Annotated in this window: 60 protein-coding genes, 1 pseudogene and 1 riboswitch (1 of these 62 running past the window's edge); of the genes and pseudogenes, 44 read left to right on the top strand and 17 right to left on the bottom strand. The window is 34.6% G+C overall.

Going from position 1 to position 57,671, the window contains the following annotated elements; genetic code table 11:
• From ccpN to AC3WJF_RS07505, 9 genes are all read left to right on the top strand, one after another.
• A protein-coding gene (gene ccpN / locus AC3WJF_RS07545; protein WP_492450936.1) for a transcriptional regulator CcpN crosses the window boundary here: on the top strand, window positions 1-326 show its 3' portion. Its footprint begins 301 nt before the window's first position; 326 of the gene's 627 nt are visible here — the last part of the coding sequence; the start codon falls outside the window, past its left edge; it ends in the stop codon at window positions 324-326.
• A 30-nt stretch (window positions 327-356) separates the two neighbouring features.
• Window positions 357-1,154: a pyruvate, water dikinase regulatory protein gene (locus AC3WJF_RS07540; protein ID WP_492450827.1), complete on the top strand. Its 798-nt coding sequence runs from the start codon at window positions 357-359 to the stop codon at window positions 1,152-1,154.
• 418 nt (window positions 1,155-1,572) lie between these two features.
• Window positions 1,573-3,390: a DNA primase gene (dnaG, locus tag AC3WJF_RS07535; protein WP_492450824.1), complete on the top strand. Its 1,818-nt coding sequence runs from the start codon at window positions 1,573-1,575 to the stop codon at window positions 3,388-3,390.
• Between the two features lie 68 nt (window positions 3,391-3,458).
• The gene (rpoD, locus tag AC3WJF_RS07530) at window positions 3,459-4,592 is read left to right on the top strand and encodes an RNA polymerase sigma factor RpoD (protein WP_492450822.1); all 1,134 of its coding nucleotides are present in this window, start codon (window positions 3,459-3,461) and stop codon (window positions 4,590-4,592) included.
• A gap of 114 nt (window positions 4,593-4,706) precedes the next feature.
• On the top strand, window positions 4,707-5,237 hold the full coding sequence (locus AC3WJF_RS07525) for a hypothetical protein (RefSeq protein ID WP_492450820.1): 531 nt from the start codon (window positions 4,707-4,709) through the stop codon (window positions 5,235-5,237).
• Between the two features lie 97 nt (window positions 5,238-5,334).
• On the top strand, window positions 5,335-6,477 hold the full coding sequence (locus AC3WJF_RS07520) for an acyl-CoA dehydrogenase family protein (RefSeq protein ID WP_492450819.1): 1,143 nt from the start codon (window positions 5,335-5,337) through the stop codon (window positions 6,475-6,477).
• A 197-nt stretch (window positions 6,478-6,674) separates the two neighbouring features.
• Window positions 6,675-7,052, top strand: a complete 378-nt coding sequence (gene cccA / locus AC3WJF_RS07515) for a cytochrome c550 (protein ID WP_492450817.1) — start codon at window positions 6,675-6,677, stop codon at window positions 7,050-7,052.
• Between the two features lie 142 nt (window positions 7,053-7,194).
• Window positions 7,195-7,899, top strand: a complete 705-nt coding sequence (locus tag AC3WJF_RS07510) for a tRNA (adenine(22)-N(1))-methyltransferase (protein WP_492450815.1) — start codon at window positions 7,195-7,197, stop codon at window positions 7,897-7,899.
• Window positions 7,896-9,014 carry a Nif3-like dinuclear metal center hexameric protein gene (locus tag AC3WJF_RS07505; RefSeq protein WP_492450813.1) on the top strand — a complete coding sequence of 373 codons (1,119 nt, stop codon included), beginning with the start codon at window positions 7,896-7,898 and terminating at the stop codon, window positions 9,012-9,014. The genes AC3WJF_RS07510 and AC3WJF_RS07505 overlap by 4 nt, the downstream gene beginning before the upstream one ends.
• A 30-nt stretch (window positions 9,015-9,044) precedes the next feature.
• On the opposite strand, the gene AC3WJF_RS07500 is transcribed toward AC3WJF_RS07505, so the two are convergent.
• Window positions 9,045-10,004, bottom strand: coding sequence for a 4-hydroxy-3-methylbut-2-enyl diphosphate reductase (locus AC3WJF_RS07500; RefSeq protein WP_492450811.1), 960 nt, complete (start codon window positions 10,002-10,004; stop codon window positions 9,045-9,047).
• Between the two features lie 142 nt (window positions 10,005-10,146).
• On the bottom strand, window positions 10,147-10,941 hold the full coding sequence (vrrA, locus tag AC3WJF_RS07495; RefSeq protein ID WP_492450809.1) for a VrrA/YqfQ family protein: 795 nt from the start codon (window positions 10,939-10,941) through the stop codon (window positions 10,147-10,149).
• Window positions 10,942-11,178: 237 nt separating this feature from the next.
• Between vrrA and AC3WJF_RS07490 the strand changes: the two genes are divergently transcribed.
• Both AC3WJF_RS07490 and AC3WJF_RS07485 read left to right on the top strand, forming a co-directional pair.
• A complete protein-coding gene (locus AC3WJF_RS07490) occupies window positions 11,179-12,495 on the top strand; it encodes a DEAD/DEAH box helicase (protein WP_492450808.1) in 1,317 nt (438 codons plus the stop codon).
• 24 nt (window positions 12,496-12,519) lie between these two features.
• On the top strand, window positions 12,520-13,413 hold the full coding sequence (locus AC3WJF_RS07485; RefSeq protein ID WP_492450806.1) for a deoxyribonuclease IV: 894 nt from the start codon (window positions 12,520-12,522) through the stop codon (window positions 13,411-13,413).
• Window positions 13,414-13,456: 43 nt separating this feature from the next.
• Here the strand turns inward: AC3WJF_RS07485 and AC3WJF_RS07480 are convergent, their stop codons facing one another.
• Window positions 13,457-13,711 carry a DUF2624 domain-containing protein gene (locus tag AC3WJF_RS07480; RefSeq protein WP_492450934.1) on the bottom strand — a complete coding sequence of 85 codons (255 nt, stop codon included), beginning with the start codon at window positions 13,709-13,711 and terminating at the stop codon, window positions 13,457-13,459.
• 203 nt (window positions 13,712-13,914) lie between these two features.
• Between AC3WJF_RS07480 and AC3WJF_RS07475 the strand changes: the two genes are divergently transcribed.
• Window positions 13,915-14,328 (top strand): Fur family transcriptional regulator, encoded by a 414-nt coding sequence (locus AC3WJF_RS07475; RefSeq protein WP_492450804.1) that lies wholly within the window; start codon window positions 13,915-13,917, stop codon window positions 14,326-14,328.
• Between the two features lie 31 nt (window positions 14,329-14,359).
• Here AC3WJF_RS07475 and AC3WJF_RS07470 read toward each other — a convergent pair whose 3' ends face one another.
• Window positions 14,360-14,935, bottom strand: a complete 576-nt coding sequence (locus AC3WJF_RS07470; RefSeq protein ID WP_492450802.1) for a 5' nucleotidase, NT5C type — start codon at window positions 14,933-14,935, stop codon at window positions 14,360-14,362.
• Window positions 14,936-15,396: 461 nt separating this feature from the next.
• Between AC3WJF_RS07470 and AC3WJF_RS07465 the strand changes: the two genes are divergently transcribed.
• On the top strand, window positions 15,397-15,750 hold the full coding sequence (locus AC3WJF_RS07465) for a DUF4190 domain-containing protein (RefSeq protein ID WP_492450932.1): 354 nt from the start codon (window positions 15,397-15,399) through the stop codon (window positions 15,748-15,750).
• 61 nt (window positions 15,751-15,811) lie between these two features.
• On the opposite strand, the gene ispG is transcribed toward AC3WJF_RS07465, so the two are convergent.
• From ispG to AC3WJF_RS07450, 3 genes are all read right to left on the bottom strand, one after another.
• A complete protein-coding gene (ispG, locus tag AC3WJF_RS07460; RefSeq protein WP_492450800.1) occupies window positions 15,812-16,921 on the bottom strand; it encodes a flavodoxin-dependent (E)-4-hydroxy-3-methylbut-2-enyl-diphosphate synthase in 1,110 nt (369 codons plus the stop codon).
• A gap of 94 nt (window positions 16,922-17,015) precedes the next feature.
• On the bottom strand, window positions 17,016-17,345 hold the full coding sequence (locus AC3WJF_RS07455) for a hypothetical protein (protein WP_492450798.1): 330 nt from the start codon (window positions 17,343-17,345) through the stop codon (window positions 17,016-17,018).
• A gap of 98 nt (window positions 17,346-17,443) precedes the next feature.
• Complete coding sequence (locus AC3WJF_RS07450) at window positions 17,444-18,271, bottom strand: DUF1189 domain-containing protein (RefSeq protein WP_492450796.1); 828 nt, start codon at window positions 18,269-18,271, stop codon at window positions 17,444-17,446.
• A 223-nt stretch (window positions 18,272-18,494) separates the two neighbouring features.
• Here AC3WJF_RS07450 and AC3WJF_RS07445 point away from each other — a divergent pair, with 223 nt between their 5' ends.
• The 4 genes from AC3WJF_RS07445 to AC3WJF_RS07430 all read left to right on the top strand — a co-directional run bounded on the left by AC3WJF_RS07445 (window position 18,495) and on the right by AC3WJF_RS07430 (window position 25,224).
• Complete coding sequence (locus tag AC3WJF_RS07445; RefSeq protein ID WP_492450794.1) at window positions 18,495-19,103, top strand: superoxide dismutase; 609 nt, start codon at window positions 18,495-18,497, stop codon at window positions 19,101-19,103.
• A 143-nt stretch (window positions 19,104-19,246) separates the two neighbouring features.
• Entirely contained in the window at window positions 19,247-20,467 is a 1,221-nt protein-coding gene (locus tag AC3WJF_RS07440) for an MFS transporter (protein WP_492450793.1), read from the top strand.
• A gap of 211 nt (window positions 20,468-20,678) precedes the next feature.
• The gene (locus AC3WJF_RS07435; protein WP_492450791.1) at window positions 20,679-22,901 is read left to right on the top strand and encodes a peptidoglycan D,D-transpeptidase FtsI family protein; all 2,223 of its coding nucleotides are present in this window, start codon (window positions 20,679-20,681) and stop codon (window positions 22,899-22,901) included.
• Between the two features lie 121 nt (window positions 22,902-23,022).
• Window positions 23,023-25,224 carry a peptidoglycan D,D-transpeptidase FtsI family protein gene (locus tag AC3WJF_RS07430; protein WP_492450790.1) on the top strand — a complete coding sequence of 734 codons (2,202 nt, stop codon included), beginning with the start codon at window positions 23,023-23,025 and terminating at the stop codon, window positions 25,222-25,224.
• 31 nt (window positions 25,225-25,255) lie between these two features.
• On the opposite strand, the gene AC3WJF_RS07425 is transcribed toward AC3WJF_RS07430, so the two are convergent.
• Window positions 25,256-25,702 carry a hypothetical protein gene (locus AC3WJF_RS07425; protein ID WP_492450788.1) on the bottom strand — a complete coding sequence of 149 codons (447 nt, stop codon included), beginning with the start codon at window positions 25,700-25,702 and terminating at the stop codon, window positions 25,256-25,258.
• 197 nt (window positions 25,703-25,899) lie between these two features.
• Window positions 25,900-26,253 (bottom strand): hypothetical protein, encoded by a 354-nt coding sequence (locus AC3WJF_RS07420; protein WP_492450786.1) that lies wholly within the window; start codon window positions 26,251-26,253, stop codon window positions 25,900-25,902.
• 180 nt (window positions 26,254-26,433) lie between these two features.
• On the opposite strand from AC3WJF_RS07420, the gene rpmG reads away from it, so the two are divergent.
• The 6 genes from rpmG to AC3WJF_RS07390 all read left to right on the top strand — a co-directional run bounded on the left by rpmG (window position 26,434) and on the right by AC3WJF_RS07390 (window position 30,654).
• On the top strand, window positions 26,434-26,583 hold the full coding sequence (gene rpmG / locus AC3WJF_RS07415; RefSeq protein WP_492450785.1) for a 50S ribosomal protein L33: 150 nt from the start codon (window positions 26,434-26,436) through the stop codon (window positions 26,581-26,583).
• Between the two features lie 251 nt (window positions 26,584-26,834).
• Window positions 26,835-27,401, top strand: coding sequence for a 5-formyltetrahydrofolate cyclo-ligase (locus AC3WJF_RS07410; protein ID WP_492450783.1), 567 nt, complete (start codon window positions 26,835-26,837; stop codon window positions 27,399-27,401).
• 63 nt (window positions 27,402-27,464) lie between these two features.
• Entirely contained in the window at window positions 27,465-27,641 is a 177-nt protein-coding gene (gene yqgO, locus AC3WJF_RS07405; RefSeq protein ID WP_492450781.1) for a protein YqgO, read from the top strand.
• A 248-nt stretch (window positions 27,642-27,889) separates the two neighbouring features.
• Entirely contained in the window at window positions 27,890-29,416 is a 1,527-nt protein-coding gene (locus AC3WJF_RS07400) for a rhomboid family intramembrane serine protease (RefSeq protein WP_492450779.1), read from the top strand.
• 39 nt (window positions 29,417-29,455) lie between these two features.
• Complete coding sequence (locus AC3WJF_RS07395) at window positions 29,456-29,656, top strand: YqgQ family protein (protein ID WP_492450930.1); 201 nt, start codon at window positions 29,456-29,458, stop codon at window positions 29,654-29,656.
• 11 nt (window positions 29,657-29,667) lie between these two features.
• Window positions 29,668-30,654: an ROK family glucokinase gene (locus AC3WJF_RS07390; protein ID WP_492450778.1), complete on the top strand. Its 987-nt coding sequence runs from the start codon at window positions 29,668-29,670 to the stop codon at window positions 30,652-30,654.
• A 46-nt stretch (window positions 30,655-30,700) separates the two neighbouring features.
• Here the strand turns inward: AC3WJF_RS07390 and AC3WJF_RS07385 are convergent, their stop codons facing one another.
• Window positions 30,701-30,874, bottom strand: a complete 174-nt coding sequence (locus tag AC3WJF_RS07385; protein ID WP_492450777.1) for a DUF2759 domain-containing protein — start codon at window positions 30,872-30,874, stop codon at window positions 30,701-30,703.
• 217 nt (window positions 30,875-31,091) lie between these two features.
• Here AC3WJF_RS07385 and AC3WJF_RS07380 point away from each other — a divergent pair, with 217 nt between their 5' ends.
• Window positions 31,092-31,727 (top strand): MBL fold metallo-hydrolase, encoded by a 636-nt coding sequence (locus tag AC3WJF_RS07380; protein ID WP_492450775.1) that lies wholly within the window; start codon window positions 31,092-31,094, stop codon window positions 31,725-31,727.
• An 89-nt stretch (window positions 31,728-31,816) separates the two neighbouring features.
• On the opposite strand, the gene AC3WJF_RS07375 is transcribed toward AC3WJF_RS07380, so the two are convergent.
• Together AC3WJF_RS07375 and AC3WJF_RS07370 are read right to left on the bottom strand one after the other, a co-directional pair.
• Window positions 31,817-32,056, bottom strand: a complete 240-nt coding sequence (locus AC3WJF_RS07375; protein WP_492450774.1) for a DUF2626 domain-containing protein — start codon at window positions 32,054-32,056, stop codon at window positions 31,817-31,819.
• 177 nt (window positions 32,057-32,233) lie between these two features.
• Window positions 32,234-33,490 carry an MFS transporter gene (locus AC3WJF_RS07370; protein ID WP_492450772.1) on the bottom strand — a complete coding sequence of 419 codons (1,257 nt, stop codon included), beginning with the start codon at window positions 33,488-33,490 and terminating at the stop codon, window positions 32,234-32,236.
• Between the two features lie 224 nt (window positions 33,491-33,714).
• On the opposite strand from AC3WJF_RS07370, the gene AC3WJF_RS07365 reads away from it, so the two are divergent.
• Complete coding sequence (locus tag AC3WJF_RS07365; RefSeq protein ID WP_492450771.1) at window positions 33,715-34,344, top strand: NUDIX hydrolase; 630 nt, start codon at window positions 33,715-33,717, stop codon at window positions 34,342-34,344.
• Window positions 34,345-34,375: 31 nt separating this feature from the next.
• On the opposite strand, the gene AC3WJF_RS07360 is transcribed toward AC3WJF_RS07365, so the two are convergent.
• Window positions 34,376-36,904: a CDP-glycerol glycerophosphotransferase family protein gene (locus AC3WJF_RS07360; protein WP_492450769.1), complete on the bottom strand. Its 2,529-nt coding sequence runs from the start codon at window positions 36,902-36,904 to the stop codon at window positions 34,376-34,378.
• Window positions 36,905-37,060: 156 nt separating this feature from the next.
• Between AC3WJF_RS07360 and AC3WJF_RS07355 the strand changes: the two genes are divergently transcribed.
• The 15 genes from AC3WJF_RS07355 (at window position 37,061) to AC3WJF_RS07285 (ending at window position 48,610) form a co-directional block, all read left to right on the top strand.
• Window positions 37,061-37,465, top strand: coding sequence for an NUDIX hydrolase (locus AC3WJF_RS07355; RefSeq protein WP_492450768.1), 405 nt, complete (start codon window positions 37,061-37,063; stop codon window positions 37,463-37,465).
• Between the two features lie 412 nt (window positions 37,466-37,877).
• On the top strand, window positions 37,878-39,494 hold the full coding sequence (locus AC3WJF_RS07350) for a S8 family serine peptidase (protein WP_492450766.1): 1,617 nt from the start codon (window positions 37,878-37,880) through the stop codon (window positions 39,492-39,494).
• Window positions 39,495-39,570: 76 nt separating this feature from the next.
• Window positions 39,571-40,857: a S41 family peptidase gene (locus AC3WJF_RS07345; protein WP_492450765.1), complete on the top strand. Its 1,287-nt coding sequence runs from the start codon at window positions 39,571-39,573 to the stop codon at window positions 40,855-40,857.
• Between the two features lie 27 nt (window positions 40,858-40,884).
• Window positions 40,885-41,724, top strand: coding sequence for a DUF2785 domain-containing protein (locus AC3WJF_RS07340; protein WP_492450763.1), 840 nt, complete (start codon window positions 40,885-40,887; stop codon window positions 41,722-41,724).
• 132 nt (window positions 41,725-41,856) lie between these two features.
• Window positions 41,857-42,357 (top strand): DUF1648 domain-containing protein, encoded by a 501-nt coding sequence (locus tag AC3WJF_RS07335; protein WP_492450761.1) that lies wholly within the window; start codon window positions 41,857-41,859, stop codon window positions 42,355-42,357.
• A gap of 350 nt (window positions 42,358-42,707) precedes the next feature.
• A complete protein-coding gene (locus AC3WJF_RS07330; RefSeq protein ID WP_492450760.1) occupies window positions 42,708-43,646 on the top strand; it encodes an LCP family protein in 939 nt (312 codons plus the stop codon).
• A 250-nt stretch (window positions 43,647-43,896) separates the two neighbouring features.
• The gene (gene comGA / locus AC3WJF_RS07325) at window positions 43,897-44,997 is read left to right on the top strand and encodes a competence type IV pilus ATPase ComGA (RefSeq protein ID WP_492450928.1); all 1,101 of its coding nucleotides are present in this window, start codon (window positions 43,897-43,899) and stop codon (window positions 44,995-44,997) included.
• Entirely contained in the window at window positions 44,909-45,976 is a 1,068-nt protein-coding gene (gene comGB, locus AC3WJF_RS07320; protein WP_492450758.1) for a competence type IV pilus assembly protein ComGB, read from the top strand. The genes comGA and comGB overlap by 89 nt, the downstream gene beginning before the upstream one ends.
• Window positions 45,977-45,989: 13 nt before the next feature.
• Window positions 45,990-46,316 (top strand): competence type IV pilus major pilin ComGC, encoded by a 327-nt coding sequence (comGC, locus tag AC3WJF_RS07315; protein ID WP_492450756.1) that lies wholly within the window; start codon window positions 45,990-45,992, stop codon window positions 46,314-46,316.
• Window positions 46,313-46,747, top strand: a complete 435-nt coding sequence (comGD, locus tag AC3WJF_RS07310) for a competence type IV pilus minor pilin ComGD (RefSeq protein WP_492450755.1) — start codon at window positions 46,313-46,315, stop codon at window positions 46,745-46,747. Before comGC ends, comGD begins: the two co-directional genes overlap by 4 nt.
• Window positions 46,737-47,054: a hypothetical protein gene (locus AC3WJF_RS07305; protein ID WP_492450753.1), complete on the top strand. Its 318-nt coding sequence runs from the start codon at window positions 46,737-46,739 to the stop codon at window positions 47,052-47,054. Before comGD ends, AC3WJF_RS07305 begins: the two co-directional genes overlap by 11 nt.
• Entirely contained in the window at window positions 47,032-47,502 is a 471-nt protein-coding gene (gene comGF, locus AC3WJF_RS07300; protein WP_492450752.1) for a competence type IV pilus minor pilin ComGF, read from the top strand. The genes AC3WJF_RS07305 and comGF overlap by 23 nt, the downstream gene beginning before the upstream one ends.
• Window positions 47,499-47,873, top strand: coding sequence for a competence type IV pilus minor pilin ComGG (comGG, locus tag AC3WJF_RS07295; protein WP_492450751.1), 375 nt, complete (start codon window positions 47,499-47,501; stop codon window positions 47,871-47,873). The genes comGF and comGG overlap by 4 nt, the downstream gene beginning before the upstream one ends.
• Window positions 47,874-47,892: 19 nt before the next feature.
• Entirely contained in the window at window positions 47,893-48,390 is a 498-nt protein-coding gene (locus AC3WJF_RS07290) for a shikimate kinase (RefSeq protein ID WP_492450749.1), read from the top strand.
• Between the two features lie 7 nt (window positions 48,391-48,397).
• Complete coding sequence (locus tag AC3WJF_RS07285; RefSeq protein ID WP_492450748.1) at window positions 48,398-48,610, top strand: YqzE family protein; 213 nt, start codon at window positions 48,398-48,400, stop codon at window positions 48,608-48,610.
• A 37-nt stretch (window positions 48,611-48,647) separates the two neighbouring features.
• Here the strand turns inward: AC3WJF_RS07285 and AC3WJF_RS07280 are convergent, their stop codons facing one another.
• Both AC3WJF_RS07280 and AC3WJF_RS07275 read right to left on the bottom strand, forming a co-directional pair.
• A complete protein-coding gene (locus tag AC3WJF_RS07280; RefSeq protein ID WP_492450746.1) occupies window positions 48,648-49,445 on the bottom strand; it encodes a YqhG family protein in 798 nt (265 codons plus the stop codon).
• Window positions 49,414-51,114, bottom strand: coding sequence for a DEAD/DEAH box helicase (locus tag AC3WJF_RS07275; RefSeq protein WP_492450744.1), 1,701 nt, complete (start codon window positions 51,112-51,114; stop codon window positions 49,414-49,416). The genes AC3WJF_RS07280 and AC3WJF_RS07275 overlap by 32 nt, the downstream gene beginning before the upstream one ends.
• Window positions 51,115-51,298: 184 nt before the next feature.
• Window positions 51,299-51,392: riboswitch (glycine riboswitch) on the top strand.
• A 181-nt stretch (window positions 51,393-51,573) separates the two neighbouring features.
• Here AC3WJF_RS07275 and gcvT point away from each other — a divergent pair.
• From gcvT to gcvPB, 3 genes are read left to right on the top strand one after another with little or no spacing between them, the layout of a single operon-like run.
• Entirely contained in the window at window positions 51,574-52,677 is a 1,104-nt protein-coding gene (gene gcvT, locus AC3WJF_RS07270; protein ID WP_492450742.1) for a glycine cleavage system aminomethyltransferase GcvT, read from the top strand.
• Between the two features lie 19 nt (window positions 52,678-52,696).
• Window positions 52,697-54,046: an aminomethyl-transferring glycine dehydrogenase subunit GcvPA gene (gcvPA, locus tag AC3WJF_RS07265; protein ID WP_492450741.1), complete on the top strand. Its 1,350-nt coding sequence runs from the start codon at window positions 52,697-52,699 to the stop codon at window positions 54,044-54,046.
• On the top strand, window positions 54,039-55,496 hold the full coding sequence (gene gcvPB, locus AC3WJF_RS07260; protein ID WP_492450739.1) for an aminomethyl-transferring glycine dehydrogenase subunit GcvPB: 1,458 nt from the start codon (window positions 54,039-54,041) through the stop codon (window positions 55,494-55,496). Before gcvPA ends, gcvPB begins: the two co-directional genes overlap by 8 nt.
• A gap of 271 nt (window positions 55,497-55,767) precedes the next feature.
• On the opposite strand, the gene AC3WJF_RS07255 is transcribed toward gcvPB, so the two are convergent.
• Entirely contained in the window at window positions 55,768-56,565 is a 798-nt protein-coding gene (locus AC3WJF_RS07255) for an AAA family ATPase (protein ID WP_492450737.1), read from the bottom strand.
• Between the two features lie 59 nt (window positions 56,566-56,624).
• Window positions 56,625-57,005, bottom strand: coding sequence for a rhodanese-like domain-containing protein (locus AC3WJF_RS07250; protein ID WP_492450736.1), 381 nt, complete (start codon window positions 57,003-57,005; stop codon window positions 56,625-56,627).
• A gap of 420 nt (window positions 57,006-57,425) precedes the next feature.
• Here AC3WJF_RS07250 and AC3WJF_RS07245 point away from each other — a divergent pair.
• A pseudogene (locus AC3WJF_RS07245) lies at window positions 57,426-57,596 on the top strand (ribonucleotide reductase barrel domain-containing protein); the annotation flags it as partial.
• Between the last annotated feature and the right edge of the window lie 75 nt (window positions 57,597-57,671).

Below are 57,671 nucleotides of genomic sequence, written 5' to 3'. Positions count from 1 at the left end.
TTTTGGAAGATGTTGGCACTCTGTATGTGGTGGATGAAAATTCCTATTTAGTTGGTGTACTTTCTCGAAAAGATTTACTTAGAGCAAGTATAGGAAAACAAGAACTCTCCGCATTACCAGTGAATATAATTATGACACGTATGCCAAATATTACATATTGCGAAAAGGATGACTTATTAATTAATGTAGCAAAGAAGCTAATTGATAAACAGATTGATTCTATGCCAGTAGTAAAGGAAACAGATCAAGGTTTTGAAGTTACTGGACGTATAACAAAAACCAATATAACAAAAGCCTTTGTTGCTCTTGTAGATGGCGATTTGTAAGTTTATATAAAAAGGAGTTCGGTGAAATAAATGTCAAAACCAACCATTTATGTTGTCTCCGATTCGGTGGGTGAAACAGCAGAATTAGTAACAAAGGCTGCAATTAGCCAATTTAATGGAAAAGATGCAGAAATAAAAAGGTTTCCATATATAGAGGATTTCCATCATATTGATGAAGTACTTTCACTTGCGAAAATGAATCAAGGCATCATTATCTATACATTAGTAAAACCGGAAATGCGACAATATATAAAGGAAAAATCAAACAGGGAACAAATATATTCAATCGATATTATCGGTCCATTACTTGATAAACTAGAAGATCTTTATGGGAAAAAACCTTTATGTGAACCTGGGCTTGTACGAAAATTAGACGAGCAATATTTTAAAAAAGTGGAAGCAATCGAGTTTGCAGTGAAATATGATGATGGTCGTGACCCAAGAGGCATCCTTCGTGCTGATATCGTGCTTATTGGTGTTTCTCGCACCTCGAAAACACCATTATCCCAATATTTAGCACATAAAAGGTTTAAAGTGGCAAATGTACCATTAGTACCAGAAGTAGATCCACCAGAGGAATTATTTCAAGTTCCAGCTGAAAAATGCTTTGGTTTAAAAATAAATCCGGAGAAATTAAATCATATTCGAAAAGAACGTTTACTTTCTCTGGGACTAAATGACCAAGCAAGCTATGCGAATATTGAACGTATAAAATTAGAAATAGATTATTTCGATCAAATAGCTTCGAAAATCGGATGTAAGGTAATAAATGTTACAAATAAGGCTGTAGAAGAGACAGCTAACATTATCATAAATCACATTCGTTAGAAACGAATAACACATGATCTAAAAGGATGATGTGTTTTTCATTTTTTTATGATAAAAATATATGGTCAAATACATTAAAATATACTATAATAAAAAATTGTGATAAAAATGTATTTAAAATAGGTTTAGAGTCATGAAATAAGGAATAAACTAATTATTGGGATATGTCAAGATTATTTTCTTGAAATTATTCGACAAGGTCTGTAAATTCCATGAAAATGATTCATGAAAGAAAGAAGGATTCTGCGGAGTAATGTAGAATAGTAACTTACAGAAGAAAGATTTTTATTCAAATTGATGGCTGTCTCTTAAAAGATAGTTGTTCTATTTTATAACCATTGTTATCATGAAGATTGGTAATCTTGTGCGAATTTTGTCGAATATTGTAAAAAATTTAAAGACAACTGGGGATGTTTTCGTGACGGGAATAATTCCAGAAGAAAAAATTAATGAGATCCGTCAGTCAATAGACATAGTAGATGTTATTGGTGAATATGTTCATTTGAAAAAACAAGGGAGAAACTACTTCGGTTTATGTCCTTTTCATGGTGAAAATACGCCATCCTTCTCCGTCTCATCTGATAAACAAATATTTCATTGTTTTGGATGTGGTGCTGGAGGTAATGTAATTACATTTATCATGGATATTGATGGACTTGGTTTCCAAGAAGCAATTGTTAAATTAGCAGAAAAAGCGAATATTGCACTAAATTTTGACCCAAAGAGTGACCTCCATTCCTCTAGGCCTAATTTTTCTGATGATCACTATAAAATGATGGAAGCTCATACTTTGTTACAAAAATTTTATCATCATTTACTAGTAAATACTAAAGAGGGTCAGGAAGCATTTGAATATCTTATTGAGCGGGGTTTTACGAGGGAAAGTATGGAGAAATTCCAAATTGGGTACTCGTTGCCTAGTTGGGATTTCACTGTAAAGCTGTTCCAAAAGAGAGGATTCCCATTATCTTTAATGGAAAAAGCGGGACTTATCATTAAAAGAGAGCATGAGGATTCGTATTTTGACCGTTTTAGAAACAGAATTATGTTTCCCATATTCAATTCCAAAGGTCAGACTATAGCATTTTCTGGTAGGGTTTTAGATCAAAATGATCAACCTAAATATTTAAACAGCCCTGAAACAGAGCTATTTAATAAAAGTTCCTTATTATACAATCTTCACCAAGCGAGAAGCGCTATAAAAAAACAGCAACAGGTAATCTTATTTGAAGGATTTGCTGATGTTATTTCGGCTGATCGCGGTGAAATATACAATGGGATTGCAACAATGGGAACAGCTTTAACAGAGCAACATGTTCAGCAGATTCGCAGATTAACGGATAATGTTATTCTTTGTTATGATTCTGATTCTGCAGGAACAGAGGCTGCATATAAAGCAGGGAAAATGCTCGATGAACAACATATTAATATTCGGATTGCAAGAATGCCAGACGGCTTAGACCCTGATGACTACATTAAACAAAATGGCGCGAAAAAATTTCGTCAGGATGTAATAGGGGCAAGCATGACTTATATGGCTTTTAAAATGCAATTTCATCGAATAGGAAAAAAACTTCAAAATGAAGGAGAAAAGCTTAAGTATATAGAAATAATAATAGACGAGATTTCTAAGCTTGAAAAAGCGGTTGAAAGAGATCATTATTTGCGTCAATTAGCAGAAGAATTTTCAATATCCATAGATGCATTAAAGCAGCAGCAACGTCAAGCATATTATGTAAATAAGAAAAAAAACTCATCAATGGGGCAAAGTCTTAAATCTACAGTATTATTAAAACCTGATAAAAAATTATTGCCTGCACATCATACTGCGGAAAGGCGACTTATTAGTCATATGTTGCGAGATGTGGAAATAGCATATAAAGTCAGAGATTTATTAGCTGAACATACATTTTATATCGACGAACATCAAGCTATCCTAACACACCTCCTTGGTTTTTACGAAGAAGGTAATGAACCTGACGCAAGTTCCTTTTTGCTTTATATACGCGATGAACAATTGCGGAGGGTTATCGCAGATATAGAAATGATGCCATTGAATAATGAGGTTTCTAATCAAGAAATTGAAGATTATATAAATCAAGTGTTGAAACATCAAAAGATGTTAAAAATAAATGAAAAAGTGAAAGAACAAAAAAAAGCTGAGCTAGAAAATGATTTGCAAAGAGCTGTTTCGATTGCAAAAGAAATCTTGCAACTGCGTAAGTCATTATCATAACTTTCATCAAAATGGATATACCATTACTATTCGTTTTTTGTTTTAAATAGTTGGAAGGAGGGGAACAAATGGCTGAAAAATCAGCTCGTTCCAAAGAATTAGAGCCTGAATTGACTCTTGATCAAGCAAAAGAACAATTAATTGAGCGTGGTAAAAAACGCGGGTTTTTAACATATGAAATAATCTCAGGGAAACTAAGTCATTTTGAATTAGATTCCGAACAAATGGATGAATTTTATGAAACTCTTGGTGAACAAGGAATTGAGATTCTTGAAGACAATGAAGATGATGAAGAATCCCCGATTATCCATGAACTGGAAAAAGAGGAAGAAGATGAATTTGATTTAAATGATTTAAGTGTCCCTCCAGGTGTGAAAATCAATGATCCGGTTAGAATGTATTTAAAAGAAATTGGGCGTGTTGATCTCCTTTCTGCAGATGAAGAAATCGAGCTTGCAAAACGAATTGAGCAAGGCGACGAAGAAGCGAAAAGAAGATTAGCAGAAGCTAATTTACGCTTAGTTGTTAGTATTGCTAAACGTTATGTTGGGCGTGGTATGCTCTTCTTGGATTTAATTCAAGAAGGTAATATGGGTCTTATTAAAGCAGTAGAAAAATTCGACTATGATAAAGGCTTCAAATTCAGTACGTATGCTACATGGTGGATTCGTCAGGCTATCACTCGTGCTATTGCAGATCAAGCTAGAACGATTCGAATTCCTGTTCATATGGTAGAAACCATTAATAAACTTATTCGGGTTCAACGCCAATTGCTACAAGACTTAGGCAGGGAACCATCACCAGAAGAAATTGCTGAAGAAATGGATTTAACTCCAGAAAAAGTTCGTGAAATATTGAAAATTGCTCAAGAGCCAGTTTCATTAGAGACTCCGATTGGTGAAGAAGATGATTCTCATTTAGGTGATTTTATTGAAGACCAAGATGCTACATCTCCTTCAGAGCATGCTGCTTATGAATTGTTGAAAGAACAATTAGAAGACGTCTTAGATACGTTAACGGATCGTGAAGAAAACGTTCTTAGACTTCGTTTTGGCCTTGATGACGGCAGAACTAGAACCTTAGAAGAAGTAGGTAAAGTATTTGGTGTTACACGTGAACGAATTCGCCAAATTGAAGCCAAGGCACTTAGGAAACTTCGCCATCCTAGCCGTAGCAAAAGATTAAAAGATTTCCTTGAATAATATTTCATCATTAGTTTACCTCAAGATGAGGTAAACTTTTTTTTCGTAAATATTTATTTTAAAAAGGAATTTTGCCATTCTTTATCGAATCATAGAATACAGGATGTGTTGCAAATGAATTCTTCAAGAAAAGAAGTAATTATTAATGAAATACAATTTTGGAAACAGCATCAAATGCTTCCTGATCATTACTGCAATTTTTTACTAGCATTGTATACTGAAGGAGAATCATCTAAGACTAAAAAGAACCAAAATAAAAACATTTTGAAAAATAGTATGTTGATTTTTCTTACAATAATTATTTTAGGTTTATCAGTATTTGTCATTTATTTTACTGAATTCAATTTTGTTTTGCAAACGATGATTTTGACTAGTTTTGTCGTTTTATTGCTATTATTCGGAATATACTATACTAAAATAAAATATTGGTATACATTTTTCTATATTAGTGCAGCAATACAATTACTTCTACTATCTGTTTTTCTAAATGATAAATTATTTCAAAATGGCGCAAAATCGTTATGTATAATGATAATCTTGAACTGTTTCCTTTGGATACTCACAGGATGGAAGCTAAAACTTTCCTATTTCATTTTGTCTGGAATTATCGGGATTATAGTGCTTGTAATCTATATAGTAATATAATGAATGAATAATAATAAACTTTTAAAAGTTGTGAAAATTCATCTATCTCTATTATAATATGTAATGTAAGCGGATTCAAGACGTGAGGGGGATGGAAATGAACTTTGAGCTTACTGCTGAACAAAAAATGATCAAGAGCACTATACGTGAATTTTCGGATGCTGAGGTTGCAGTCGGAGCATTAGAACGTGACCGAAATAAACAGTTTCCAAAAGAAATATTTTCAAAATTAAGCGAGTTAGGAATGATGGGACTACCTTTTCCTGAGGAATACGGTGGTGCTGGTGCCGATACAATTAGTTTTGCTATTGTAGTGGAAGAATTAAGCCGTGCCTGTGGGTCGACAGGGATTACATATTCTGCCCATATTTCCCTTGGTGGAGCACCAATTAATATGTTTGGGACAAAGGAACAAAAGGAAAAATTCCTTGCTCCAATATGTACTGGTGAATCATTAGGAGCGTTCGGTTTAACCGAACCGAATGCAGGATCAGATGCTGGAGGAACGAAAACTACAGCGAAGCTAGAAGGAAATGATTTTATTATTAATGGCAATAAATGTTTTATCACAAATGCTAGTTATGCAAAGCATTTGGCATTAACGGCAATTACTGGTGAAACAGATGGACATAAAGAAATAAGTGCTATTATTGTACCAACTGACGCCAAGGGATTTACGGTTATTGACAATTATGAAAAGCTCGGCCTCCATGCTTCTAATACAACGGAATTAGTATTAGAAGATGTAAGAGTTTCGCAGGAAAACCTGCTTGGAGAAAGAGGAAAAGGTTTTAAGCAATTCCTGGTGACGTTGGATGGGGGAAGAATTGGGATTGGCGCAATGGCAGTAGGAATTGCCCAGGCAGCATTTGAAAAAGCATTAGAATATGCTAAAGAAAGAAAACAATTTGGACGCTCTTTAGCAGAATTTCAAGTTACCCAATTTAAAATTGCTGATATGGCGATGAAAATTGAATTAGCACGAAATATGGTATATAAGGCTGCATGGTTAAAAGACCAAGGAAAACCGTTTACAAAAGAAGCGGCAATGTGCAAGCTTTATGCCTCCGAAATTTGCATGGAAATTACGAATCAAGCGGTGCAAATTCATGGAGGGAATGGTTATATGAAGGATTATCATGTAGAAAGATTTATGAGGGATGCCAAACTCCTTGAAATTGGCGAAGGTACATCAGAAGTTCAACGTATGGTAATTTCACGTGAAGTTGGATGTTATTAAAATAAAATATTTGAACAAACTAAATATAGAAAGCCGAAAACTTCATCTATTTATGGATGAAGTTTTTGTCTAAATTCCGAAAATATGATGAATCTTTCTATTAGGGGTTTTCCTTCTATTGTTTTTCGAGTAAAATAAAGTTGTTTGCATCAATTACGTATTTATTTGTTTGTTTCTTACATAAGGGAGGTTATTTTTTGAAACGTAATCCTGCTATACCTTACATTATTATTATGTTGTTAGGAATTGCACTTGTATTCTTTCTCTCTGTAAAGGGGCTTGGCGATGCAAAAGAGATTGCCAAGGATAATAAAAAGGGAGATGCTAAACAAGAAACTCCTGCACAACCTGGTGGTAAATTTGATCCAGAAGGTTTTGCTAAATCAACTTGTATTTCATGTCATGGTAACAATTTAGAAGGTGCATTTGGTCCTAATTTACATGGAATCGGTAAAAAGATTTCAAAAGATGAAATTAAAAATATCTTGAAAAATGGTAAAGGTCAAATGCCTTCAGGTATGGTCCCAACTGAAAATATTGATGCCATGGCTGATTGGGTATCAAATCTTAAATAATAAGATTTGAACAAAAAAGTTCTTCGCGATGAAGCGGAGAACTTTTTTTTGTCTTTAAAAACGTCTAAAATAAAATAGTAGACGAACAAATGCGCATACGCCGATAGGCGCTGTAGCTAGACGTAAAAAAAGTGGTGAAAAAATGAACATTGAAAAATTATCAAAAAGATTAGAAACAGTTAGTACATACATTCCTAAAGGATCAAAAATTGCAGATATAGGATCAGATCATGCCTATCTGCCTTGTTATTCCGTGAAGAATGGGGTAGCAAGCTATGCCATTGCTGGAGAAGTTGTAGAGGGACCATATCAATCAGCATTACAGCAAGTAAGAAATTCTGGTTTAGAGGAAGCTATTTCCGTAAGAAAAGGGGATGGTCTGGAAGTGATAGAAGTAGGGGAAGTTGACTGCATTACGATTGCTGGAATGGGCGGTGCGTTGATCACTTCTATTTTAAATCAAGGATTAGCAAAATTAAGCGGTGTAAGACGATTAATTCTTCAACCAAATATTGCTGCGATTGCTATTCGTAAATGGTGTATAGATCATAGGTGGGAAATTATTGCAGAAAAAATAATAGAAGAAGATCAAAAAATTTATGAGATTCTTGTGATAGAGCCAATAAAAGATAAAATCCAATATAGTTTGTCAAATGCAGAACTATTAATGGGCCCATTTTTAATAAAAGAGAAAAATAATGTATTCATATATAAATGGAATCAAGAAATAGATAAGTGGAAACGGGTTCTAAATTCATTGGAGCATGCTGCAGAAACCGTTGAAACAGTTGAAAAGAGAAAGCAACTACAACATAATATTTTTATTGTAGAGGAGGTTATTTCATGAAGAAGGTGAATGGATATGAAATTATTCAGCTTTTTGAAAGCTTTTCTCCAAAGCATTTTGCTATGGATGGGGACCCTATTGGATTACAAATCGGTAAGCTAAATCAGCCTGTAAAGAACGTATTGGTTGCATTAGATGTATTAGATGAAGTGGTAGATGAAGCGATTGAAAAAAATGTTCAGCTAATCATTGCCCATCATCCCCCGATATTCAGTCCCTTAAAGAAAATTGCGACAGATTCCCCTTCCGGAAGGCTGATAGAAAAACTAATAAAGCATGATATAGCTGTTTACGCTGCCCATACAAATTTAGATGTGGCAACCGGAGGAGTTAATGATTTACTAGCAAGCGCTTTACAATTAGAAAATATTGATATACTTGTTCCAACATTTGAACAAAAACTAAAAAAACTTGCCGTCTATGTGCCAATAGAAAGAGAAGACGAAGTAAGGTCAGCAATAGGCAAGGTAGGGGCAGGAGCGATTGGACACTATAGCTATTGTTCTTTTACTTCCGAGGGAACAGGAAGATTTTTACCAGGTGAGAATACCAATCCTTTTATAGGGGAAGTTGGTAAATTAGAAGAAACGAAAGAAGTGAAAATTGAAACTATCTTTCCGGATTATTTAGAGAAAAAAGTTTTATCTGCAATGATAAAAGCACATCCATATGAAGAAGTGGCATATGATATATATCCGCTTGAAAACAAGGGTCCTAGTTTAGGTCTTGGTAGGATTGGAGTGCTGCCGGAATCCATGACCTTAGAACAATTTGCTCAGCATGTGAAAACAACCTTAGATGTCAATACCGTTCGTGTAGTAGGTAATCTGAATGATACTATTAAGAAAGTAGCTGTTCTAGGGGGAGACGGAAACAAATATTTTCAACATGCAAAATTTAAAGGTGCAGATGCTTACGTAACAGGCGATGTTTATTATCATACTGCCCATGATATGATGAATGTAGGCTTAAATGTGGTAGACCCAGGACATAATGTTGAAAAAGTTATGAAAAAAGGGGTAGCTAATATTTTAACGGAAATGTGTGCGGAAAAAGGATTTGAAGTAACATTTATCGCTTCAGACATTCATACCGATCCTTTTATTTTTGTTTAACATGAAAAAAAATCGGCATATGCCGATTTTTTATTTTGAAGTTTGTTCACTTAATTTTTTTACTTTAGGAAGTATTTTATTTAAAGGTACTTCCTTCTTTCTTGTCCATGTTGTCTCGTCCATTGGGTCGTACTGTTCTAGAAATTGAATGACTTCTCGAACTATTGGAGTTGGTGTAGAAGCGCCAGCTGTTACGGCTATTTTCTTCGCATCCTTGATCCAATCAAGCTGAATTTCGGATATATCTGCAACTCTATAAGCATTTGTACCTGCAATTTCCTCCGATACTTGAGCAAGTCTGTTAGAGTTATTGCTTTTTGGATCTCCAACTACTATTAATACATCGGCTTCACCAGCTTGATTAGCTACCGCTTCTTGTCTTACTTGTGTAGCAAGACAAATTTCTTTATGCATTTCCACATTAGGGTATTTTTCCTTTACTTTTTCCATAATGTGTTGAACATCCCATTGGCTCATTGTAGTTTGGTTAGTTACAATAATCTTTTCATTTTTGATGTCTAATTGATTTACATCTTCCTGCGTTTCAACTAGATGAACAATGTCAGGAGCTACTCCGACAGCACCCTCAGGTTCCGGATGTCCTTTTTTTCCTATATAGATTACATCATAACCTTCTGCCTTTTTCTCTAATATAAGGTCATGGGTTTTTGTCACATCAGGACAGGTTGCATCAATTGTTACAAGACCTTTTTCCTTGGCGAGCTCACGAACTTCAGGTGAAACACCATGGGCAGTAAAAATAACAGTACCTCCATGCACTTTTTCAAGAATCTCTTTCCGGTTTTTTCCGTCAAGAGTAATAATGCCTTCTTCAGCAAATGCATCTGTAACATGTTTATTATGAACAATCATACCCAATATATAAATCGGGCGTGGTAATGATTTATCTAAAGCTGCATTTCGAGCAACTACCATTGCATCCACGACGCCATAGCAATAACCACGGGGGGATATTTTAATAACCTCCATGTAAAATCCTCCTTGAGAATAAAAACATCCATTATAATCTATTACATTATATATAAGAAATGAATATTTTACAAAGGAAACATCAAGTCGGTCAAACGTAAAAAACGCTATGCGAAACTCATCACATAACGCCCTTGTCGTTTTATATATATAATTTAGGAACGGATGCCCCTTTTATTTTTGAATTAGAGGTGGATCTTTTCTTTGCCTGTTTTTCAGAATCCGTATCGATTTCCTCCATTTCGAAATTAGAGGAACTGTTTTTCGAATTACTAGTGATATTTCTTTTTTTCTTTTGACTAGAAGTAGTTTTCTTTTCTTTCTTACTTCCCGATGTACTCTTTTCATTCGTTATAGAAGATTCTTCTTTACTTTCATTATTATCATTTGTTGACTCATCCGAATTCTTACTATTTAAGCTCCGATACATTTTTAACATAGCAGGCAGATTTCTTACTAAAGGGCCATATTGTTTGACCATAGGTCCTACTTGACCGGCAGCTCTTAATACACCTTGAGTGTTATTTAAAAATGTCCCGATTGATCCAGGGTTTGCTAAACCTCGCAAAAGACCGCCTCCACCGCCAGTTGCCGCTCTACTGAAACCCGCGGCTGCATTTGCGACATTACCTCCACCGCCTCCCGCACCGCCTAATCCGGCGCCTGCACGTGAAAAGAGTCTAGATAGAAAACCTCCTCCTGCACCTCCCGCATTCATTCCGCCGGCCCCCATAGGCATTTGACCACCGAGACCTGCCATTCTACCCATCATTTGCATCGGATTTTGGGCGATCCCTCCACCTAACATATTTGCCCTTCCAAGTCCTCCTAATAAGTTAAGTGGTGCTCTTGACATTCCACCCATCTGCATCGGGACCCTGGCCATATTTGCCATATTCCCTAGGAATGGTGGAAAACCACCTGGTGGCATATTCATATTTTACGCCTCCTTTCTAGAAAACGAAATTTGCTTTATATTACAATATGCATAAAAGGAAAAAACGTCTTGATTTCCTCTTAAATCTTTAAAGTAATAATTTCAATTTGCGCGGGATGACTGTTTCCAATCTCAAGGTTGGAGTGGAAGTTTTCCTAAATGTCGATTATAATTACAAAATGGACTTTTCATTTAACGAATATGAAATTTTTCCTTCAAAAAAAGGAGTGATATATTTTGAGCGAAAATCAATTTACTATTTTCAACTTTAAGCCATTTATTGAGAATGCAATAAAAAATCTTGGTTTTAAGGAACCAACGGAAATTCAAAAGAAGATGATCCCGAATATCATGCGAGGCGAGAGTGCAATAGGGCAATCACAAACAGGAACGGGAAAGACACATGCATACTTGTTACCAATTATTAACGCCATTGAAACAAGTAAAGATGAGGTACAAGCTGTCATTACAGCACCTACCCGTGAGTTGGCTAGCCAGATTCATAATGAAATCTCAAAGATTATAAAAACAGATGAAGATAATCAAAATATCATTACTTCTAGATTATTTATTGGTGGAACAGATAAACAACGGACCATTGAAAAACTAAAAAAACAACCTCATATTATTGTTGGGACGCCGGGAAGAATTAATGATTTAATAAGGGAGCAAGCATTATTCGTCTATACAGCCAAAACACTTGTTGTCGATGAAGCAGACTTAATGTTGGATATGGGCTTTCTATTCGATGTGGATCAGATAGCAGGTCGCATGCCTGAAGATTTGCAGATGCTTGTATTTTCAGCAACTATTCCGGAAAAAATAAAACCTTTTTTAAAAAAATATATGGAAAATCCGATGTATGAACATGTACAGCCTAAACATATTTCTGCCGAAAATATTGAGCATATTCTTGTACCATTAAAAAGTCGTGAAAAAAAGGATCTTTTATACCAAATTTTAGAGGGGATTAACCCTTATCTGGCTATTGTCTTTACAAATACAAAAACGATGGCAGACCATGTAGCGAACCAACTTATCGAAAAAGGGATGAAGGTTGGTAAATTGCATGGAGATTTAACACCACGTGAGCGGACAAAAGTAATGAAACAAATTCGAAATTTAGAGTTTCAGTATATTATCGCTACAGATCTTGCTGCCCGTGGTATTGACATTGAAGGGGTAAGCCATGTTATTAATTACGAACTTCCACAAGATTTAGATTTCTATATCCATCGTGCTGGTCGGACAGCCCGTGCCGGATCATCCGGTATTGCCTTCACCATATACGAAACATCTGATGAGGATGCTTTAAATCGTTTAGAAAAGCTTGGAATTAGTTTTTCATATCAAGATATTCATAAGGGAGAATGGATACAACTTGATGATCGAAATAAACGACTTAAAAGAAAGAAAACGGCTGATGAAATCGGAGACAAAGCAAGAAGTATGGTTAAGAAGCCAAAGAAGGTAAAACCAGGTTATAAGAAGAAAATAAATAGACAAGTGGAACAAATTAAGAAAAGGGAAAGAAAGCTTCAAAAACGCAAATAAGTTTGGCAGGAGGGATAGGAGAAAATGTTGAAATTAGGATCACATGTATCAATGAGTGGGAAAAAGATGTTGCTTGCTGCAAGTGAAGAAGCGGTATCATATGGTGCTAATACATTTATGGTATACACGGGAGCACCGCAAAACACAAGACGAAAAAAAATTGAGGATTTAAATATCGAAGCCGGACTTGCCCATATGAAAGAGCATGGAATTGATGAAATTATTGTTCATGCCCCTTATATCATTAATATTGGAAACTCTGTAAATGCAAATACCTTTGAACTAGGAGTGACCTTCCTAAGTTCCGAAATTGAAAGAACGGAAGCGATAGGTGCAAGACAAATCGTTTTACATCCCGGAGCACATGTAGGAGAAGGAACAGAGAAAGGTATTAAGAAAATTATTGAGGGCTTAAATGAAGTATTAACAAGCGATCAAAAAGTTCAGATTGCTCTAGAAACAATGGCTGGTAAAGGATCGGAATGTGGATGTTCTTTTGAAGAGCTTGCACAAATTTTTGACGGTGTTAAACATAATGATAAATTGTCGGTTTGCTTTGATACTTGTCATACACATGACGCAGGCTATGATGTAGTTCACAATTTTGATGGTGTATTAGATCAATTTGATAAGATTCTTGGAATTGACAAAATCAAAGTAATGCACATTAATGATAGCAAAAATATTAATGGAGCAAGAAAGGACCGTCACGAAAATATTGGATTCGGTCACATTGGGTTTGATGCACTAAGCTATATTGTTCACCATGATCAGCTTAAGACAATTCCTAAAATATTGGAAACACCATATGTTGGGGAAGATAAGAATAATAAGAAAGCCCCTTATAAGCATGAAATTTCGATGTTAAAAAATAAAAAATTTGAAGAAAACTTATTAGAGACAATAATGAATGATTAAAAAGATCGAGGTGTAATCCTCGATCTTTTTATTATAATATATACTATTTAGTAAATTGCACGAGAACTTTATTGATTTCTTTTGCTATTTCTGGACTTGTTAATTTCGCTACATCTTTAACTGCTTTAGCTCGGTCACTATCACTAAAAATATTTAAATTTTTGCCGCGTAAATATGCTGCGATCTTTCCGGCATCTGTTTTCGTTAATTTAACATTAAATTGTTTTGCATACTTAAGTAATTCATCGCCTGTGATAATGTTGATTTTGTAATTAATCACATTTTGTAATAATTTCACCTGCACATCACTCCCCCTTAGAAACATATGAAGAGGACATAAGAAATGTTCCAAATTTTATTAGAGATTTTCTTATATGGGAGATAGGTAAGAAGAAAAAAATTTTACAATTGGTTAGAATTGGGGTATACTCGAAGAAGTTCTAAATCGGAATGATTATTATCGAGAGGGGAACATTTAAGGAAGAAGAGGTGTAAAGTGTCATGCATTTAACAGAAGCCATGCAAACACTTAAAGATAAGGGATACAAACATACTGGAAAACGTGAGCAGATGCTTGAGCTATTTGCTTCAAATAATAAGTATTTGACAGCTAAAGATGTTCTTGAACATATGAAGGCAGATTACCCAGGACTTAGCTTTGATACGATTTATCGTAATTTATCCTTATTTGTTGAATTAGAAATTCTTGAAGCTACAGAGTTATCCGGTGAAAAGAATTTTCGATTCAGTTGTTCTACGAATAACCACCATCATCATTTTATTTGTTTGGATTGCGGTAAAACAAAAGAAATCCAAATTTGCCCAATGACTCAAATGAATGAAGATATGAACGGATATGAGGTGTCTGGTCATAAATTTGAAATATATGGGAAATGTCCAGATTGTATAGCATAATAAAAAGAAAAAATCATAAGGAAATAAATCCCTATGATTTTTTTATTTTTATCCAATTATTCACCCAGTCTTCTGCTTCCTTCCAATTTTTCACTCTAATCACACCTTCAGGAATAGGATCTCGATTGTACGGTGTGTCAAATAAAATTACGGGAATCCCTAATTCTTCATGAATCATAACAGCATTATCATGTTTGTCCTCGAAAAATAAATCTACATCGTATTTTCTAGCCGTTTCTACTTTATGATGGGAGCCGATTAATTCGATATGATGATATTTAATATCATTTTGGGTGAACCAATTATTCGTTACTTCAAGTAAGTTCGAATTTCGTGCGCTAATAAAATATAGTTCAAATTCTTCCTTCCAACTTGTTAAAATTTCTTTTGCACCTTCAGAAAGGGGGGACTGAGCATAAATTACTGGCTCAGTTTTGATAAACCAATCATAAAATTCCTCTGCAGGAATATCAATTACATCTGTAAGCTCATATTCCGTGATATCATTCAATGTCAATTCTAATTGATATTTCTTATTGATAAATGGTAATAGTGCATCTGGACTTGTAACAGTTCCGTCGATGTCAATGCCAAATCTTTTTTTCATATGATGTTACTCCTTAGAACGTAATTTTTAAAAATAATTCGATTCTTTTATAGGTAGATGCTCCTAACAAAGTTTATCATAACCTTAATAAGTTGTGAAAAATATTGTATTTGTAAAGGCTCTTTTCTTAAATTATGTTGCTTTTTTATACGAACTCTTATGGTAACAACCTTATTTGGGTTGAAAATGGATAAACTATATAAGAAAAGATGCGCCGAAACTAAGTCTGGTTAGGATTAACAAAAGACGAAAAGCAACAATCAATCCAAAAACAACCTTGTACAATGATTAATTGGGAGAATAAGTTAGACCGTATATTTACTGTTTAACAGGCACACAATATAAATGCTCCTGCTCTTACTCTAGAAAGTGAGGGGATAGCATTGAAAGAAGATACACGCTATGACAAGCTTGACAATGATGTACATGGTGTAGATCCCGACCTTCATACTGAGGATGTTATTGATGTAGATGACTTGGATGATGCAAGAAGAGTCGACGACGATCATCATGATTTTACGGAAGAAACAGCTGCCGAAATTGCCACACCTGTTCATATGAATCGGTTTGAACGTTATGATGATATTGACGAAAATGACAGAGATGATGTGGATACTGGTGGACGTGTAATTGGTTGGGCTTCCTTAGCAATATCAATCATTTCATTGTTTGTCCTACCAGTCATACTAGGTGCAGCAGCAGTTGTTCTTGGTTTTGTAGCCCGTCATAAAGGTGCTGGAACTTTGGGTGCGTGGAGTATTGGTATTGGGGTAGTTTCCATAATAATCGGGATATTTGTTCTTCCATTTTTTTAGATAGAGTTAGATTTCAAACGTGGGAGCGCAAATGAAAAAAGCGTGGCATATGCCACGCTTTTTAGTTAACTTTTTCGTTTTCTTCAGCTTGCTTTTTGAAATATTCTTCGGCAACTAAATCAATTTCTTTCTTTAATTCTTCCACCATTGTTTCTTCGGGTACTTTTCTTACAATTTGTCCTTTGCGGAATAATAATCCTTCTCCTCGTGCACCGGCTATTCCAATATCGGCTTCTCTTGCTTCGCCTGGTCCATTAACAGCACAACCAAGCACAGATACTTTAATAGGCGCCTTAATTTTAGAAATGTATTCCTCTACCTCATTGGCGATGCTAATAAGATCAATTTCAATTCTTCCGCATGTCGGACAGGAAATTAATGTTGCAGCATTAGAAGATAGCCCAAATACCTTTAAAAGCTCTCTTGCTACTTTTACTTCCTCAACAGGATCTGCACTTAAGGAAATACGTAGAGTATTTCCAATTCCTTTATTTAATATTGCACCAAGTCCTGCTGCACTTTTTACTGTACCGGAGAATAATGTACCGGATTCTGTAATTCCAAGATGCAGCGGGTAATTGAATGCTTCCGCGGCTTTGGTATAAGCTTCAATAGCAAGATTTACATCCGATGCCTTCATCGAAACGATGATATCGTGAAAATCTAAATCTTCGAGAATTTTTATATGATGTAAAGCGCTTTCCACCATACCATCTGCAGTAGGGTATCCGTATTTTTGTAAAATATGTCTTTCTAAGCTACCAGCATTAACTCCAATACGGATTGGAATACCACGTTCCTTCGCAGCTTTTACCACTTCTTCAACTTTTTCTTTTTTTCCAATATTACCAGGGTTAATTCTAATCTTATCAACACCGCCTTCAATTGCTTTTAAGGCTAAGCGATAATCAAAATGTATATCAGCAACTAAAGGAATATTGATTCGTTTTTTGATTTCTGGGATTGCATTAGCAGCACGTTCATCTGGACATGCTACCCTGACAATTTGGCATCCCGCTTCTTCTAAACGTTCGATTTGACGTACGGTTGCATCAACATCATGTGTTTTTGTCGTTGTCATACTCTGAATAAAAAGTTCATTACTTCCCCCGATTGTCAAATTACCGACTTTAACGGGACGTGTTTTTGAACGATGTATAAGTTCACCCAAGGGTAATTCTCTCCTTTAAATAAACAATATATAATTAAATTAATGTTACATAAGTATTGTAACACTTCTACTGAAATTGACAAGAAATACCCGTTTACTTATTTTTGTAAACGGGAAATTTATATTCCTGGCTAATTTGAATTTCTTCAGGTGCAATGCCATTATTTAAATTTTGAAAATCAGAAATGACCTTATCGATAGACAATGGGAGTGGGCCATTTTGTAATTGTTCAACAATAGTTAAAACAGTATCCCCAGGATTTACTTTTTTTATTTGATACGGAATAGTCGGCTCAGTAGAGTTTTCTTTATGAGTATTAATTTCTGATGCGTGTGTCATTATAGGAATAGTACCAATATTTAAATCATAATAAACGCTATATAGTACAATGATTGCTGCGACTAAGGCTAAGAAACTTTTCAAAATGATTGCCCCCTATTGACATGATATATCTTGTATATATGCAAGTTGAAAGGGAGATATGACAATAATAAAAGAAAAAAACTGGCAGCTGCCAGTTTTTATTCCGATTTCTTTGGTTTTGGTATTTCACGAATCGTTAAATAGAGGAATAGAAGAGAAACAAACCAGTCAATAAACATACCACCGGGAACTCCTGTATTTAATAAATCCATTAACATAAAAAATATGGTGGAAAGTGTAATACTATGAGCGGACAATCTCCAACCTTGACGATAACTTAATTTTCTTCCTAGTGTTTGTGCAAAAAGAGCACCTATCCCTGCAAATATAGATATCTTGATAAAACCTAATGCAGAGACAAACAAATAGTAGAAAAGAAAAAGAATAGGAATTGCAATCCACATTACACCTTTTAACGATTTAATGAAACTATCGATATCTTTATTCGTTACCTTCATATTTTCTAGGGTAGTATAAGGCATTGTTTGTACTTGTCCGTTTGCTACAATCACAAACTCATGTTTTAATAACCCAACGGAATTTCCTTTTTCTTGGACATCATTCACACTTAAATCTCCAGTTGGATCAAAAACAATGGTGACATTGTTTTTGGGGAGAATAATAGGCGCGCTTTGTTGTGAATTTAAGTCCCCATTTGCGATTGTAAAAGGCGGTAGTTCTTCTAAGAAAACTTGCTTACCTTCTTCTAAGGCAATATTAGCCATTTTGGAAAAATGAAAAATGCCTGGCAAGATAGAAATAAACATTAAGATGAATACATATAATATCGTTTTTCCTATTCCAAGAAAACGATATTTGGCAACTTCTTTTGGGGAATATAGACTTTTAGCGAATCTGGAAAATATATTCACGCATTTCACTTCCTTTTTATTTGAGAGTAGCTTGTAGACTCCGCTATTTTTCATTTTAATAATAAAAACTCCATATGTTAAGCATTGTTTTTTACGTTTGCTTTTTTTTTGAATATTGATTTGATAATTTTTGTTCATAGCTATGTTGTAAATTCATTAATTTTTGTCATAAATTTAGTGCAACATATTTGATTGCCTTGCATAAATTTGTTAATCTTAAAAGGAAGAATATTTGAATCATTAAGATTCAAAACCGATACATAAGGAGGAATATTAAATGGCATTCGAATTACCGCAATTACCTTATGCATATGATGCTCTTGAGCCTCATATCGACAAGGAAACAATGAATATTCACCACACAAAGCACCACAACACATATGTAACTAACTTGAACAATGCACTTCAAGGTCAAGATGAATTATTAAGCAAATCTGTAGAAGAAGTTATTTCTAATTTAGATACGGTACCAGAAGCAGTACGTACTGCAGTGCGTAATAATGGTGGCGGTCACGCAAACCACTCTCTTTTCTGGAAGCTTCTTTCTCCAAACGGAGGCGGAGAGCCAACTGGTGCTTTAGCAGATGCTATTAACAACAAGTTCGGCAGCCTTGATAAATTCAAAGAAGCATTTACTACGGCTGCAACTGGACGTTTTGGTTCAGGTTGGGCGTGGCTAGTTCTTAATAACGGAGAATTAGAAGTTACAAGCACTCCTAATCAAGATAATCCATTAATGGAAGGAAAAACTCCATTATTAGGATTAGACGTTTGGGAACATGCATATTACTTAAATTATCAAAACCGTCGTCCGGATTATATTAACGCATTCTGGAATGTTGTGAATTGGGACGAAGTTTCTAAGCTTTACGAAGCTGGAAAATAAGATGTAAAGCATCGGCTTAATATAGCTGGTGCTTTTTTATTTATTAAAGTTTTCAACTACAATAACGATAATTCTAACAATAATATGTATAATGTAACCCCTTTTTCTAAAAAATATAAAGGATGAAAAAGGGGAGTTTTTACATGAGTAAATTGCAAAAGCTGTTAGGTGAGGTTGAGTTAACGAGGGATTTAACCTTGCTACTATTTATAGGTGGGTTATATTCAATAAGTATTTCCTTATCCAATACGTTCGTAAATATTTATTTATGGAAGCAATCAGGAAAGTTTTTAGATTTAGCGCTATATAATTTATCTGTAGTCGTAATGCAGCCGCTTACATTTATTTTAGCTGGCAAATGGGCAAAAAAAATTGATAGAGTAATTGTGCTAAGGATTGGTGTAACTTTTTTAGCACTTTTTTATTTATCTGTACTGTTTTTTGGTAGTAATGCATCCCATTTTATTATTGTTTTAGGAGGCATGTTAGGGATAGGGTATGGATTTTATTGGTTAGCTTTTAATGTATTGACTTTTGAAATAACTGAGCCTGAAACGAGGGATATTTTTAATGGATTTTTAGGAACTTTAAATTCTGCTGGTGGGATGATCGGCCCCATATTAGCAGGGTTTATTATTTCGAGATTCGCATCCAATTTAGGCTATACCTTTGTTTTTACACTTTCGCTATTGCTATTTGGTTCTGCTGTAGTATTAAGCCTATTCCTAAAACGCAGACCTGCACATGGTTCCTACTTATTTAAAAGAATTTTTGAAGAAAGAAAATACAATCCGAATTGGCGCTTAATCACTAATGCTCATTTTTTTCAAGGATTAAGAGATGGCACTTTTGTTTTTGTGATTTCGGTATTTGTTTTTATATCAACAGGAAGTGAATTTGCACTTGGAACTTTTGGTCTTATTAATTCCGGAATATCCTTTATCGGCTATTCCCTTGCTTCCAGGTTGATCAAAAACAAATATCGCAAAAAATTCATTTTATTAGGCGGACTGCTACTTTACTTAGCAATTTATGTAGTCGTATTTAAATTTACTTTCCCACGATTACTAATTTATGGTGCGGTTATCGCACTCGCTTATCCGATGATCTTAGTTCCTTATATATCGATGACATATGATGTTATTGGGAAAGGATGGAAAGCTGCAGAAGCGAGGATTGAATATATAGTTGTACGTGAACTTTTCTTAAATTGCGGACGAGTCGTCTCTATTCTTTCTTTTATATTTGCCATTTCGTGCTTTAATGAACAAAAAAGTATTCCAATTTTATTGATGTTTATCGGTGCAGGACATTTATGTATTTCTTTTTTTATCAGACGTGTAAAAATTCAACCAACATCGTAAATGAACAGCGTGTGATGTCATGCCCATCCGCTAGCAGTTAAGCACTATTGTTAGACGAAAACAAGACAATCGATATGAAGTCGATTGTCTTTGACTATTTTTTGACAATAAGTAATCCATTTGTACTTTTCATGATTCTACCTGTAGAATAATAGTGCTTGTTCCTATACAATATAAGAATGAATATTAGTGCAGGAAGGATCCGTGAACAATGAAGAAGACGAAAAAAAAGAAAAGGACTCATGTTCCTTTAAGAATGAACATGTTGTTTTTTGTAGTTTTTGTGCTTTTTTCCTGTTTAATTCTTCGACTAGGAATTGTACAAATTGTACACGGTCAAGATTATAAACGTGAGCTTGCGCGAACAGATGATGTTACCGTAGATATACCTGTACCAAGAGGGAAAATTTATGATACGAATGGTAAATTGATTGTTGGAAATAAACCATTGAATGCTATAACTTATACTAGATCAAAAACGACGACACAAAAGGAAATGTTGGATGAAGCAAGAAAATTAGCAACAATAATCAAAAAAGATTCACCAGATGATTTAAAATCAATCACCATTAGAGATCGAAAAGATTATTGGATTATGCTCCATCCAGATGAAGCTCAAGCAAAAATTACCGATGCTGAGTGGCAGAAGTTTAAAGCCAATAAATTAAATGATAATGATATTTACCAATTGCAATTAGATAGAATTACAGATAAAGAAATGAATTCATTTTCTAAAAAAGAGCTTGAGGTACTTGCCATTTATCGAGAAATGTCAAGTGGCTATGCACTTTCACCACAAATTGTGAAAAATAAAGGGGTAACACCTGAAGAATTTGCTGCTGTCAATGAAAACCTAAACTCCCTTCCCGGTTTTGATACGACAACGGATTGGGAACGATATGATGTATTTAAAAATAATACCGGTGATGCTGTGCTTGGATCTGTTCTTGGAAATGTTTCTTCCTCAAGAGAAGGATTACCTAAAGAATTGGTCGATTATTATCTTTCACGCGGATATAGTCGAAATGATCGGGTAGGAAAAAGCTATTTAGAATATGAATATGAAGATGTTCTTCAAGGACAAAAAGAAAAAGTGAAAAACAAGACCGATAAGTCTGGCAATATAATCGAATCAGAAGTGGTTAACAAGGGAAAAAGAGGCGACGATCTTGTTTTATCCATTGATATTGATCTTCAGCAAAAAGTCGAGGAAATTATTCAAAAAGAATTAGCTAAAAATAAACCAGGTCATCGCTTTTTAGACCGCGCCTTTGTCTCAGTAATGAATCCAAATACTGGTGAGCTTTTGACAATGGCAGGTAAACAATATGTGACCGATCAAAAAACGGGTAAAACAGTATTAGCGGACTATGCATTAGGAAATATGACTACTTCTTATTCTCCGGGATCTGTAGTTAAGGCTGCTACAGTTTTAACTGGTTATCAAACTGGGGTCATTTCTCCTGGCACGGTGCAAGTAGACCAGCCTTTAAAATTCGCAGGAACAAAGGTGAAAAAATCTTGGACTCCATATCCTATGGGACAAATCAATGATTTAACAGCTTTAAAAAGATCTTCAAATGTGTACATGATGTTGATCGCTATGAAGATAGGTGGCCAATACACATATGTACCAAATGGCCCGTTAAGTATTGATAAAATGAAAGCAATTCAAACACTTCGTTATAATTTTAATCAATTTGGCTTAGGAGTTAAGACAGGAATTGATTTACCGGGTGAATCTGCCGGATTTGGTGGAGGAATTCCACAGGAATCAGGTAATGTCCTAGATTTTGCATTCGGTCAATATGACACTTATACTCCATTGCAGCTTGTACAATATATTTCAACTATTGCAAACGGTGGCTATCGAATTCAGCCTCATATCGTAAAGGAAATTCGCGAGCCAAGTGATGATTCAAACGAATTAGGTCCGATTATTGATGACATACAACCTAAAGTATTAAATACATTATCGATGAAGAAGTCATGGATTGACCGCGTAAAACAAGGTTTGTGGGAAGTTGTAAACGAACAAGGTGGAACAGCCCATGGCTATATTCATAGTGAATATAAGGTAGCTGGAAAAACAGGAACGGCTCAAGGATTATATGATGGTCCAAAAGCAAATGAATATTGGAAAAGAAATGAATTGCCACCGATGACATGGAATGTTACCTTTACTGGATATGCACCATATGATCATCCAGAAGTTGCAATTTCTGTTGTTGTTCCTTGGTCATATGAAGGGATACAGAAAGATCCACATATTAATCTAGAAATTGCTGATCAAGTGTTTAAAGCATATTTTGATTTAAAAGCAAAACGTGAAAAAGAAGGACTGGATAAATCAAGTTCAACTCAAAAAGTTGAAAATGCCAAGGATGCAAAAATTACTAGTTCTAATACGACTAAATCTAACTCAGCACATTAATTAAAAAAACCGCTAACTAAGCGGTTTTTTTTATACGGATTTTATTTATCTTTTTATAGAAACCATTTGATTTATCCTTTACAATGGGGAGAGGAAATATTATACAGTAAGGGTGGGGGAAATGGAAACAGCAAAAAATAAAAAAAAGACATATGTATTGTTAAGATTGAACATTTTGTTTTTGGTCGTCTTTTTACTCTTCTCAATTCTTATATTGCGATTAGGGATTGTACAAATCGTTCATGGGGAAGATTACAAGAAGGAATTAAATAGAACAAATGATGTTTCTGTTTATAATTCAGTACCGAGAGGACTTATTTTTGACCGAAATGGAAAGTTAATAGTCGGTAATAAACCACTTAGTGCTATTACATATACAATTCCACAAACAGCCAAGCCCGAATTAAAACTAAAAGTGGCTCGTGATCTTGCAAAATTAATAAATAAAGACTCTAAAGAAGATTTCAAGGGCATAACAGAAAGGGATAGGAAGGATTTTTGGATTCTTACACATCCTGATGAAGCGAATGCACTCATTACCAATCAAGATTTAGCGGGATTTAAAAAGGATAAGCTCGACCAAAAAGAGGTAAATGCAAAAAGCTATCAACTCCAACTTAAACGAATAACCAAGAAAGATATTAATTCCTTTTCCAAACAAGACTTAGAGGTTTTAGCCATTTATCGTGAAATGAATGGGTATGCCTTAACGACCCAAATCATTAAAAGAGATGCAAGTCCGACAGAAATTGCAGTAGTAAGTGAAAACTTAGACAATCTTCCTGGTGTAGACACCACTACTGACTGGGATCGATTTAATGTATTTAAAAATAAGTCCGGAGATATCGTTCTTGGCTCTGTACTCGGAAAGGTTACGTCATCAAAAGAAGGATTGCCAAGCGAAAAAGCTGCATATTACACAGCACTTGGCTATAGCCGAAATGACCGAGTAGGCAAAAGTTATCTCGAATATCAATATGAAGATGTGCTTAAAGGTGAAAAAGAGAAAGTTCAAAATAAAACGGATAAATCAGGAAATGTTTTAGAATCGAAGGTGATTCGGAAAGGCAAAAGAGGGGATGATTTAGTATTATCGATTGATATCGAGCTTCAGCAAGCGGTGGAGAAAATCATTCAGGATATACTAGGAAAAGCACGCATAGGCCAACCATATATGGATAGGACATTTGTTTCGGTTATGAATCCGAGAACTGGTGAGCTATTAGCAATGGCAGGCAAACAATTTGTTAAGGATAAAGAAACCGGAAAAACGGAAATCAACGATTATGCCCTTGGAAATATGAATTCGTCTTATTCGATGGGGTCTGTAGTTAAAGGGGCAACATTATTAACAGGTTATCAAACAGGAGCTATTACACCAAATTATATTATTAGGGATGAACCAATATATTTGAAAGGTACACCTGTAAAGAAATCATGGAATGGTCATGGCTTTGGGGATATCACTGATTTATTTGCACTTAAAGTATCTTCCAATGTTTACATGTTTAAAACGGCAATGAAAGTTGGAGGGCAAAATTATGTCCCTCATGGTCCATTATTATTTGATAAAATGGAAACAATTAAGAAGTTTCGTAATAACTTTGCCCAATTTGGCCTTGGGGTGAAAACAGGTATAGATTTACCTGGGGAATCAGCAGGAATTGGTGGAGGTATACCACCAGAAAGTGGGAAAGTATTAGACTTTGCTATCGGCCAATTCGATACGTATACGCCACTGCAGCTTGTTCAATATATTTCTACTATTGCAAATGGTGGCTATCGATTACAGCCACATATTGTGAAGGAAATTCGCGAACCTAATGTGAAATCGGATGAACTTGGGCCAGTGGTTCAAGCGATTCAACCCAACGTACTAAATAAAGTAAATATGAAAACGGAATGGTTAAACCATGTACAATCAGGACTCAAGATGGTTGTGAATGAGTCAAGAGGAACAGCAAATCTTTCTATTCATAATAAACAATATAAGATAGCGGGAAAAACCGGTACAGCACAAGCAGTATATGATGGTCCTAATCGAATGCCAAATGAGCTCATTTGGACATATAATGTTACTTTTGCCGGTTATGCACCTTATGATAACCCAGAAGTTGCCCTTTCAGTAGTTGTGCCTTATTCTTTAACAGATAAAACACATGTCAATCTGGAAATAGCGGACGCTGTCTTTAAAGCATACTTTGACTTAAAAGAAAAAAGGGCAAAAGAAGGTTTAGATGCTGCAGAGTCTATCAAAAAGGTTGAAAACATTAAAGATGCTAAGAAGGAAGAGGAAAATTCCAACAATAATGATAATGAATAAAAGGAAAATGATCAGCCCTTGAATGGACTGATCATTTTCCTTTTGTTATGATATTGGCGATTTTCTCAAATTTCATTTTGCTTGTTAATTCGTATTCACCAATTTGAATTTTATTATGATATTTATGGCTAATCAAATATTGTACGAATTTTTTATTATCTTTTATGATTCCGCCAGTCTTTAGTCTTTTTCCAATAATATCGGGTGTCATACCGCTAGTAATCGATAAATGATATTTAACAATCGTTTGCTCTGTTTTTCCAGGCTTTTGTATTGAATTTGTATTTTGTTTTTGCAATTCGTTATATCTTTGTTTCCATATATCAACATCATTTTGCAGCTTACTAAGTTCGCTTGTTTTTATGTACTTATATCCTTTTTTTACAGTATTACTCCCATAAAAATGTTGATAGCCCATTAACAATACGGCTGAGAGTAAAAGCCCAGTTGCAAATGCTCTCGTACTTCTTTTATCCATCGAAATCTCCCTTTACTACTAATTAATCATGGCTGTTTTTGTCAAGATTGTTGTTTTCGAAAGTGGCTACAAATGCTAATATAGATTTAATTTCGAGGCATCTTTTCTTAAAAGTGCTAACCATCCTTAAGTTGAATAAAGAAGGTTATAAGATTTTCTTTTTACAATATCAACAAAATTTAAGAAAAGAGCCTTCATCAACCCAATTGCAAAATAATGTTCTGCACTTCTGAAATGGATAAAGCCGACTGTTTTGAAATTTGTTCCACACTCAGGCCTTGTCTATGTAATGCAATAACCTGATTTTTTAATATCGCATTTATTTCATTTCGTGGCACTGAATAAGACTGACTTTGCATCGTTGGAGAATCTAACAGTAGTTCTTCCTCCAAAACCTTTATTCGTTTTTTTAATTGATATGTTTCTTGATAAAGATTTAAAGAAAGTTCCTCTACTTCCTTTTCAACTTTAGATGTTCGGTCCTTTTGAAAAAATGAAATAATAAAAAAAAGGACAGACAATATTAATAATAAATAGCTTAAAGAGCTCAAAATCTCACTCCTCTTCATGTACTATCTAATGTTATATCACAAACAAATCCTTATATCTACCAAAAGAAGAAAACAAGTACATAATGATGGTAAAAACGACTAGCATTTCCGTAAGAAAAATGATATTATAGAAAAGTCGTATGAATAGTATTGAATGCAATGAAGTTTGGAGGGAAAGACATGCGTGTAAATATAACATTAGCTTGCACTGAGTGCGGTGAGCGTAACTATATTTCAACAAAAAATAAACGTAATAATCCAGACCGTATTGAACTTAAGAAATACTGTCCAAGAGAAAAACGTTCAACTACACACCGTGAAACAAAGTAAGCAGTAGGAAATTTCCTGCTGCTTTTTTCATATAAAGAAAGTCTCTTTTTTATACTTTGTTGTATTTATATACGAATTTCTAGGTAACAACCTTATTTGGATAGAAAATGAAAAAACTAAGTAAGCAAAGATGCCCCGAAACCAAATCTACTTAGGATTTATAATAAATGGCGAAAAGCAACAGATTAAAATTGGCTTTTGGATTTTAAACAATTAAATGTGAAAAGAGAGTAAGAAAAGGTGGGGATGGGATGGAAAAGAAAGAAATTCGAAAGCAACTGCTGTCTTCATTAAAAAAAATAGATAAATGTACATACGAAGATTATTCTTTTAAAATTGCCGAGAAGCTTTACCAACTTCCTGTATGGAAACAATCCAAAACTATTGCTCTTACCGTTTCACGTTCACCCGAAGTGGATACATGGCAAATTATTCGAAACGGCTGGTTGGAGGGAAAACGGATTGTCGTACCTAAATGTATTCCTGAAACTAAGCAAATGATATTTAAACATATAACTTCATTTACGCAATTAGAATCTGTTTATTTTGGGCTATTTGAAGCAAAAGAAAATGACACATTAGAAATAAGTCATCAGAAGATAGATTTAATGATTGTTCCCGGAGTAGCATTCAACAAACAAGGATATAGAATAGGGTTTGGTGGTGGATACTATGATCGGTATTTGCAGAATTTTAATGGGGAAACAATATCTTTAGCATTTTCATTACAACTTTATCATAACATTCCATTTGAAAAGCATGATATCCCCGTACAAGCGATAATTACAGAAAAGGAACTGTATAATTGTAAATATTAATTGATTGGATAAATCTCTATCTCTTACACATAATAAGAAAAAAGTTTATGGAGGGATATTGTAATGGGGAGTATCATGAAGTGGATTATTCCTTTTATCATAATAGCGGGAATTTTTAAATACCGATATAAAATATTAAATTTTGCATTTGGAAGCTTTTTGATTAGAAAAATTGCTGTGCAAATAGCAATGAGTATTCCTGGGTTACGAAATAAGTTCATCCAAAGTACATTTCGTTAAACTAAAAACAATTGAAAAAGTATGAAATCGACCAGATGTGAAGGATACAATGTATTGCTTTACAGCTGGTCTATTTTTTCGTTATAGTTAATATTAATCAAATAAGAAAAGCGAAAAGCGCCTTGCACATCTGTTAGACGATAGGCGCTGTAGCTAGAATGAGTGTTTATACTTGTTAAATAATTTATGAGATAAAAAACTTATACTTTCTTATCTCATAAAAAAGATATTTAAAGGCGGGGAAAAGATTGAGCGGTACGCAGGATTTTTTGTTTTGGAGGCTAGCTTATTTTTTTATTGTTGAAAAAAAGTATCGTCTCATTCAAATTAGCGAAAATTATAACGAGGTTTGGCTAGAAGACACTTCTAATAAAAACAACCAATTTATAAGAATGCTTAGATACGATCTAGACTGGGGAAATTGGTTGAAAAGGGATGCTGAGCATACATGTATTCAAGCGGAGAAGCTGCGAAAACATTTTATGAAACGAAGCGTAAAAGTTTTAAACATATATGTAAGTACATATCCTCCTATAGATGATTATCAATCTACTTTACATTCTCCATTAGCAATTAATAAAGGAAAGACGATTGTACATAATCGATTAATTGAGAGTACCGATTTAGAAAATGGTATTCAACAAATCAGTTCCATTATGCAGGAGCCTATATCTATCTCCCTCAAGGATCAATATGAAGAGGCAGATGTAGTTTATCTTAGGGATACTGTATTAACGAATGCTGTTTCACAGAAACAGGAAGAACGGAAAATTTTTGATAATGGTAAACCGTTTTTTACCTATATTTTACTCGGAATACAAGTGATTGTCTTTTTATTATTAGAAGTAATGGGTGGAAGCTCTAATACCCAAAACCTTATTCGTTTCGGTGCAAAGTATAATCCACTCATTATAGAAGGACAGTGGTGGCGTTTCATTACACCAATTTTTCTTCATATTGGCATTGTCCATCTATTAATGAATTCACTAGCTCTATATTTTTTAGGACCGACCATCGAGCGTATTTATGGTCGAATTCGATTTTTGATGATTTATTTAGTAGCTGGTTTTACAGGTACGCTTGCAAGTTTTCTTTTTAGTAGCAGTGTTTCTGCTGGTGCTAGTGGAGCTATTTTTGGATGTTTTGGTGCACTGTTGTATTTAGGAGCCGTATATCCGAAGCTATTTTTTAGAACAATGGGCACAAATGTGATCATTATTATCATAATTAATTTAGTTTTTGGATATTCCGTTTCAGGTGTAGATAATTTTGGCCATATCGGAGGTTTGCTGGGGGGATTCTTGGCTGCAGCTATTGTACATTTCCCTAAGAAAAAGAGACTTACTGTTCAGCTAAGTGCATTCATATTCACATTAGCTCTTTCAATTGGAGCTCTTTACATGGGCTATCACGGAGGAAAATATTCGACGCCAGATGTTATGAATACGCTAGCACAACAAAAGATTCACGATGGCAAATATGATAGTGCGTACAAATTACTTCACGACTATGTATCAAAAGGAAAAGGGAATGCTGTAACATATTTTCAGCTTTCCTATTCAGAAATTCAATTGCAGAAGTATACAGAAGCTAAAGATCATCTTCTGCAAGCGATAAAAATGGAACCGAATTTTCCTGAGGCGCATTTTAATTTAGCATTACTTTACTTAGATGAAGGAAATAAAGAGGCAGCAAAGAAAGAAGCCGAGAAGGCGGTACAGAATTCCGATGATAAGAAATATAAGGATTTTCTTAATCAACTGGAGTCCAAATAAATAAAGCTGCAAATGGTCAACAAGAAAGCTGGTGTTCAAGTGAAAACAGTATATGATGTCCAACAATTATTAAAAAGATTCGGCATTATTATTTATGTTGGGGAAAGGCTTGCTGATCTCCAACTTATGGAATCGGAGCTAATAGAATTATATAAAATGCAGCTTATTCAAAAAGACGAATTTCAAAATGCGCTATTATTATTAAGAATGGAAATAGAAAAAGAAAAAAATAGAAGGTAAGGGTGAGCTCGATGGAGAACAAATGGATTGTTGGAGTAGATTTAGGTGGAACAAGTGTAAAGCTTGCATTTATTCAAGAAGATGGCGTGATTCTTCACAAGTGGGAAATACCAACTAATAAGTCTGAACAAGGGAAAAATATCTTGCCTGATATTGCTGAAACGATTAATGATAAATTAGGAGAACTTGGTAAAACAAGGGACCTATTGATCGGGATTGGAATGGGAGCTCCAGGAGCAATAGATAAAGAAAAAGGAATTATATACGAAGCGGTTAATTTAGGTTGGCCAAAGAATTATCCTATTGCAAAAATATTAAGTGAGTTAAGTAATTTACCGGTTGAAATTGATAATGATGCAAATTGTGCGGCATTAGGAGAAATGTGGAAAGGGGCCGGTAATGGGGCAAAGAATATTGCTTGCGTGACATTAGGAACTGGTGTAGGCGGTGGAATTATCGTAAATGGAGACATCGTCCAAGGTGTAAAAGGTGCTGCTGGTGAAATCGGACATATTACGATTATCCCTGAAGGTGGGGCGAATTGTAATTGTGGAAAAACAGGCTGTCTTGAAACAGTTGCTTCTGCTACAGGTATTGTCAGAATTGCGAAGGAAGCAATTATTAAATACGATGGTGAGTCTTCATTAAAGAATCTTAATATAAGTAGTGGTACTATTGAGGCAAAAGATGTTTTTGATTGTATGGATCAAGGTGATGCACTGTCTGCAAAAATCATCGATCATATTACTCTCCACTTAGGACTTGTTCTCGCTAATATTGGAAACGTACTCAATCCAGAAAAGATTGTGATTGGTGGCGGAGTATCAAAAGCGGGGGATTTATTATTACATCCATTGCAAAAATACTTCAAAAGCTTCGCTTATTCTGCTGTAGCATCTTCAACAGAGCTAGTTACTGCGACTCTTGGGAATGATGCAGGGATTCTAGGGGCAGCATGGCTAGCAAAAAAACAGAATAAGGTATCAGCAAAAAACTAAATCAACTATTCAAAATGAAAAAAAGAGCCATTTGGCTCTTTTTTTATTATATAGTTGCTGGGTATCCTGAGTGGATTACAGTCATAACTGTAAAAAATCCAAAAACAAACAATGAGAGAATTGCCCAAATAAATCCTAGAGGATTTCTGTTTTTGATGGTTTTAATTACTGCGAATAATGATAGCAATGTTACAAGAGCAAAAACGATAACAGTACCCATGTATCATAAACCCCTTTCTTTTGAATGAATCATATGTAAATAATAATGGCACTCTATATTATATTACATTTTCTCATAAATTTTGTCGAGGTGAAAAAGTGAAAGTTATATGACTAGTTTGCCCTTCCTTGTAAATCTCATGATAAAAATTTTTGATTATTTTTCCTTTCCACATTTCCCATGATAGAATGGACGAAGAAGTGGAGGTTGATTAGAAATGGAATGGAAGCAAATTCCTCTTGGTCTATTACAAACAAATTGTTATGTACTTTATAATCCACAAAAGGAATGTATTATTTTTGATCCGGGTGCAGAAGGGGATAAATTAATTGCATACTTAGAAATGGAAAAGCTGCATCCACAGGCAATATTATTAACACATGGACATTTTGATCATATTGGCGCTGTAGATGAGGTAAAGACTCACTTTAAAATACCTGTCTATATACATGAAAAAGAGGAAAACTGGTTAACAGATCCTTCTTTAAATGGATCACAATTATTTATGAATGGCAGATCCATTGTTGCTTCAAAAGCAGATATTTTGTTAAAAGGGGAAGGCAATATTTCAATTGGTGGGTTTACATTTGAAATATTAGAAACACCAGGTCATTCACCAGGCAGCGTTTCTTTTTTTAACAAAGAGATAAACACTATTTTTGCAGGTGACACCTTATTTCAAGGAAGTATTGGACGTACAGATTTACCTGGGGGTAATCATGAACAATTACTGAATAGCATTGAAGAAAAATTATTGACACTGCCAAAAGAAACAATGGTTCTTCCTGGACATGGCCCTGTTACATCTGTTGAAAACGAAATACAATTCAATCCATTTTTAAATGGGTATTAAGAAAAGCGTAGGCGTCTTGCTCATTGGCTAGCCGATAGGCGCTGGCTAAACAGATTAAAAAAAGACTCTAAAAGAGTCTTTTTTTACTATTATTCTGCACCTGGTACCATTAAGAAAGTTGTATAGTATGTAAATCCTGCAAAAAATACGGTTAAATATGCACCAAAAATATACATATACATACGTTCTGATAATTTTAAATAGCTTAGTAATACGAAAAATCCTGTTTGTCCAAGGAATAATAAAGCAGTCTTATCCAATCCTAGAAGATAAAACGTTACAGTAAAAATAGCAGTCCAAAATCCTAATACTCTGTACATGCGATCCATATGTATCCCTCCTTTGTGCCATGTATCCATCAATTTATTATTATAAAGGAAATATATATATATTGTAAATACGTCAATATTTTAGTTTGTGACATTTACGTGATAAATTCCAAACTCACGTTAAAGATTATTTATTATTAGTTTATATCAGCCTAACAGTTTTATACATGTTTTCTTTTACATACTGCTTTTTTCATTTGAGGGTTCCGTAAAATACTTATACTTTTCCGGTTTGAAAATAAGGAAATTAATCATTATCGAAACTATGAAATTAAAAGCCGATAAAATCAAAATAGTATATCGAAGTGAGAACAAATCGCCTAAGAATCCGATAAATAAAAGGAAAATAACTTGAGTTGCATTTTGGAATACTCCTAAGACACTTGAAATCCTCCCCATTTTTTCGACCGGAATATTATTTTGATAAAACGTACTAAATCCTGTACCAGAAAAGGCATTAAAAAAACCTAATATCGAAAAACCAATTACTGCGGTAAGGAAGCTATGAGAGAGCGAATAAATAATATAACCAATGGCCATTAGTGAAATTCCCAATCCAATTAAATGTTTTATGCTAAGATGTTTCGACATGAATGAAACAAACAATGACCCAAGTAAATATCCTACTCCTGTAATACTAACCAAAAGGCTAAATTCTGTTTCACTCAGACCAATTATTTTTTGCGTGAAGACAACCTCCTGGGAATCCATAGCGAAGGTAAAAATGATGGTGACAAGATATAAGCTATAGACGATAAACACAAAAGCTTGTTTCTTATATGTATCGATTACTTCTTTCCAATCCATTAGAAAGGTTTTTATTTTCCATACCATTTTGGAATCAGCTGTAGTTAACTCTTGGTCTAAATTAGGCATCATGAAAAGAACGAATGCTGATATTGCAAAGCTGATTGCATTGATATAGATCGCTATATCAACAGAGCTGATTAGGAGCAAGGCACCTGCAATCGATGGTCCTACGATAAATGCACCTGAACGAACAAGACTATTGATAGAGTTAAACTTTTTCCGCTGGTGGGTAGGAATTAATTTTGTAATATATGTAGTGGAGGCTGGAGTAAAGAAAGCCTTTGCCAAGCTTATGATAATTAACATGAAATATATAGACCAAATGGAAGATAATAACGGAATGATGGCTACAGTAATAGCTCTTACAATATCCGTGATAATGAGAATTTTTCTTTTATTTCCTCTGTCAATAAAACTTCCAGACCAAAAATTTGTTAGTATGGCAATGATTGGTCCAACGATCCAAAGTGCTGCAATTGCTGCTGCTGAATGAGTCATGTTTAAAATGAGCAAATTGATCGCAATAAGATAAACAAAATCACCTAAACCGGAGATTCCTATCCCTAGTAAAAGTAAAGTAGGCAGCTTCCAATTATTCTTCGAACTTATCTTTGTTTTTACCAAATGCGCAACACCGTCCTAATACAGTGGATTTTTTTGTTTTTTGAATATACTTAAATTATATCATGTTGAATTTTTTTAAAATAAAATCAATAATGAAAAGGTTGTGACAGATTACTAAGGATATTCTTCGTTTAAAGGAATTTCACTTGCGAAAGCGAATAATTAATGTATAATCAAAATGCAAAAAATTGTTAGTATTGAAATTAAAATATGGAGGTGGAAGAGTGGAAATAGAAAAAATAAGGTCCAGCTTAGGAAATCGCATTCCAACTTTTTCAGAGGCGCAGAACTTTACTAAATATGCTGTATTATTACCTATAATAAAAGTAGAGCAAGAATTACATTTATTACTCGAAGTTCGAGCTTTAAGTCTCAGAAGGCAACCGGGTGAAATTTGCTTGCCTGGTGGAAAAATGGATTTAGGAGACGAAAATGAGCAGTTTACAGCAATACGTGAAACTGCAGAAGAATTAGGTATACCTCAAGAAATGATCTCTATAATTGCGCCATTAGATTATCATATTTCACCATTTGGAACGATAATCTATCCATTTGTCGGCTATATCTCAGACCCAACACTTATTTGTCCAAATACTTCAGAAGTGGAAAAAGTGTTTGCTGTTCCATTAAAACATTTAATTGCAAACCCACCTGATTGTTATAAAGTTCATTTTCAGGCAGTTCCCGAGAAAGATTTCCCTTATCAACGTATTCCTGGTGGGGAAAACTATCAGTGGCAAGCTAGACATTTGAACGAATATTTTTATCAATATCAAGAGTATGTGATATGGGGACTAACGGCGGGAATTATTAAGCAATTTATAGAATTATTAAAAGAAGAAACACCTCGATAATAGAAGGAGGTGTTTCGCTGTAAAAATAGTATCAACCAGTTTGATCTTCGGATGAACAAATCTTTTCATAAAACATTTCCATTGCTTCTTTTCGATAATTCACATAATCAAATTGTTTCTCCAATAGTTCCTTCCCATTAATAAAATGCTCCATCCCATCAATTAATCCTCTAATGGAGTTTTCAACAATTAATCCATGGCCACCTTCTATGACACTTCTTGAACCAGGTATGTCGGTAACAATTACAGGTTTGCCAAGAGTTAATGCTTCCAGAAGTACCATTGGCTGACCCTCATGATTCGAGGAAAGGACAAAACAATCACATTTATGTAAAAGAGCATATGGGTTACTAATTTGCCCTGTAAAAATAATTTTTTCCTCTAATTTGAGATTTTTGACTAAATCAATTAATGCTGTTTTTAAATCCCCATCTCCGACGATAAATAGCTTTGCATTTTGATGGTTTGCAGCGATATGTGAAAAGGCGGCTATCAATTTTTCATGATCCTTCTCAGGGCTAAGTCTGCCAATATTAATAAAATTAATGTCGGTTTCATCAGGTACTCGATACCCAGTTAACTCCAGATGATTGTGATGATCATTATGGATGGATAACATATAATTTTTATCCTTGAATTTTATAACAAATTCCTCGGAAAACTCCTCTCTTTGCGAAAGGATATTTTCATAATCAATGTTGTTAATAACATATTTCATCCGAGCGTCTATATTTTTGACAACTTTTTTCAAACTTTGTTTGTTTTGTTCGTTTGTAAGTTTAGAGACGGAAACAACATTATCGAAATAGTTATATAAAGAAAAGATTACTTTAAGATTCTGTCGATGCGGATATTTGTTATTTACTACTTTATTTATTTCCTGTCCCATATCATTGTGTAAATAGATACTTTTCTTTTTAAAATCTCCGAAAGCAATTAAGGTAGCCCAAAATGGACTATAGCCACTGAAATCAATCCCAATATCATAGGAGGTGTTTCCGATTATCCGCGCTAGTTCCCTTTTATACATCTTTTTAGGTACTATTTTTTCAGCAGATTTGCTGTAAGCGCCACTTCGAAGAAACAGTACATGACGATACCATTCGGACAAGGTAGCATTCCATGCCCCAACCCTATGTAGAAATCTAACATTCTTATTTAACTTTTCGACGTTTTTCCATTTTTCTTGCTTGTCATTATCAGCATAATCAATAATGGTTACATCATAGTGGTCATAATCGATGGCATTTAATAAATTTGTTACGGAAGTGGTAATGCCATTATTCAAAAAACCACCGCAATAAATGAGTATTTTTCTTTTATTTGAGACTGTTTGAAAAAGTTTATCTGATTCTTTTCCTTCAAAGACAATTTCGACAAAACGACGTGTTGCATTTCCGTCATCATGGTAGCAAAACTCTGTTAAAAAATCATTGTACTTTCGTTGATATGTTTCTTTTATTTGTTCAATCTTGTTAATAGAATGTATCACACTGTCTAAGGTATGACATAACGGACCAGGCAAATCATCCATTGGAATATATGTTCCTCGTTCCCTTTGATATTCATCTTCATCATATGCGAAGAAGATGATTGGATTGTTGGAAGGAAGAAAATCAAAAAAAATACTTGAGTAGTCTGTTATTAAAATATCGACAATGGATAATACCTCATTAGTATCTAGTGTGTTTGGAACACACAAATGCTCCAGCCCTTGTTCCTCAAAGAATTTATGAGCATAATAATGGGACTTCAGTATAACGACATATTCATCACTGATTTGTTCTTTTATGACCTGTATATCTTTTAATAGTTTTTCACATTCATTTTTTTCATTACCTAATTTTCCTCTCCAGGTTGGAGCGTAAAGGATTACTTTTTTATTAGGAGGAACTGTTAATTTATTTTTTATCACATCCTTATCCGCATGGAACATTAGATCAACACGTGGATATCCAGAGTCTAAAACTTTTCCGTTAAAGATGCTGTAAACATCATGAGAGTGTAATAGCTTTTCTGCTGTATATCGGTTTGGACTAACCATGTAATTAGAAAAAAGAAAATTGCGCTGTATATTTTTATGATCGGTAAATCCTCTATTTTTAATATCGATTCCCATCGTTTTAAGTGGAGTTCCATGCCAAATATTTGCATAAATTTGCTCTTTTCTTTTCTGAAAATAGTATGGGAATGTTGTATCATTTATTAAATACTTAGCAGTTGCTACATAATGAATATATTGTTCACTATCTTTTAAGATAAATTTAACGTTATGGATTTTTTTGTATTCGTCGTGGACAACTGAAAAATCTTGCACAACCCAAATATGTTGATAATATTTATATTGTTGTTTTTTAATCAAATATTTAAATACTGCATATGGATTTCCTGTCATACTCTGCCCATGATAAGACTCATATAATATGGTTTTTTCTTTAATTGGTTTTCTCTCCAGACAATTTGTATATAAAGCTCTACTCCGAAATCCGCTATCAAAAGCATATTTTTTTAAAGGACTAAGCACAAATTTTACCTTCTTCACAAGTGCTGCTTTTTTCACTTCATCTTCTCCTCCATACTTCAAAACATGTTACGACAAAAAAATCTGAAAATTAATCATTAATAACTTGGCAATATTAGTATGTCCGTTTACAATAAAAGTAAAATTAGTTTTTTGGAAAAAGATTCTTCACTGATACTGGATGGATGTGTTTATTTGAGGAACAGAGGATCTGCAGTTATTGTAAATAAGAAAAACCAAAGTATCGGTTTCATAAAACGAAAGCGGGAAGAAACTGTTTATTTTGTTTTTCCCGACGGAGGAATTGAAGAAGGGGAGACGCCGGAGGAAGCTACAATTAGAGAAGCATATGAAGAATTAGGAGTAACGATTATTATCAAGGGTCTTATAGGAACAGTGGAGTACAATGGAACGCAATATATTTACTTGGCAGAAATTACAAATGGTGAATTTGGAACAGGAAAGGGAGAAGAATTCACGGATATAAAAAGGAATAGGGGCACATATGAACCAGTTTGGTTGTCTTTTGAGGAATGCTTATCCAAAGATATTAGACCAAGAGAAGTAGTTGATATGTTGTTGCTAAAGAAGTTGTTATGATAAGTACATTTTTTCAGAAAAGCATTTAAACCAGCTTGACCAAATCGTAGATGATTTGGTCTTTTCTATTGAAATATAAATGTGAAATGAACATCATATGTTAAAGTCGGACACCAGTTCCTTTATTTGTGACAAAATGAGCTATTTCCGTGTGTTTGCGGACTTAGGTTCCGTTATTGTTTATAAAAGGGCTGATTTCCTAATGTTTTTTCAAAGTTAACGGAACCAGTGTCCTCCTATCTCTAAAATATAGTTTATTTAGTAGGAATAACGGATCCTATGTCCTCCACTTAATTGATTATCAAACTCTCCATTCAAAGCGTCCATTCTCTTTACAAAATTATTAGTCGCTATGAGTTTGTTTAGTATATTTCTTAATGATTATTAATATTTATTTGGAGGTTTATTATATATGAATATGAAATGGCCATCAATCAGAGAGTTTCTTGAAATTCCTGAGCAACTAACTGGAAAAGACGTGAATATAGCAATAATCGATGGGAAGTTCCCATCGCATCCTGATATTGCATCAAATGATCGAAGAAATACTTATTTAGTTAAATCATCTGAAGGAAGTAATTCTAAACCAATAAAGTTAAAACCGATGGTAGACGAGTGGGAACTAGCAACACACGGTTTACATACTGCTTCAGCAGCAGGGGGATCGGGTGCATTATCAGATGGGGTTTATACAGGTGCTGGACTCGAGGCAAATCTTTACCTTTTGGAAATCAGTGGAGAAATCCAAGAAAGCACTATTAATGCGCTACTTTGGTTAAAACATAATTGGAAGAACTACAAAATACGAGGTGCAGTTTTAACGATTGTTGGGCAAGTAGATACAGGGTTACTTCCATGGCAGGTAGATCCAATTCGTGTTTTATGTGAAGAACTAGTTAGTGAAGAATTATTACTAATCGCTTCGTCAGGAAATTTTCAAGAAATAACAAGTAGTTCAATTGTATCCCCTTCTATTTTAAATGTAGGGGGAATTTATAGCCCTTATAAAAATGTTAAAGATAACATTCTTCCTTTTCATGGAAGTAGGGGTCTTACATTTGACGGGAAATGGAATCCTGATGTGTTAGCTCCAGCCGGAAATGTAATGTTACCTTTTCCTTCTAAAAATGAAGAAGAAAAACGGAATCATTTTACTGCAAATGAGGATAATCTTCCTTTCCCGTATGCCAGAGAGTGGGGGACTTCTTTTGCCGGTCCAATCGTATTAGGGTTTGCAGCATGTTTGTGGCAAGCAAATCCTGATTGGGACGCTTGGAAAATGAAAATAGCAATTATGAACGGGACAATAAGTCATCCCAATTGGAAGGAGTTAAAAGCTGGATTAATTTCTATGGATTCCTTGGAATGTGCAACTTCTAGTAGGGTAGAAGAATCCCATTATTCTAATTGGCAAAAATATAAATCCAAGTCTGAAAAGGAGAGATTAAGAGAACTGGAGCTTAAACAAAATGAATACGAGATACTAATATCCTTTTTTCCGGAAGGTGTTACAAACAGTGCAGCGGAATCCATTAGAAATTACCTTGACCACTCATCAGATAAAGTCCGGGTGGCTGCTCTCCTTGTCCTTTCTTGCAATTTTAAAAAAATTAAAAAAGGTGAACTAGAAAGTTTTCTAATAGATTCAAACTCTTTTGTCACAATGGCTGGACTTTACGTTCTTAATAAATATGAATCTATTTGGCATAAATTCACCCCAATCCTAGCTAAATTAATTAATGATCATAACGAGGATATTCGTTTTAATGCGACGAAATTAGCAATAAGACTTAAAGATGAAAGATTACTTGCACCATTATTAGAAGGAATGGTGGAAGATGCAAGAGAAAATAGAATTGCTACCTTTGGATATCGCTGTATAGCATTAGAAGAAATCACCGGATTCGAAGTAGAGCTTGACTCACCTTGGAGGGAAGGGGAAGAGCCATATTCGGAAAGAAGAATGCAGTCGCGGCTATATATGGCTCGAAAGTGGAGGGAATATATCGAAGGGAATTATCCATTCTAGAAGGAATTATTTGAAATGGTAGTGAATTTAGTAAGTATAGGGAATTATTACTAATTCATTTTAAAGGGTGAATATCATGTATAAAGAGATATTTCAAGAAATTGTTTCAATTACACATAACGATTATTCTGGTTGTGAAGATAAAAAAGGCTGGGATAATCCAGATCATTACGCAAAGGAAATTCAGGTTTTGGAAGAAAAGAAGGAAATAACTCCTGCTAAGTTTGCAGAAATCGTACAGGATTATTTATTAGATTTCAGGGATCATCATATCCTTTTTAATTTAATAACGAATGAAACCCAAAAGCAATATGATGTTGGATTTAAGGTAAGAAGATATGAGGATCGATTATATATCACTTCCGTCGGAAAGGAAACAAGAGTGGAAAAAGGCTATTCAATCGTTTCCCTTGAAAATAAAAAAATACCGGTATTAATGGAGCTTCATAAAAGAAGATTAGGTGAAAATAATCAAGAAAGGGAGAATTGGGACAAAATTATCCGTGAATATTCGTTTTGCGAGATTGAAAATTTGAACGGGGAAATGATCCTATTAGAGTTAAAAAAATATGAGAAGGCTAAATATATTCCGCAGTACTCGCTGCAACATTTAGAGAATGATATTTTGTTAATGACCATAACGGATTTTAATAATCCAGATGCTATCAATGAACTTATTAAAGATAGCAAAGAGAATTTAAATAATTGTAAGGATTTAATTATTGACGTAAGAATAAATTATGGGGGAAGTGATGCCTCTTATTATCCGCTACTTTCATATTTATTTCCTGAAAAATTAACTAATATTAATCCTGATGAAGAATTTATGCTAATAAATTGCACTGAAAATAATTACCATTTGATAACAGAGGATATGAAAAATACCCTTGAAGAAGTAGAAGACGAAGGTACACATAAGGTGCTTAATATTTTTATACGGGAGTGGGAGAAAAACAGAGGAAGAGGATTTGTAGAATTCGATTTCTCGGATTTAAAGACCGTTGAAATTATCGAGGGGAGTAGGAATCCGGAAAGAGTTATTGTTTTAGCGGATGTGACTTGTGCTAGTTCGGGAGATTCATTTGTAGATACTTGCAAAAAATCTTCGAAAGTAAAAGTAATCGGAAGACCAACACTAGGGGTAAATGATTATGCTAATTTAGCGTTTAAAAGTTGGGATGGTCTGTTTGAACTAGGGTACCCAACATCAAGACTTTCCAGAATTAACGAAGGAAGAGGAATGACTGGAGTCGGAATTATCCCACATGTACATATACCATGGACGCCGGAGCATATTATCGAAGATGTAGATATGAAGAAGGCACTCGAAATGATAAAAGAGGCAGCTTCTGAAAAAATATAGACAAAATCATAAAGAAGGAATGGAAAAATGAATTTAAAGCATCAACTACTAATGTTAAAAGATATGAAGGATGAAGAGATTTCTAGATTAAGTCAGGAAGAATTGATCGATAATATGTTGAAAAATATTGGAGATACTGATTCCGAGTTAAGGGATAATTTGATTTATTCAAGTTTTTTCAGGCTAGTGAATAATAGATTGATTGATTTTAATCTAATGGAAAAAATTTTGGAAACTAGAATAGGAGCAGATTTTTTATTTTTCGAAATTGGAGAAGAAAATTCAGATTCGGTATTTAAACGTTCATTTTCTGCTCTCGCTGCACAGTTGATATTAAACCAAGATATCGAAGGGAAATTTCTTTCAAAGGAGCTTGTAGAAAAAAGTATTCAAAGTAGTTTTCTTTATTTACAAAAAGAAAAGGATGTTCGCGGATATGTGGAAGAAAAAGGATGGGCACATAGTATAGCGCATGGAGCAGACTTGTTAGCAACAGCTATTGTACATCCTGCTTTTTGTGAGTCACAAATACCAGATGCACTAGAAGCTATTCGCTCTTGTCTATTTAAGGATGGAATTTATGTAAATGATGAGGATGAAAGATTGATATTCGCGATTGAGGCCCTGATAGATAATGGAATGAACGATGAGATGTTAGGAGATTGGCTCCAATCAATTAGTCATGCTTTAGAAAATACATTTAAAATGGAGAGCTATTCATTCAATTTTTACAGTAAAAGAACGAACACGATGAATTTTTTAAAATCATTATATTTTCGATTAGGTTTTAAGGATAGAGGAGAGGATTCTAGAACGGTTATAAATCATATCATAAAAAAATGGTATGATGTTGTGTATAACAGGTAAGAATTTAGCAAACATCGGAATGTACAGGGCTGATTCCGAGGATTAATCTTTATTCAAGGCCAGACTATTTCATTATGAATGAAACTACTTTCCGCCTATGTTCGTATATTTAAAATACGAGGTGAAAGATTTATGCAAATACAAAAGCCACCTAAGTTAAACATCCCAAGGTCAAAAGGTGAGATTTTTTTAGGTATTCTTTGTTTGCTTATCATAATAGGAAACTTAATATATGTGATAAAGTTATACCCAACTTTACCAAACAGAATTCCGATTCACTTTAATGGGAATGATGTTGCTGATGGATGGGGAAGAAAAGGTTTTGTTTGGATCCTTCCTTTAATGACTTTGTTTATTTGGGGTGGCATAACAATTTCGGAAAAATTCCCACATCTATATAAATTTCCTAACCTGACAGAAAGTAATATGGTGGCTCAATATAAAAATGCAAGATTAATGGTTCTTGTTCTAAAGTCTGAGATCACGATTTTCTTTGTATACAATAGTTGGAGTTGGATAAATTCAATTTTAGGTAACAAGGTAGGGATTGGCATTTGGGAAATGATCATCTTTTTGATCGTTATTATAGGTACGATTGTGGTTTTGGTTATTCGTTCAATTAATTTAAAGTAATTTGTGGGAAAAAACATTCAATCGCATCATGATTTACCCTAGACTCCTGAATGCATCTTCGAAGATATAGATTTAAAAACTGCTTTGAGATTGTTAGAAACAGAGATCGTTACTATTTAATGAAAAAATAAGAAGTGATACATATTAATGTTATATCTTTACCAAGTAAAGCATTTCCTATAGCGGAAATGTTTTTTTATTTTACTAAAAAAAGATACGTAATTAGTCTTGTGAAATGTTAGTTCATATTATTTTTATAGCTTTGTAATCCGAGTGAAATAATGTTATGTCATATTATTAATAGGTTTTTTATTATTGTACATACATAAATACTATACAAGGAGAGTAACATGGCGATAAAAAGGAGAAGAAGGCGTGTAAGATGGGGACGTGTAATAGTAGTATTATTAGTTTTTATCACTTTTGGTGTAGGTATTTATACGTTTTTTGAATATAAACAAGGTGTCCAGATGGCAAAGGACGGGAGTTTTAAAGATGATAATAAAAGTTCAGAAGCATTTAAAGGTGATGAAGTTAAATTTGGAAAAATAAACGTTCTATTATTAGGTAGTGACTCCCGTGGGGAAGAACATGCCAGAACGGATTCTATAATAGTTGCACATTATGATCAGAATACTCACCAAGCAAAATTAATTTCTATCATGAGAGATAGTTTTGTTGATATTCCAGGACATGGAAAACAAAAGATTAATGCTGCCTATGCTTTTGGTGGAACAGAGCTTCTAAGACAAACCATTAAAGAAAACTTTGGAATAGATATCAATTACTATGCGGTTGTTGATTTCAAGGGATTTGAGAAAGTAGTGGATGTCGTTGCGCCGAAAGGGATTGAAGTGGATATTCCGTCTAAAATGTCTTATGGAATAGGGATGACATTGAACCCGGGAAAACAAGTGCTACATGGTAAGAAATTATTAGGTTATGTCCGTTTTAGACACGATAATTTAAGTGATTTCGGTCGAGTTCAGAGGCAGCAAGAAGTGATTGGCAAATTGAAAGATCAAGCTTACAGTCTGACAAGCCTATTAAAACTACCTAAAGTAATGGGTGTAATTGACCCATATGTCGACACAAACTTAGACACACCTACCCTTTTATCATTGGGAAAAGACGTGCTCACAAGCAAGTCAAGCAAATTACAAACTATGCGAATTCCAGTCAATGGATCCTTTACAAATGAACGATATGACAATGTAGGTGAAGTACTAAGTATAGACCTTGCTCAAAACAAACAAGCGTTAGACGAATTTCTATCATCAAATAGTTAAAAATTAGTATTCATAACTAAAGCAGAGAGTGGTTATCCATTTTGACTCCCTGCTTTTGTTTATTTTTTGTTATTAAAGCTCGAAAATAGTAAGACCATTGATAGCAACAACACAGTCATTCCATTTTTTAATGTACCAAATAAAAATTATATATATAATAATTTTTAATTATTTTAAAATTCTTGCAGGAATATCCACCTTTTTGTCGAATAAAGTCTTAACGAAAATAAAAGGTGGTGTTTTATTTTATATGTCCATTGAAAAAGTAGCAGATTTACTATTGGTGCAGGCGATTAAATTGAATGCGACTGACATTCATATTATCCCTAGGCAAGATGATTATCTTACACATTTTCGTCTTTACGGCAGATTAACCCCACACCGTCCCTTACCAGTCACAATAGGAGAAAGACTTGTATCCCATTTCAAATTTATGGCCTCGCTTGACATCGGTGAAAAAAGAAAACCTCAAAGTGGTTCCTTTCAGCTAAGTTTTCCACACCAAAATACTTCCTTAAGAATTTCAACTCTCCCAACCGCAAATTCCAGAGAAAGCCTAGTACTTCGAATCCTAACAGATAAAAAAACATTTTCATTTGAGCACATGTCACTTTTCCCTAATAGTGCAAATAAACTCATGTCCCTATTAATGCACTCGCATGGACTTTTACTTTTTACAGGTCCAACCGGCAGTGGGAAATCCACTACTATGTACACATTAGTGGAGAAATGTGCAAATAAGGATAAGCGAAATGTAATTACATTAGAAGATCCTGTTGAGATTAGAAATGAACATTTTTTGCAGGTACAGGTAAATGAAAAAGCAGGGATAACTTATAGCAATGGATTGAGAGCGATTTTAAGGCATGACCCTGACATAATAATTGTGGGAGAGATTCGAGATCGGGAAACGGCTGAAATTGCAATAAGAGCGGCATTGACAGGTCATTTAGTGATTAGTACTTTGCATACAAGGGATGCAAAGGGAGCGATTTACCGACTGTTGGAATTTGGAATAAATCAAAATGAAATGGAGCAAACATTAATTGGAATAACAGCTCAACGACTTGTTACACTTCTCTGTCCGTTTTGTGGGGACAAATGTTCCCAATATTGTCCGCACTATCACGAAAAAAGAAGAGCGGCAGTTTATGAACTTTTACATGGAAAATCATTGAAGCATGTATTAGAGGAAGCAAATGGTGAAAGTATTTCGTACCAATATTTCACATTAAAAGAAACATTGCGAAAGGGGATTGCACTTGGATTTATCTCTAAACAAGAATATGATCGTTGGGTTTTTGAAACGGAAGAGGCAAACCTTAAAAGAGCAGGGTATATTTTTAAATAGACTCGGTGATATGCTGCAAAATGGATTTTCTATGGCAGATGCCATTGACTTCTTAGGAAGAATAGATCAAAAGGGTCGTCTATTTACACTGGGTATGTTAACGAAATTACAAAATGGAATACCGATTCATGAAATTCTCAGTGAAGAGCACTTCGACAAAAAAGCTTGTGCTCAAATGTTTTTCGCTGAGAAACATGGCAATATTGCACCCGCATTAAAGGAAGCTGGAACGTATTTAATAAAAAGAGATGCTGAACGTAAAACAATGATGAAGTTATTACAATATCCCCTGGTTTTGATGGGGATACTCATCATTATTCTATTTCTTCTAAAGAAACTATTGCTTTCACAATTTGCGGATCTCTATACCTCAATGGACTATCATCCCTCACCACTCATTCGATTTTTCACTCAGCTTATGGAAAAAGGCCCCTTAATTATATCCATCTTTGGAGTAATTGTTTTATTGATAGTCCTTTTTTCCAAATTGGTTTTTTCAAGAAGCACACCTGTTAAAAAAGCAGAATGGATAGCGCGAATTCCTATTATTCGCTTCTATTTTCGATTGTTTAATAGCCAATTTTTGGCGCGAGAATGCTCTTTTTTATTGCAAAGTGGTATTTCCATCAATGAAGTTTTAACCTGCATGGCTTCACAACAATACCGTCCATTAGTTAAAAATTTAGCAGAGTTGATTCGTAAAGATCTGACATTAGGTTATTCCTTTTCCAACTCCCTTTCCAAGTTTTCCTTCTACGACCCTCAGTTATTCATTGTTATTCAACATGGTGAAAAAAATGGAAGATTGGACCAAGAGTTACAATATTATAGCCGTTTTTGTCTTGGACAAATGGAAGAAAAAAGTGAAATGTTATTTAAAATATTTCAACCTATCATGTTTATAATTATTGGGTTATTAGTACTCGCTGTCTATATGTCCATAATGCTGCCGATGTTTGACATGATGGATTCTATTTAAGGAGGATATTTATATGAAATTAGTAAAAAATGAAAAAGGGTTTACGTTGATAGAAATGTTGGTCGTTCTGCTCATTATCACGATTTTAATATTTGTTGCTATTCCAAATATCACGAAGCATAGCAAAAACATTAATAATAAAGGTTGTGAGGCTTTTGTGAATATGGTCCAGGGGCAAGTTGAAGCTTATGAAATGGAATTTCATAAATATCCAAATGACGTATCTGAACTTGTTAAAGAAAAATACTTGAAGGAAGAAAGGACTACTTGCCCAAACGGTAATGCCTTAAACATTGACTCGGAAGGAAAAGTTACAGAGTCTAAAGGAAGCAGTTCTTGAAAGCTTATCTAGGAAACAAAGGCTTCACACTAATCGAAACCTTAATCGTTCTATTAATATTCACCATTTTCCTCTCACTAAGTATTGCAAGTTTTAAGCCACTTAAAAACACATTAGAAAAGAATATGATTATTTCACAACTAGAAGCTGATCTGTACTATGCTCAAACATATACGATCAGCAATCAAGAGTTAGTAACGGTTCAATTTTATCCGGCTAATAACCGTTATATGATGAAGACTGCTAAAGGAAAATTAATTGTGAATAGGTCCTTAACCTCGTCTGTAAAACTCTTAAATGGTTCTTTTAATTCCTTCAGTATTTTACGGGATGGGAATATTAGCAACTTCGGAACACTTGCATTTGAAATAAATGGACAATCGTTTGAATTGATTTTTAATATTGGAAGGGGAAGGTTCCGTGTTCAGTAATGAGAGGGGATTTACGATAGCGGAAGGATTAGTTTCTTTTGCTGCGATTCTATTTGTTGCTACCGTTTTGTTTCCTCTTATGTTTCAGATGATCATGAAATTAGAAGCAGAAAAGGAAAATTTATTAGCATACCGGCTTTTATATGAATCAACGGAACATTTAATGATTAACGAATCCGTACCAATTATCAGCCAACATATTGACGGGAAAATGTACAAGGTTCAATTATCATCTAACAATGGGAAGTGGAAAGCATGTGTTTTCTATGAGAACGGGCAAAAGTGTGTTACAGAAATGGAAAAATGAAAATGGTTTTACATTAGTCGAGAGTATGGTCACATTAATGATTGCAGTTACAATCTTAAGTCTAATTCCCTTAGTAATAAAAGGGTTTAATCATATCAATCATTCATTATCAACCGAGGATACGTATGAGTGGAATATCTTTCTAATGCAGTTAAGAAGAGAAATAAGGAATTGTAGCGCAGTAGATAGTGATGGAAATAAGCTTATACTACAAGTAAATGGAGAAAAGGTTACGTATGAAATATATGGCCAATTGCTGCGTAGAAGAGTAAATGATACTGGGCATGAAGTAGTCTTACAAAAGGTAAGAAAAGCCGAGTTCTTTAAGAAAGAAAATCATATTAATCTGGTGATTCAATTTACAAATGATTATCAAGAAAATGCAGGATTTACATTTTTTAATGTAGTGGTTAAGGAAGATCGCTTGATAAGGGGGAAAGATGAATGAAAAATGATAAAGGATTTATTTTACCGTTTACACTGATGGTCACTTTTGTTATTTTCTTCGTTATACTTTCATCTGTCCAAATTTATGTATCGGAATCTCGCTATCTTCATGAAACAAAAGGGTATTATATAAGAAATAGTATGATTTCCTTAGCGATGAAGACCATAGTGGAACAAATCGAAAAGCAAAATATAAGGAATCAAGGTGTGATATCATTTGAGGAGGGGATGGTTTCGTATCAAATTGAAACAATTGGTGATGATAGATATCGAATTATCCTTGCGACGAATCTGTCATATGGACAGGAGACGAAAAATGAATTAATTTATGATCAAGAAGAAAAGCAAATTTCTAAATGGATCGAAATGTGAGAGGAGAAGCTCAGGGCAGATGCTACCATTTTATATTATTGGCTTTATGGGTGTTGGAAAAACAACAATTGGCCACAAATTATCTCAAAATCTTCATATTCCTGTATTTGATACGGATCAATTAATAGAACAGGAAGAAGGGAAAAAAGTATCTGAAATTTTCGCTGAAAAAGGAGAACTTTATTTCCGGGATAAAGAATCAGAAATGCTTGTAAATACAAAAAACATCAGAGGAATTATTACGACAGGCGGCGGAATTATTCTACGAGAAGAAAATAGAGAATTTATCCAATCGATCGGATCATCTGTTTTTCTTAAATGTAATATTGAAAAAATAATGGAAAGAATCGACAATGATACCTCCAGGCCACTAGTTGTAAATAAAACCTTGGAGGATGTAAAATCGTTATATGAGTCAAGAAAGCGATTTTATGAAAATACGGCGAAATTTACTATTGATACGACTCATTTAAGTATCGATGAAGCAGCTAACGAAATATTGAAGAGAATAAATTAGACCAACAATGGGCACACTTCGAATAGTAGGGGGTGTGTCTGTAGTGTCGACGAATGATTATATCAAATATATAACACAAACCTTTGTAAAACACTTCGATACTCCAAAGACAGCTAGAAAAGAAATACGGTTGCAACGAAAATTAGAAAAATCCCCAATTTTAAACAGATGGTTTGGAATGATACCATTTGCCATTTTGATGATTTTTAAAAGGAAATAGAAGAGTTGGCTGAAAGTCTTCTCTTCTATTTCCTTTTTTAATTCGTACTCGGTTGTGTTAAATAGAAAAGTCCCCCATTAATAATTTCTATTTTAATGATGGGTTCGTATTGCTCGCGTAAAGCTTCTTTTTCTATTTGATAGCTTTCCGGTTTTTCCTCCATGTCTTCATAAAAATGATCTAATAATGCTAAATCTTCTTCCCATCTTTGTCTTGCATCTTCCGCCCATTCGTGATCTTCTGTTAGTAATTCTTGCTTTAAAAATGCTTCGATCCTATTTATTCCGCTTTTTGGCATAATGATTGGGGATAGTGTAAAACATAAATCAGGTATTTTTGGTGTGAGCTTTTTTGTTTGTAAATGGTCTTGGAAATTTTCCACTAACACACCATTTATCATGTTAAGGCCAATAGATCGAAATACATCCCGTTTGCGATCGCATTGATAAGAGATTTTAATATTTACACCTAACCAAGGATACAATGGCCTTTGCTGATTATGAAAAATCTTTGTTTCTTCAAATAATCGGATAAACCCAGCAAGCTTTTTCGTCGATTGAAATATTTGATGAAGGCGAGGTGCTCCGAAATGGATCATTTCTCCTTTCACTTCATCAGGAGTTTTACTCTTATCTGTAATAATGGATAATTTTGCAGGGTTAGGAATACCACCTGTTTTCTCTAAATAATGCCAATAGAAAGGACGATTCATTAATTCTTTATCCATATCAATGGTTAGTTGCACAGATAAATAACTATTTTGGTTCTCCAAAATTTCGCATTCATTAGCTAAGAAATAACGTTCAAGATATTGATGAATTTCCTCCTGTTGCATGCATAGATTCCTCCTCCCGTTTTTTCATCGTTTCAGCAAATTGAATCATTTCTGTTAAGTTCTCCATTTTTATTTTCATTTCGCCTTCGGAATTGGAATTTTGAAAGATATCTTTCAAATGGTTTTCCAATTTGCCGAATTCAAGGCGTGTTAAGATATCATCCAGTTCACCAATTACCCGCTCAAATAAATTAATTTTTTCGTAAAGCAGTTTCAGAATATGATCCTCCACCGTATTTTTCGTTGCAAAATTATATATATGTACATCCTCTTCCTGACCGAGACGATGTACACGTCCAATCCTTTGCTCCAGCCTCATCGGATTCCATGGTAAATCAAAGTTAATCATATGGTGGCAAAATTGAAGATTAATTCCTTCTCCACCAGCTTCCGTTGCAATCAATACTTGGGTTTGTTTTTGAAATAGCTCTTTCATCCAGTCCTTTTTTCCACGTTTAAATCCGCCGCGAAATGGCACAGAAGATATACCATGCTGCTTTAAAAACCATTGTAAATAAAGTTGGGTTGCTCGGTACTCTGTAAAAATAATCACTTTATCATTTATTTGTTTAATAAGTTCGAGTGTTTTTTCGGCTTTTGAATTTTGTTTAACGATTTCGATTTTTTTTATGAGGAATTGTATTTTTTCCACAAATTCTTGAGTTGGATTTTCCCTTTTTTTTAGCATGTTTTTTAAAGTATAATAAACAGCTTCTCTACTGCTGCAGGCTTCTCTTTGCAAAGTCATAATCGTAAATCCGGCATTTGCAACATAATCATGATTTCCCTTTAAAACATCAATCGCATGATAAAGTTCTCTTTCTTCTTTACTGAAATCTATTAGAACCGTTTTGACATGTCGCTTTGTCCATTCGATCCCAGTATCTGCACGGCGATTGCGAATCATAACCTTATTTACTAATTCATTTAGATGCTTGTCATCTTGAAGATCCCCATTTTTATATTTATCGATAAACCCTGTTTGATTACCTAAGTGTCCAGGTTTTAATAAAGAAACTAGATGAAAGATTTCATCAATTCGATTTTGGATAGGGGTTGCCGTTAATAATAAACAAAATTTCTTTTTTAGATTTTGAACAAATTCATAGTTTTTAGTTTTATGATTTTTTAGTTTGTGCGCTTCGTCAATTATCACTAAATCATAATTTTGTTCATATATTTTTTCTCTATGTGGACTTCTTTTCGCTGTATCGATGGATGAAACAACACAATCGAATTGTTCCCATACATAGCTTTTCTTTTGTGCAACAGCGGGAATATGAAATTTCGTATTTAACTCAAAAGCCCATTGAGAAACTAAAGAGGCAGGTACTAAAATCAAAACTTTTTTCACCAGTTTGCGAATCATATATTCTTTCAGGATTAGTCCGGCTTCAATTGTTTTCCCAAGACCAACCTCATCTGCAAGGATTGCTTTTCCGTTCATATTTTCAACAACTTGTCTTGCGACCTCTAGCTGATGTGGCAACGGTTGAAGGTTTGCTAAATGCTGTGGAGCCTGTAATCCTTCAAATTCAGGGATAATAAAATGTTTTTCCATTTCAATGGCTAACTTATAAAGCTCCCAATTTCCCCATGGACCATCCTTCCCGAACCGTTCTGATAATTCCTCTCCCCAAACTTGATCAAATTCAATATTGATCGTCATTCATGCCACTCCTTAATCTTTGATCCTAGGACATAAAATAGATGAAAATTCTATCCTATTCTATTCCAAAAATGATTGCTGAAATAAGTGTTTAATGTTAGGATGAAAATAGCTTGAACATAAAGTAAAGCATGACATTTCCGTTATTTCTTAGTATGCCCACTTTTTAATTTAATATAGGCGAATGAGAACATGGGGAGAGACTGCGAATATGCAGCGCCGAAGGAGCAAATAACGAAAGTTGTGAATCTCTCAGGCAAAAAGACTCTTGTTTGACGCAACTCTGGAGAGCGCTTTCAATAAGCCACCCAAGAGGAAAACCATTACGATGGTAAACTTTCAGGTTAAAGGACAGAGAAACTCGACTTATTTATGTAGAGTTTTTCTGTCCTTTTTTATGTCTTTCTGCATAAAAAGAGGCATAGTAAGAAATCTACTATCAAATGAGGGGGAAAAAGAATGTCATTAAAAAGAACACCATTGTTTGATGTTTATAAAGAATATGGTGGAAAAACTATTGATTTTGGTGGTTGGGATCTTCCAGTGCAATTTTCCAGCATTAAGGAAGAGCATGAAGCTGTAAGAACAAAAGCTGGATTATTTGACGTATCTCATATGGGAGAATTTACGGTAAAAGGAAAAGACAGCTTAGCGTTTTTACAAAAAATGATGACAAATGATATTGCAAAAATTGCAGATGGCGGGGCCCAGTACACTGCAATGTGTTATGAAAATGGCGGGACCGTTGATGATTTATTGGTTTATAAATATTCAGATGAAGATTTTTTACTCGTTGTAAACGCGGCGAATATTGAAAAAGATTTTGCCTGGTTAGAGGAGCATGTTTCCGGCGAAGTGGTGCTTGAAAATATTTCAAATAGCATTGCGCAGCTTGCTATTCAAGGTCCGAAAGCAGAGGAAATTCTTCAAAAACTAGCAACAAATAAAGATCTATCAGAAATTAAATTTTTTAAATTTTCATCCAATGTTAACCTTACGGTTGCACCTGCACTTGTATCCAGAACTGGATATACAGGGGAAGATGGTTTTGAAATTTATTGTAAAACAGAAGATGCAGTAAGCTTATGGAGAGCTATATTAGAGACTGGTAAAGAAGATGGAGTATTACCATGCGGTCTAGGTGCGAGAGATACTCTTCGTTTTGAAGCAACTCTTCCTCTTTACGGACAAGAGCTTTCTGCGGATATTTCCCCATTGGAAGCGGGAATTGGCTTTGCCGTGAAAGTAGGGAAAGATGCTGATTTTATCGGTAAAACTGCATTAGCATCCCAAAAAGAAACTGGTTTAAAACGTAAGACTGTCGGGATCGAAATGATTGATCGGGGTATTCCAAGACATGGCTACAAAGTATTCGCGAATGAAATTGAAATAGGTGAAGTAACTTCAGGGACACAATCTCCAACGTTCAAAACGAACATCGGTCTTGCATTAGTCAATATTGAAAATAGTGAAATTGGTCAAGAAGTAAACGTAGAAATACGTGGGAAATTATTAAAGGCTAAAGTTGTGCCAACACCATTTTATAAAAGGGTAAAAAAATAGGATGGGAGAGAACCGAAACATGACAACGCATCGTTATTTGCCGATGACAGAACAAGATCAAAAAGAGATGTTGGCTGCAATAGGGGTAGACTCTGTTGATGAATTGTTCCAGGACATTCCGGAAAAAGTTCGTTTTAAAGGTCAATATAATATTAAAAAAGCAAAATCCGAAACAGCTTTATTAAAAGAACTATCAAGGTTAGCTTCTCAAAATGCAGACTTGAAACAAAATGTTTCCTTTTTAGGTGCAGGTGTATATGACCATTACATTCCGACCATCGTTGATCATGTCATTTCTAGATCAGAATTCTATACTGCCTATACACCATATCAGCCTGAAATTTCTCAAGGTGAATTACAGGCAATCTTTGAATTTCAAACGATGATTTGTGAATTAACAGGTATGGATGTAGCCAATTCATCTATGTATGATGGGGGAACTGCTCTTGCAGAAGCTGCAATGCTTTCTTGTGGTCAAACAAAGCGTAAGAAAGTTCTTATTTCTGAAGCGGTTCATCCTGAATCCCGTGAAGTTTTAAAAACGTATGCAAAAGGTCAATACATTGAAGTGGTGGAAATTCCTCATGAAAATGGTGTTACAAACCTTGATGTATTGAAAGCGGAAATAAATGATAATGTAGCAGCAGTAATTGTTCAATATCCAAACTTCTTTGGTCAAATCGAACCACTTAAGGAAATTGAGGAGATTGCTCATCAATTTAAAGGACTATTTGTTGTTTCAAGTAATCCACTTGCATTAGGAGTTCTAACATCTCCTGGTACTTTAGGAGCTGATATAGTTGTTGGTGATGCACAAACTTTCGGAATTTCATCTGCATTTGGTGGACCACATTGCGGATATTTTGCTGTTACGAATAAATTGATGCGAAAAGTACCTGGCCGTTTAGTAGGACAAACAACGGATGAGAATGGAAAAAGAGGTTTTGTTTTAACCTTGCAAGCTCGCGAGCAGCATATACGCCGTGACAAGGCAACATCCAATATTTGTTCCAACCAGGCTTTAAATGCACTTGCAGCATCTGTAGCCATGACCGCTATAGGTAAAAAAGGCGTGAAAGAAATGGCTTCACAAAATATCCATAAAACCCAATATGCACAGCATGTTTTTAAAGATAAAGGGTTTACCGTAGCTTTTAATGGACCAAGCTTTAATGAATTTGTTATTAAACTTTCAAAGCCTGTTAAAGAAGTAAATCAAAAATTATTAGAGAGTGGTATCATTGGCGGCTATGATTTAGGAAGGGATTACCCTGGATTAGAAAATCATATGCTTGTAGCGGTAACAGAATTGCGCACGAAAGAGGAAATTGATAACTTCGTAGAGGAATTGGGGGATAGCCATGAATAATGCAGATCAAGCCCTTATTTTTGAAATAACGAAACCAGGTCGTGTAGGATACAGTTTACCTGAATTAGATGTTCCAGAAACTAATATTGCGGAATATCTTCCTTCAGAATATCTCCGTGTGGATGAACCAAATCTTCCAGAGGTAGCTGAGTTAGATATTATGCGTCATTATACAGCGTTGTCAAAGCGTAACCATGGTGTTGATTCCGGTTTTTATCCACTAGGTTCTTGTACAATGAAGTATAATCCAAAAATTAATGAGGTTGTGGCCCGTTACCCAGGACTAGCACATATTCATCCTTTACAAGATGAGAGTTCTGTCCAAGGTGCTTTAGGATTATTATATGATTTACAAGAGCATTTAATCGAAATTACTGGTATGGATGAAGTTACTCTTCAGCCTGCAGCAGGTGCTCACGGTGAGTGGACTGGATTAATGATGATTCGTGCTTACCATGAAGCAAATGGAGATCTTCAAAGAACAAAAGTAATTGTCCCTGATTCAGCTCACGGTACGAACCCTGCATCCGCTACTGTAGCAGGTCTTGAAACTATTACTGTTAAGTCTAATGAGAATGGATTAGTAGATTTAGATCATTTAAAAAGTTTAGTTGGACCAGATACAGCTGCATTAATGCTGACAAACCCGAATACTCTTGGTCTTTTTGAAGAAAATATTCTTGAAATGGCTGAGATTGTTCATAATGCTGGCGGTAAATTGTATTATGATGGTGCAAATCTAAATGCCGTATTATCTAAAGCTCGTCCAGGAGATATGGGATTTGATGTCGTGCACTTAAACCTTCATAAAACATTTACTGGACCACATGGTGGTGGCGGACCTGGTTCTGGCCCTGTTGGAGTGAAAAAAGAATTAATTCCATTCTTGCCAAAACCGCTTATCGTGAAAAAAGGAGAAGAATTTACCTTTGATTATGATCGTCCACAATCTATCGGTCGTGTAAAACCATATTACGGAAACTTTGGAATTAATGTTAGAGCATATACGTATATCCGTACAATGGGACCAGACGGATTACAAGCGGTAACAGAAAATGCAGTTTTAAATGCGAACTATATGATGAGACGATTAGCTGAATATTATGATCTACCATATGATCGTCATTGTAAGCATGAATTTGTATTAAGCGGCAAACGTCAAAAGAAATTAGGCGTTCGTACATTAGATATTGCAAAACGTCTGTTAGATTTCGGATACCATCCACCAACTATCTACTTCCCGCTAAATGTGGAAGAGTGTATGATGATTGAGCCAACGGAAACAGAATCGAAGGAAACACTTGATGCATTTATAGACGCAATGATTCAAATTGCAAAAGAAACGGAAGAGAATCCTGAGATTGTTCAAGAAGCTCCACATAGCACTGTCATCAAACGACTTGATGAAACACAAGCAGCGCGTAAGCCGATTTTAAGATATCAAGTATAATAAAAATGGCCTCTCTTTTGAAGAGGCCATTTTCTTCGTTTAGGTAACTATAAAATTTAACCCTGTAGATAACTTTTTGGGAAATTGTCTACGTCTAGCTTCAGTGCCTATAGGATTTCTCCGTCTCCTCCTTACGATAAGTCAACATCAGGTGAAATTGATAGTGCAAATTTCACTCGGTAAAATTAAACTTCATATTTTACTCGGTGAAATTAGGATTACAAATTTCACTCATCCGTTCGCAGATGAGCAAGGCACCCCGCGTATTTGATCATAGATACTTGATAAAGCGCTGTGGAGATTCCAAAAATTGTTTTGTAATCTGAACATGCTCCGTCTCCTCAAAGTCTATTTTTTCAGGTGAATGTGAATCAAAGGAATATAAGTCTGCATCAGGAATTCCCATTAATATAGGAGAATGAGTGACAATGATAAATTGCGAGCCGTTTTGAACCGCTTCGAGAATAATACTAATCAAGGTAAGTTGACGCATTGGAGATAATGGTGCTTCAGGCTCATCGAGTAAATATAGCCCATTCGGCTTGATTCGTGCTTGAAAGAAATCTAAAAAGCTTTCCCCGTGAGATCTTGTTTCCAAACCATTTTGATAGAGGTGATTTAGTTCATATAATGTTCGTTTGTGAGGCAAAGATGCTAAGGATTTTGCATAAGCTGACTTATGTCTGTATTCTTCTTCTATTAAATTCAATTCTTTTTCTGCTTCTAATCTCATTTGTTTGATTCGTTTTGTAAATGTAATAAAATCTTCCGCTCTAAGAAAAAATCCAGTTTTTGTTTTCTCTCTCCATTTTATAAAGAAAGAATCTGCTAACTCCTTTGCGTGCTGTAAATCTGGGTCATCATTTACTTCTGCGCCACCTGCAGCCGGAAGCTGACAGGCCGCTGCGATTCCTTCAAGAAAAGTAGATTTTCCAGTTCCGTTTTCGCCGATAAACATAGTAATAGGATTTGTTAAATGAATAGATTGAAATTGCTCAAAGATAGGCAATGAAAAAGGATAATGACTACTGGGGGCTATATTCTTTAATTGAATAGAGTGTATAAACATACTTTCATTTCTCCTATTAGTCTTTTTATATAAAAAACCGCAGTCAACTGCGGTTTTTATTATTTTGCTTTAATACGGCCAGTCCATTTCTTAAAGCCGCCTTGTAGTTGATATAAGTCTTTGTAGCCTTTGCGGTTTAACATTTGAGCCACACGTGCACTTCTCATTCCGCTTTGGCAATATAGGTAAACAGGTTTATCCGGGCGAATTTCTTTCATTCTCATTTTCAGTTGAGATAGAGGAATATTACGGGCACCTAGAATATGACCGCCTTCAAATTCATTTACTTCTCGAACATCGATAAGCTGAGCTTTTCGATATCCTTCTTTAAATTCCTCTTCTGTTAATGTTTTAACGATTCTCTTTTGTGCAAAATAATTATAAAGAGTATAAGCAAGAACCGCTACTACTACGATGATCAAAATATACCATTGTGTCAATTTTTTTTGCTCCTTTCTACGAATAACCTATATCTATTATATTCGTCTGAGCTACATGAATCAAAACATTTTAATAAAACTTACAAGATTTAAAAGTTTATCCGATTGTTTTAAAACTACAAAAAATTTCAACAAAAATATTTATTTTTTTTAGTTAATGCAAATGGACAGAAAATCCTTTAATCATAGGGGTTCTATTGGACTTTTTCTTTTGCAACATGTGAATTTATCAGTTTTTGAGTATTTTCTCTATTAAATCTCATTATATCTCTTGCAATCTCTTAAATTTGCTTGTTTCTACATTTGGAAAAAAATGGACAAAATCCATCTGGTTTCCTATATGTAGTATGCCATCGTGTAGGTCTTGGTGTGATGGGACTTGCTGATTTATTGATTTACTGTGAAAAAGAATGTGGCTCCAGATGGATTGACAGTTCCATTTCGAAAACGGTAAATGCACCGCGCGGATATTCCGTAGAACAAGTTCAAAAGGTTTATGAGCGCCTTTATAAAGGTGGGGCAAAAGGTGGTACCGTTTATGTTGACGGTAGTCGCGATTCTCAAGTTTTAACGTTAAAAGCGGAAGAAAATCTATGGAAATGAAGGTTTATGTTGGGGGACAGGTCCAGTAACCGATCTAATAAATAGACGGAAAAATTCCGCTTA

The sequence above is a fragment of the Heyndrickxia sp. FW510-T9 genome, assembly GCF_058781025.1.
Note: the sequence above shows the minus strand (reverse complement) of the source record. Positions and strands in the feature narration are given on the sequence as shown.

What these genes read in the sequence shown, in the direction of transcription:
- AC3WJF_RS07540 (WP_492450827.1), top strand. Translation starts at nt 357, where the DNA reads ATGTCAAAACCAACCATTTATGTTGTCTCCGATTCGGTGGGTGAAACA.
- rpoD (WP_492450822.1), top strand. Translation starts at nt 3,459, where the DNA reads ATGGCTGAAAAATCAGCTCGTTCCAAAGAATTAGAGCCTGAATTGACT.
- AC3WJF_RS07525 (WP_492450820.1), top strand. Translation starts at nt 4,707, where the DNA reads ATGAATTCTTCAAGAAAAGAAGTAATTATTAATGAAATACAATTTTGG.
- AC3WJF_RS07520 (WP_492450819.1), top strand. Translation starts at nt 5,335, where the DNA reads ATGAACTTTGAGCTTACTGCTGAACAAAAAATGATCAAGAGCACTATA.
- AC3WJF_RS07510 (WP_492450815.1), top strand. Translation starts at nt 7,195, where the DNA reads ATGAACATTGAAAAATTATCAAAAAGATTAGAAACAGTTAGTACATAC.
- AC3WJF_RS07505 (WP_492450813.1), top strand. Translation starts at nt 7,896, where the DNA reads ATGAAGAAGGTGAATGGATATGAAATTATTCAGCTTTTTGAAAGCTTT.
- AC3WJF_RS07500 (WP_492450811.1), bottom strand. Translation starts at nt 10,004, where the DNA reads ATGGAGGTTATTAAAATATCCCCCCGTGGTTATTGCTATGGCGTCGTG.
- vrrA (WP_492450809.1), bottom strand. Translation starts at nt 10,941, where the DNA reads ATGAATATGCCACCAGGTGGTTTTCCACCATTCCTAGGGAATATGGCA.
- AC3WJF_RS07485 (WP_492450806.1), top strand. Translation starts at nt 12,520, where the DNA reads ATGTTGAAATTAGGATCACATGTATCAATGAGTGGGAAAAAGATGTTG.
- AC3WJF_RS07475 (WP_492450804.1), top strand. Translation starts at nt 13,915, where the DNA reads ATGCATTTAACAGAAGCCATGCAAACACTTAAAGATAAGGGATACAAA.
- AC3WJF_RS07470 (WP_492450802.1), bottom strand. Translation starts at nt 14,935, where the DNA reads ATGAAAAAAAGATTTGGCATTGACATCGACGGAACTGTTACAAGTCCA.
- AC3WJF_RS07450 (WP_492450796.1), bottom strand. Translation starts at nt 18,271, where the DNA reads ATGAAAAATAGCGGAGTCTACAAGCTACTCTCAAATAAAAAGGAAGTG.
- AC3WJF_RS07445 (WP_492450794.1), top strand. Translation starts at nt 18,495, where the DNA reads ATGGCATTCGAATTACCGCAATTACCTTATGCATATGATGCTCTTGAG.
- AC3WJF_RS07440 (WP_492450793.1), top strand. Translation starts at nt 19,247, where the DNA reads ATGAGTAAATTGCAAAAGCTGTTAGGTGAGGTTGAGTTAACGAGGGAT.
- AC3WJF_RS07435 (WP_492450791.1), top strand. Translation starts at nt 20,679, where the DNA reads ATGAAGAAGACGAAAAAAAAGAAAAGGACTCATGTTCCTTTAAGAATG.
- AC3WJF_RS07430 (WP_492450790.1), top strand. Translation starts at nt 23,023, where the DNA reads ATGGAAACAGCAAAAAATAAAAAAAAGACATATGTATTGTTAAGATTG.
- AC3WJF_RS07425 (WP_492450788.1), bottom strand. Translation starts at nt 25,702, where the DNA reads ATGGATAAAAGAAGTACGAGAGCATTTGCAACTGGGCTTTTACTCTCA.
- rpmG (WP_492450785.1), top strand. Translation starts at nt 26,434, where the DNA reads ATGCGTGTAAATATAACATTAGCTTGCACTGAGTGCGGTGAGCGTAAC.
- AC3WJF_RS07410 (WP_492450783.1), top strand. Translation starts at nt 26,835, where the DNA reads ATGGAAAAGAAAGAAATTCGAAAGCAACTGCTGTCTTCATTAAAAAAA.
- yqgO (WP_492450781.1), top strand. Translation starts at nt 27,465, where the DNA reads ATGGGGAGTATCATGAAGTGGATTATTCCTTTTATCATAATAGCGGGA.
- AC3WJF_RS07390 (WP_492450778.1), top strand. Translation starts at nt 29,668, where the DNA reads ATGGAGAACAAATGGATTGTTGGAGTAGATTTAGGTGGAACAAGTGTA.
- AC3WJF_RS07385 (WP_492450777.1), bottom strand. Translation starts at nt 30,874, where the DNA reads ATGGGTACTGTTATCGTTTTTGCTCTTGTAACATTGCTATCATTATTC.
- AC3WJF_RS07380 (WP_492450775.1), top strand. Translation starts at nt 31,092, where the DNA reads ATGGAATGGAAGCAAATTCCTCTTGGTCTATTACAAACAAATTGTTAT.
- AC3WJF_RS07375 (WP_492450774.1), bottom strand. Translation starts at nt 32,056, where the DNA reads ATGGATCGCATGTACAGAGTATTAGGATTTTGGACTGCTATTTTTACT.
- AC3WJF_RS07350 (WP_492450766.1), top strand. Translation starts at nt 37,878, where the DNA reads ATGAATATGAAATGGCCATCAATCAGAGAGTTTCTTGAAATTCCTGAG.
- AC3WJF_RS07345 (WP_492450765.1), top strand. Translation starts at nt 39,571, where the DNA reads ATGTATAAAGAGATATTTCAAGAAATTGTTTCAATTACACATAACGAT.
- AC3WJF_RS07340 (WP_492450763.1), top strand. Translation starts at nt 40,885, where the DNA reads ATGAATTTAAAGCATCAACTACTAATGTTAAAAGATATGAAGGATGAA.
- AC3WJF_RS07335 (WP_492450761.1), top strand. Translation starts at nt 41,857, where the DNA reads ATGCAAATACAAAAGCCACCTAAGTTAAACATCCCAAGGTCAAAAGGT.
- AC3WJF_RS07330 (WP_492450760.1), top strand. Translation starts at nt 42,708, where the DNA reads ATGGCGATAAAAAGGAGAAGAAGGCGTGTAAGATGGGGACGTGTAATA.
- comGA (WP_492450928.1), top strand. Translation starts at nt 43,897, where the DNA reads ATGTCCATTGAAAAAGTAGCAGATTTACTATTGGTGCAGGCGATTAAA.
- comGC (WP_492450756.1), top strand. Translation starts at nt 45,990, where the DNA reads ATGAAATTAGTAAAAAATGAAAAAGGGTTTACGTTGATAGAAATGTTG.
- comGG (WP_492450751.1), top strand. Translation starts at nt 47,499, where the DNA reads ATGAAAAATGATAAAGGATTTATTTTACCGTTTACACTGATGGTCACT.
- AC3WJF_RS07290 (WP_492450749.1), top strand. Translation starts at nt 47,893, where the DNA reads ATGCTACCATTTTATATTATTGGCTTTATGGGTGTTGGAAAAACAACA.
- AC3WJF_RS07285 (WP_492450748.1), top strand. Translation starts at nt 48,398, where the DNA reads ATGGGCACACTTCGAATAGTAGGGGGTGTGTCTGTAGTGTCGACGAAT.
- AC3WJF_RS07280 (WP_492450746.1), bottom strand. Translation starts at nt 49,445, where the DNA reads ATGCAACAGGAGGAAATTCATCAATATCTTGAACGTTATTTCTTAGCT.
- AC3WJF_RS07275 (WP_492450744.1), bottom strand. Translation starts at nt 51,114, where the DNA reads ATGACGATCAATATTGAATTTGATCAAGTTTGGGGAGAGGAATTATCA.
- gcvT (WP_492450742.1), top strand. Translation starts at nt 51,574, where the DNA reads ATGTCATTAAAAAGAACACCATTGTTTGATGTTTATAAAGAATATGGT.
- gcvPA (WP_492450741.1), top strand. Translation starts at nt 52,697, where the DNA reads ATGACAACGCATCGTTATTTGCCGATGACAGAACAAGATCAAAAAGAG.
- gcvPB (WP_492450739.1), top strand. Translation starts at nt 54,039, where the DNA reads ATGAATAATGCAGATCAAGCCCTTATTTTTGAAATAACGAAACCAGGT.
- AC3WJF_RS07255 (WP_492450737.1), bottom strand. Translation starts at nt 56,565, where the DNA reads ATGTTTATACACTCTATTCAATTAAAGAATATAGCCCCCAGTAGTCAT.